Source organism: Candidatus Anaeroferrophillus wilburensis (genome assembly GCA_016934315.1).
In the GTDB taxonomy this organism is placed as follows: Bacteria; Desulfobacterota; Anaeroferrophillalia; order Anaeroferrophillales; family Anaeroferrophillaceae; genus Anaeroferrophillus; species Anaeroferrophillus wilburensis.
Window position 1 is genome coordinate 57672 of sequence record JAFGSY010000013.1, and the last position, 57671, is coordinate 115342.

The following is a 57671-nucleotide window of genomic DNA, read 5'->3' on the forward strand; positions in this document are numbered from 1 at the left end:
AATGAGCTAGTCGGCGGCCAGGTAAAATCAGGACGGCAATGCTCTTACACAACGTCCCCATTCTGACAGCTTGCCGGCCCGTGAATCACTCACGCCATGGCGTGCTAAGACCGGTCAACTCGTAGCAACTGGCAACATGCATCCAAAACTGGATGGCACCGTAACGCTTCCAGGTTCGAGACAGGCAAAACCTGAGAAATGAGGCAACCTTAAAAGTACGCCGCAGCAACAAAGGTTACAGCTTAACGAAGAAGGTGACGTTGTTACGAAGCCATTAGAACTGCTTGCGACTGTCAAGCAGGATCGTGACCGGGCCATCATTTACCAGCAAAACTTCCATCATCTCCTGAAATCGCCCACCATAGGTTTTGATCCCCCGGTTCTTCAACCCCTCCAGCACCGCCAGGTAGAGACGTTTCCCTGCTTCGGCATCGGCAGCGGAAAAAAAGGAGGGGCGGGTACCCTTGCGCACATCGCCAAAGAGGGTAAACTGGGAAACCAGAAGGATCTCGCCCCCCTCCTCAGCCAACGAACGGTTCATTTTCCCCTCTTGGTCGGCAAAAATACGTAATCCACTGATTTTGTTGACCATATAGGCCACATCAGCGTCCCCATCCTGGCGGCCGACTCCAAGCAAAACAAGAAACCCCCGCCCAATACTGGCAACCTCCTGTTTCTCCACAGATACTGACGCGTTGCTGACACGTTGGACCACAGCTCTCATAATCCCTCCACCAACCCCGGATTGCACCGGGGAGCAATTATTGAAAAGGCTTTTAACCCTTGACTTGCCCCCTTTTTTTCACTATCACAGCAGTCAAGGAGATATTCATCCGAAAGCCAGCCGTTCACCGATTAAATTTTTAGCAAAAATCCTTGCCCCACGCTGGATGACAACACCTGTCTGAAGCCTTCAGCATCTAACTCCAAGCGATTACGGGCACTGGACGGACGAACAAACCGAACGATTACGGACGGTGGACAACCAGGAACCTGGTGGCAGCCATTGGGCAACACAAAAACGCATGGACCAGAGAGCAAAACATTTCAACGGCATCAAAACTGAAACCATGGCCCGGCTGCTGCTTTCCCAGGGGCACTGGCAGAAAGCCCGTCAGGTCTATGAAGAGGTTTACAATCAGGACCCGCTCGGGCACCGCCACATCATCGACATCATCAAAAACATAGACCGGGAACATGGTGAGCAGCGGCCATCCAAAGCGGAACGATCGCTGACGATCATCAAAGCCCAAAAGGACTACCTGAATACCATGCTTCATCATCTGAAGGAAGAGCTATGAGGACCTCACTGCTAATCATCCACGGACCAAATCTCAATCTCCTGGGCAACCGGGAACCGGAGATCTATGGCAGCACCACCCTGGAGCAGATTAATGAACACATTCAGCGTCATGCGGAAAAACGTGGATTCCAGGCACTGTGTGTCCAGACAAACTATGAAGGGAAAATTGTTGAACTGCTGCAGGAAGCCGGAAATCATGCTGCGGTTATCCTCAACCCGGCCGCCTATACCCATACCAGCGTCGCCATTCGGGATGCCATTGCGGCTATCACGACCCCGGTCATAGAAATCCACTTGAGCCAAATAAGCGGCCGGGAGGCCTTTCGCCAAACCTCCTTGACCGCTCCAGTGTGCGCCGGCATGCTCAGCGGCTTTGGCTGGCAGGGCTATCTGCTGGCTATTGACGCCGCCGTCATGCTGACGGCTTAAGGTCAATCCCCCGCGGCTTGGAAACTAGCACCATGAATACTGTCATAAAAACGACCGCCAAGCAACTCCCTTGCGACGGCAAGCGTTTGACGTCGCTTAGAACCCTTCTGGCAACCACCGAAGCCGACGCTTTTTTTCTCCACACCGTCCCCTCGGTACGCTATTACAGCAATTTCACCGGCGACAGCGCCTATCTCCTGGTTGAGGCGAACCAGGTGACCTTCTTCACCGATGGCCGCTACATCACCCAGGCTGCCAGCGAGATTCCCACCGACTTTGCCCTGACCGAGATTAATGCTTTTGCCGACGTGGGAAACTTCCTGGCCGCCAGGAACATAAAGGCTGTCGGCGTTGAGGAGCACACCTTTTCCCTGGCCCGTGAACAAGAATTTAAAAAGGCATTGCCGCCGCTGAAAATCATTTTTTGCCAAAAACAGATCACCACCCCCCGGCGGCAAAAGGATGAACAGGAACTCGCCATTATCCGACAGGCAATTGCCATTGCTGAACAGGGATTCTCCAAAGCTGTCACCTTGATCAAACCAGGAATCAGAGAAATGGATATTGCCCTGGAGCTTGAATATCAAATGAAACAGCTCGGAGCCGAAAGGGCGGCTTTTGACCTTATTGTGGCCAGCGGTTTCCGCTCCGCCCTGCCCCATGGGGTTGCCTCCACCAAACCCATCGCCCCCGGGGACGTGATCACCATCGACTTCGGTGCCTGCTACCAGGGCTATCATAGCGATCAGACCTGCACCCTTTTCCTGGGCGAACCCAGCAAGCAGCAAAAACAGGTTTACCAAACCCTTCTCCAGGCTCAGCAGGCGGGAATCACCGCAGCCCGACCGGAGATGGCTGCCAAAGAACTTGACCGCATTGTCCGGGAAATGGTACAGCAAGCCGGCTATGGCGACTATTTTGCCCACGGCACCGGCCATGGAACGGGCCTGGAAATCCATGAAGCCCCCTCCATTTCCGCCAGATCCGATCAGACCCTGGCTGCAGGCATGGTATTCACCATCGAGCCGGGCTGTTACTTCCCCCACCAGTGGGGCATCCGACTGGAGGAGATGGTCCACCTCACCGGCCAGGGCGGCCAGGTTATGACCACTCTGGACAAACGGCTGGATGCCGCAATTATCGAGTAAATAAAACACCGGAAAACTGTCACTGCCATTATGGCACGATCATAACTACTGCAAGGAGTAAATCACCATGTATTCGACCCCTGACTTTCGCAAAGGCCTGCGGATTGAAATGAATAATGAGCCTTATATCATCGTTGATTTTCAACATGTAAAACCGGGAAAAGGGGGCGCCTTTGTGCGCACCAAATTGAAAAACCTGCTGAGCGGCAATGTGGTTGACAAAACCTTCCGGTCCGGGGAGAAAGTCGGCAAACCGGACATCGAGGAAAAGGAGATGCAATTCCTTTATCAGGACGGAGAAGGCCACCATTTTATGGATACCGCCACCTACGATCAGATTACCCTGAATGAAGAGGTCATCGGGGAGAGCCGGAATTTCCTGCAGGAAAATACCAATGTCGCCATTCTTTTTTACCAGAGCAAACCCATCAATCTGGAACTGCCTATTTTTGTGGAGCTGGAAGTAACCGAGGCGGAACCGGGAATCAAAGGGGACACGGCCAGTGGTGCCAGCAAGCCGGTTACGGTTGAAACGGGGGCAAAAATTCAGGTGCCGCTCTTCATCGAAGAGGGGGACAAGCTCAAAATTGACACCCGAACCGGCCAATATATTGAGCGGGTTAAAACGTGAGCAACGATGCCCATAAAGAGAGGATAAGCAAGCTCAGGCAAAACATTGACCGCCTCGATTTGGATATCCTTGCATTGCTTAACCAGCGGGCCCAGCTGGCGGCGGCCATTGGCGAAGAGAAAAAAGTCGACCAGCAGCAGTTTTATGCTCCAGCCCGGGAGCAGGAGATCTACCAGCGGCTTGAACAGCACAACCAGGGACCGTTGCCGGCCCGGGCCGTTCGCCACATCTTCCGGGAAATCATTTCCGCCTCTCTGGCGCTGGAAAAACCTGTCCAGGTGGGCTACCTGGGACCACGGGGAACCTTCACCCACCTGGCGGCCCAGAAATTTTTCGGCTATTCAGCCGAACTGCAACCGGCCGCCAGCATCAGGGAAGTGTTTGAAAGTGTTGAAAAGCAACGTTATGCTTATGGTGTGGTACCGGTGGAGAACACTACCGAAGGCATTGTCAGTCATACGCTCGACATGTTCAGCCAAAGCCAGGTAAAGATCAGCGGCGAAATACTGCTGCAAGTAAGCCATGATCTACTCAGTCAAAAGAATGATCCCGGGACAATCAGCAAAATCTACTCCCATCCCCACGCCATTGCCCAGTGCCGGAATTATCTCGAAGAACATTTCCCCCAGGTACCGGTGATTGCGGTCAGCAGCACCGCCCAGGCAGCAGCAATGGCCGCCGAAGAGCCTGGAACCGCAGCGATCGCCAATGAATACGCCGCCTCTCTCTACCACCTGCAGGTTGTCGAATCCGCCATTCAGGATCTCAGCCACAACCTGACCAGATTCCTGATTATTGCTACCAGGGAAACACCCCATGTAGCCGGTGAATCATATAAAACTACCGTGCTGTTTTCCGCCAAAGACCAGGCCGGCAGTCTTTTTGTGCTGCTTAAACCGTTCGCTGACCACGGCGTCAACCTGACCAAGATCGAATCACGCCCCCGGCGGGGGGAACCATGGCACTATATTTTCTTCCTGGATATTGACGGCCACCGGGAAGAGCCGCCGGTGGCAGCGGCTTTGAAGGAACTGGAGGCATCCAGCCAGTATTACAAGATCGTCGGCTCCTACGCCACCGGAAAGATCTAGGCCGTCTTGAAAAATGAGCATTTTCATTCAAGAACAAGACGGGAAAAGATTGCAACCACAGGAACATATTAATTCTTTTGACGATTAGCCTGTGACCCTCAGCAGTTACAAGCCTATGCTACCATAAAGCCCTATGACCACCAGAACCGCCAGATCATTACAGGGAACCATTACCGTCCCCGGCGACAAGTCAATCAGTCACCGGGCGATAATCATGGCCGCTTTAGCCGAAGGCAAAAGTCGACTCCAGGGATTTCTGCGGGGCGAAGATACCCTCAATACTGCCAACATCTTTTCCGCCTTAGGGATCTCCATCACCGGCTTGGAGAAGCCGGGTGATATCACTGTCCACGGCCGGGGACTCCATGGCCTCAGGGAAGCGGCAGACATCCTTTACACCGGCAACTCCGGCACCACCACCAGGCTTTTGGCCGGCCTGCTGAGTGCCCAGCCTTTTTTTTCCATCCTCAGCGGCGACCGCTCCATCAATCAACGTCCCATGGGACGCGTTATCACCCCCTTGCGACAGATGGGGGCAGCCATCTGGGGGCGGCAGGATGACTCCCTGCCGCCACTGGCCATCAAGGGTAAGCAGCTTCATGCCATCTGCCATAGCAGTCCGGTAGCCAGCGCCCAGGTAAAATCCTGCCTGATGCTTGCCGGACTTTACGTCGATGACCAGCTGACCATCAACGAACCTGTCCTTTCCCGCGATCATACGGAACGGATGTTTCGCGCCTTCGGCATCAAGGTCAGCACCACTACCGGCAAAACTTCTCCGGCCACCATCTGCATGACACCACCGGCTGCAAATTTCCCCGGCACCGACTTCATCATCCCTGGGGATATTTCGGCAGCGGCTTTTTTCCTGGTTGCCGCCCTGATCAATCGCCATTCATCACTTAAAATCACCAATGTCGGCATCAATCCCACCCGCAGCGGCATCATCCAGGTTCTGCAGTCAATGGGCGGCGCCATCGCTGTCGAAAACCAGCGGGAGGCATGCGGTGAACCGGTTGCTGACCTTATCGTTGAAGGCAGCAACCAACTCAAAGGGGTGGAGATTTCCGGCACCCTGATTCCATCTCTGATCGATGAGATACCTATCCTGGCCCTGGCCGCAGCCCATGCCGAGGGCGTCACCGTGATCAGGGATGCCCAGGAGTTGCGGGTTAAGGAGAGCGACCGCCTGCAGGCCATCACCCTGCTGCTGCAGGTCATGGGGGTGAAAACCGAACCGTTGCCGGACGGCATTGTTATCCACGGCGGCATCCAGGCACCAACAAAAGAGCCGTTGTCATTCACAACCTTTGGAGACCATAGGATTGCCATGACCGCCATGGTGGCCGGCACAACTCTGGAAAATAAAATTACCATTGACCATCCGGAGTGCATCGGCACCTCTTTCCCCGGCTTTGCTCAACTTTTAAGCAATAGCTGCCAATAAGCGCCTGGAACCCATGCAGATGAAAAAGAAACGGCTGATAATCACCATTGATGGACCTTCGGGAGCCGGGAAGAGCACGATCAGCAAGATCCTGGCGGAGAAACTTCATTTCACCTACATCGACACCGGTGCCATGTATCGCTGTGTCGGCCTGGAAGCCGGGAAACAGCAGGTACGGACAGATGACCCCGACGGCTTGAGCCGGATCTGTCAGCAGATTGCCATTCAATTCAAATGGGAACAGGGAATCAACCGAGTATTCTGCAACGGTACGGAAGTCACCAAACAGATTCGTACCCCGGAAATGGACATGATGGCTTCCGCCGTCTCAAAGGTCCCGGCAGTAAGGAAAGCAATGGTCTCCCTGCAACGGAACCTGGCCGGAAACAGGCGGGCAATTCTGGAGGGACGGGATGCCGGCACGGTTATTTTCCCCGATGCCGAGCTGAAAATCTATCTGGAAGCTTCTCCTCTGGCACGGGGCAAACGCCGTCATCTGGAGCAACTGCAGCGGGGACTCGATGTTTCCCTCGACGCCACGGTTGAAGAGATGAAACAGCGGGACCATAATGACAGCAGCAGGGAACATTCGCCTTTGCTGATGGCCGCCGATGCTCATCTGCTGGATACCACCACGATGGATATCAACGCCGTTGTGACCGCCATCACCGCCCTGGTGAAAGAGATCGAACAATGAAGATCCACGTGGCAAAAACCGCTGGTTTCTGCTTCGGGGTTAAGCGGGCAGTCAACCTGGCAATAAAAGCTGCCGAAGAGCATCCCAACCAACCCATCTACACCCTCGGTCCCATTATCCACAACCCCCAGGTGGTTGCGGAACTGGCTCAAAAGGGAATTCACCAAATTGATGATATTAATGCCGTTGACGCCGGCATTGTTATTATCCGTTCCCATGGTATCACCCGCCAGATTCTCGAACAACTGCAAAAAATGGCTGCCATCACCCTCATCGACGCAACCTGCCCGTTCGTCCGCCGGGCCCAAGAGATTGTTGCCCGCATGGCCCGTGAACAGTATCACATAGTGATTGTCGGGGAGCACAACCATCCTGAAGTGGCCGGATTGCTCAGCTACGGTGACCCTGCAAGTACCATGGCCATTTCCAGTGCCGAGGAAATCCCGGAAAAAATTATTGCCAGCCGCAAGCCATCCCACAAGATTGTCCTGCTGGCCCAGACAACCCAGTCTTATGACAATTTCAGTACGGTCGCCAACCGGCTTTTACCTCTTAAAGGGGAAACCCGCTGTTTCAACACCATCTGCGATGCCACCAGCGACCGGCAGCAGGAATCCCTTGATATCGCGGCTGAAAGCGACTGCATGGTCATCATCGGCGGTTATGCCAGCGCCAACACCACCCGCCTCTACCAATTGTGCCGGGCTATTCAGCCTTGCTCCTACCATATTGAAACCGCAGAGCAGCTTGACCCTGCCTGGTTTGCCACCGCCACGACGGTCGGCATTACTGCCGGAGCATCGACTCCCAAGTGGATCATTGACAGTATCGTCGAAAAGATTCGCTCACGGTAAAAACGGCTACCTTCCCTGCCTATTTACGTCATTCTGCTTCCCCCTCCGCCGGGGGGAAAACAGCGGGTTAGCCGTTCCATAGCGGGACAAATAAGATTTGCATTTCTCCATTGCCTATGATATAGGGTCCAGCCTAAACGGCCGCCTTGTTTTAAGCGCTCTTTTGCTGCCTCAATGATCCCTTTGCAACCGCATAGCACAACGGGAAGTAAAGAAGCGCACGAGCCATTGCGACCGACATCTTACAACAGGGGGTAACGGTTTACATGGAAGACAACAACATCACAACAACCAACGAAGAACAGGAAATCAACAGCCAGTCCGACCAGGACATGGAGCTCGAGTCAGCAGCCATTGATGACGTGGATGCAGATGAAGATTTCGAAAAGATGTACGAGGAAAGCATCAAGGAAGTAAAGGTCGGCGGTGTCGTCAAGGGAAGAATTATTCAGATCAATCCCGACGATGTCGTTGTTGATGTCGGTTACAAATCAGAGGGGCATGTTCCACGCAATCAGTTTCTCGATGCTGACGGCAGTTTCAACCTCAAGGTTGATGATGAAGTGGATGTCTTTCTTGAGAAATATGAAGACGAGCATGGTAATATCCAGCTGTCCCGTATCAAGGCGGAACGGCTGAAGGTTTGGGATGAAATCAAGAGCATCTATGATGAAGAACGCTCCATCCAGGGGAAAATAACCGGCAAGGTAAAAGGCGGACTTTCCGTTGATATCGGCGTACCGGCCTTCCTGCCTGGCTCTCAGATTGACCTGAAGCCGGTTCGCAACCTCGACAAACTGATCGGCGAAACATTTGATTTCAAAGTCCTCAAGCATAACCAGAAGCGCAATAACGTTGTGGTTTCCCGCCGGGCACTGCTGGAAAAAGAACGGGAATCCATGAAAACGGTCCTGCTGGACAAGCTGCATGAAGGGGCAATCCTCGACGGTACGGTTAAAAACATCACCGATTACGGTGCATTTATTGATCTTGGCGGCCTCGACGGCCTGCTGCACATCACCGACATCTCTTGGGGCCGGGTTAATCATCCCAGTGAGCGGCTTACGGTTGGTGATGAGGTAAAAGTCAAGGTAATCAAGTACGACGAAGAGAAACAGCGGGTATCCCTGGGCATGAAACAATTGAAAGAGGATCCCTGGGCCACCGCTGCTGAAAAATACCCTGTTGACACCAAACTCACCGGCAAAGTAATCAGCATCAAAGATTACGGTGCGTTTGTGGAAATTGAAGAGGGTATTGAAAGCCTTGTCCATGTGTCGGAAATGTCCTGGACCAAAAAGATAAAGCACCCCTCACAGGTTGTTAACGTCGGCGATGAGATCGAAGCCGTTGTGCTCAGCGTTGATCCGGAAAAACGTCGGATATCCCTGGGCATGAAACAGGTAGAGCCCAACCCGTGGGACAGCCTGATGGACAAATATCCCATCGGCACCAAGATTGAGGGTGAAATCAAGAATATCACGGATTTTGGCATCTTTGTCGGCATTGAAAACGACATAGACGGCTTGGTACATATCTCCGATATCTCCTGGAGCAAACGGCTGAAACACCCCAATGAAGAGTTCAGCAAAGGCCAGACCATCCAGGCAGTTGTCCTGAATCTTGACAAGGAAAATCAGCGTTTCTCCCTGGGCATCAAACAGCTGCAGGAAGATCCTTGGGAAACCATCAGCAAAAAGATTGTTGCCGGTGACAGCGTCACCGGAACAGTGACCAACCTGACCGATTTTGGTGCCTTTGTCGAACTCGAAGATGGTGTTGAAGGGCTGGTGCACGTTTCCGAGATTACCGCTGACAAAGGGAAAAAACCCGAAGAGGTTCTTCAGGTCGGCACCCAGGTAACTGCCAAGGTTCTCAGCATCAATTATGAAGACCGAAAAATTGCCCTGAGCATCAAGGACCACCTCGAAGACAAGGAAAAAATCGAAACCGGCGAATACATGAGTGAAAGCTTCCAGAAAGGCAAGGTCTGCCTGGGAGAAATTCTGCAGCAGGCAACCAACTCGGCAGCCCCTTCAGAGGACAGTCAGGAAGAGACAGATTCCGATTCTGCTGAATAATGACAACCAGCCGGCGTGCAGTGGTACCACTGCACGCCGGCATATCCGCCCCCCCGACATCCCATGGCTGTGGTGAGCTGGTTTTCTTTTCTGGCATCGGCGGCCTGCATTCTGTATGCCGGTCGTCAGTTGACCAGACATGGCGAGGAGCTTGCCGAGCAAACCGGCCTCACCCGCGGTTTCATCGGCGTCATCCTCTTAGGTTTCATCACCTCCCTGCCAGAACTGTTCAGCACCATCGGTGCCGCTGCCCTGGTCCACTCTCCCAACCTTGCCCTTGGCAATATTTTTGGCAGTAATGCCTGCAACCTGGCAATTCTGGCCCTGCTGGAAATTGGCACCTCCCCCCGGGGCGGCCTGCAGCATACCCTGAATCGAGATAATCTGCTCACCGCTTTCCTTTCCCTGATCATGGTGGCCATGGCGGCCATGGCAATCCTGGTTCAAGCCCATTGGCATCTCGGCTCCATAGATTACTTTACCGTGGCAATCGGCTTCACTTACATTGCCGGTTTGCGGATGTTGTACAATTTTCAAAACCTCCCGCCGGCCGACAGTCCGGCAACCACAAACACCGTCCAGCAGCCAGTGCCCGGGAAAAAGGCTGCTGAACTCCTGAAAAAAAAGATCCTACCCACGGCGGTCGTCATCGTCATTGCCGCCTTGGTACTCTCGTATGCCGCGGAAAATATCGCCCGCACCACCGGCTGGGGCAGCACCTTTGTCGGCAATGTGCTTTTGGCGGTCGCCACCTCGCTGCCGGAGATGGTGGTAACCTTCAGTGCCATTAAACTCGGCTCCTTTGCGCTGGCCGCCGGGAATATTTTCGGCAGCAATATTTTCAACATCGCCATCCTGGTGATCGCCGATCTTTGCTATTTTCCCCGCTCTCTCTATGCCGAAGCTGACCCGGGACAGATTTTGATTGCCCTGATGGTGATCCTCATCTCTTCGGTGTATCTTTTTTCCTCTTTCTATGGTGTAAAAAGAAAGGTGCTGGCTGTCAGGCTTGACTCCCTTGCCGTCCTGACCATCTATGCTCTCGGCATCTACCTCCTTTTCATCCTCTGAAACAGCAGGTTATCATGAAAAAAATGCTCCTCATCCTCCTCATTCTGGTGCTGATCACAATGATCAGCATTATCGTCATCGGTTACTTTATCAACACCGACAAGCGCTCTGGCAATGACCAGATCGGCCTTATTCATGTGAGGGGGGTAATTATCGACGCTCAGGAAACCATTGCCCAGCTTGATGAAATGGCTGACGATCCCCATATTAAAGCGATCATCATCCGGATCAACTCGCCGGGGGGAGCTGTAGCACCATCCCAGGAGCTCTACGACGAAATCAAAAGAATCCGCAGCATTAAACCAGTCTACAGCTCTCTCGGCACGGTCGCCGCATCCGGCGGTTACTATGTTGCCTGCGCCACCCAGAAGATCTATGCAAACCCCGGCACCCTGACCGGCAGTATCGGCGTCATCATGCAGTTTGCCAACTGGGAAAAAATTCTCGCCAAACTGGGGGTCGACAACACGGTTGTTAAAAGCGGCCCCTATAAAGATATCGGCTCACCCTTGCGTTCCATGTCAAAGGCGGAAGAAAAACTGCTCCAGGAGATGATTAATGATGTCTACAACCAGTTTGTGGTGGCGGTTACCGAAAGCCGCGACATCCCCCTTGATTCTCTCCTGACTCTGGCTGACGGCCGGGTTTTTTCCGGCCGGCAGGCCTATGATTGCGGTCTGGTGGACACCTTGGGCTCTCTGCAGCAGGCAGTTCGAGATCTTGCCCGGGAGGTTGGCATTGCCGGCAAACCTGAAGTTACCGAAATCAAGGAAAAGCGGGGCATCGTCCAATACCTGCTGGGAGAACGACTGGCCGGCAAACTGGAACAAACACTGGAGTGCGAGGTACCCATAGCCGCCTATCTGATGCCGGCACTGAAACCGTAACCAAACGTCAGGCTGGCAACCTCTGCAGCGGACACCTGTTGTTTTCAGCCGAGCTGCCATGCCTCTTCTCAAGCATCAGCCGCGGTAAATTTTTCAACCACAACCACCATTGTTCCTCCCCCACAACCCCCTTGGGAAGCTGTTTTTCCTTGACAAAGGGGGATATCCATTGTAAGCGATTGCTGTTTCTCGCCCTGGATTTCATCATGCAGGCTAAGCATTTTTCCACTCATCACCTGCACGATTTTCCATCCATATCACCACCTGAACGGCGGCAGCGACAACCCGTTCAAGGGGCGTCATTATTTGGCATACATAATTTTATCCACATAGATCTGCCAATTTCAACAAAGGAGGTACGGAACTCATGTCAATGTTAGACAAAACCTGCAAAGAATTCAACGAAGTTCTGGCATCAAAAGCGGCAGTTCCCGGCGGCGGCGGCGCAGCAGCCCTGGGTGGTGCGATCGGCATGGCCCTGTCCAACATGGTCGGCAACCTGACCGTTGGCAAGAAAAAATATGCCGATGTGGAAGATGAGGTGAAAGAACTCATTGAAAAGGGCAGTCAGGTCATTGCCGCCCTGGAGCGCCTGGTTGACAAAGATGCCGAAGTGTTTGAACCTCTTTCCAAAGCCTATGGTTTGCCGAAAGATACCCCGGAGCAGCAGAAATTCAAAGCTGAAACAATGGAGAACTGCAGCAAGATAGCCTGTTCCGTACCCATGGATATCATGCGGCAGGCCTATGCCGGCATCAAAATTCATGAACGAATGGGTCAGATCGGCACCATGCTGGCGATCTCCGATGTTGCCTGCGGCGTAGTTTTTCTGAAATCCGCGTTGATCAGCGGCAGCCTGAATGTGATCATCAACCTGAACACCATCAAGGATCAGGATTTTGTTCAGCAGACCAGGAAGGAAATGGAGCAATTGCTGGCTGACGGCCAGAAGGTTGCCGATGAAACCCTGGCTCTGGTGATTGATAAATTAACCAAGTAGATTAGTTTGTACATGGAGGCTGAATAATGGCTGAAGTTTTGAAAGGCAAACCCGTCGCCGATGCGATGAAGGAAGAACTCAAGCAGAAAGTCGCCGCCCTGAAGGGCCGCGGCATTACCCCGACCCTGGGGATTGTCCGGGTTGGAGCCCGTCCTGATGATCTTTTTTATGAGGGTGGTGCCAAAAAAACCTGTGACGCAGTGGATATGGCCTACCAGGTTTTTGAATATCCTGAAGATATTTCCCAGGCCGATTTTGAAAAGGCGATTGCCGAGGTGGGCAACAATAAAAGCATCAACGGAATCCTGATGTTTGCCCCGCTGCCCAAGCACTTGGACGAAAAGAAGATCCGTGATCTGATCCCGGTGGCCAAGGATGTCGACTGCCTGACCCTGGGCGCCGCCGCCAAGGTCTTTGCCGATGACCTGACCGGCTTCCCCCCCTGCACCCCGACCGCCTGCATGGATATGCTCCATTTCTACAACATCCCCATCAAGGGCAAGAAGTGCGTCGTTCTGGGCCGCTCCCTGGTGGTGGGCAAACCGGTTGCCATGCTCCTGCTCCGTGAACACGGCACCGTCACCATCTGCCACTCAAGAACCGAGAACCTGGCTGATGTCTGCAAAGAGGCAGAGATTCTTATCGCCGCAGTCGGCCGGGCCAAAATGGTCAAAGCCAATTTTGTCAAACCCGGACAGATTGTCATCGATGTCGGCATCAATGAAGACCCCGACAACCCCGGGAAATACTGCGGCGATGTTGATTTTGCCGAGGTTGAGCCGATTGTTGAAAAAATCACGCCGGTACCGGCCGGGGTCGGCTCGGTAACCACTGCGGTTCTCTGCAAACAGACCATTATGGCCTGTGAGCTGCAGAACGCATAAACTGACGTCAGACCGTATTCCTGCAGCTGAAAAGCCCGGTCTTTGACCGGGCTTTTTTTACTTTTGCCAACCGTATTTTTTGGGAGCTATCCATGAGCATCAGAAAGGCGCTGGAAGAAAGGGAACGGCACTACCTCTCCCCCCATGCAGCCCTCAGCAGTGAGTCAACCGGGCGCCAGCGCCCGGAACCGCCATGCAACTACCGGATGGCTTACCAGCACGACCGGGACCGCATCATTCACAGCAAGTCATTCCGGCGCCTGAAACATAAAACCCAGGTTTTTCTCTCGCCCAGCGGCGACCACTACCGCACCCGCCTTACCCACACCCTGGAAGTCTCCCAGATAGCCCGTACCATCGCCAAAGCCCTGTACCTCAATGAAGATCTCACCGAAGCCATCGCCCTCGGCCACGACCTTGGCCATACACCCTTCGGCCACGCCGGCGAGGCGGTGCTTGACCAGCTCCACCCGGGGGGCTTCCGCCATTTTTTCCAGAGTCTCAGGGTGGTGGAAGTCTTGGAAAAGGAGGGCAAAGGGCTAAACCTTACCAATGAAGTCAGGGACGGCATTGTCAAACATTCCAAGGGCAAGGGAAGCATCCTTTCCGCCGATCCCAACTGCACCGCCAACACCCTGGAGGGACAGATCGTCAGACTGGCGGATATCATCGCCTATGTCAACCACGATATCGATGACGCTATCCGGGCCCAGGTGATCACCCGGGAAGAAATCCCGCGCTTCTGCCGGCAAATCCTGGGAGAAAGCCACAGCGCCAGGATCAACACCATGGTAAACGACATCATTGACACCAGCAGCCGTGAGCACGGCAGCCAGTTGCTCATCTCCTCCGCCGTCCTCGAAGCCATCGTCACCCTGAGGGATTTTCTCTACGACCGGGTGTATGACAGCCCTGCCGTCCATGGCGATTTCATCAAGGCCAAACGGCTACTGGAAGACCTGTATCATTTCTTTATTGACAACCCGACTGTTTTTCAGGAACAATACCACCACGCCTACCTTGAAAGCGCTTCACTGGAACAGAACGTCTGTGACTTTGTCGCCGGCATGACCGACCGCTATGCCTTTTCTCTTTACGAAGAAATTTTCCTGCCGCAGCCCTGGCTGATTAAGTGACGAACCGTTTCTAAACCTTTTCCCGGGGGAACATGTTCAGCACCGTATCCCGGGAATCTGAAGGAGGAAACTCATGCAAGAAGAACTGGCGACCCTGCAAAAGCTGTATAACACCCTGATCGAATTCATCGTCAACTACAGTTTCCAGGTGGTAGGTGCCATGATCATCCTGGTGGTGGGCTTTTTCGTCGCCCGCTGGCTTGGGAACTCGGCAAACAACCTCTGCACCAGGAAAAATCTTGATGTCACCCTGTCACGATTTTTCGGCAACGTGATCAAGACGCTGGTGATGATTTTCGTCATCATCATCACCATGGGCAAATTCGGCATCTCCATCGCTCCCTTCATTGCCGCTCTCGGCGCCCTCGCTTTTGGCAGCACCTTCGCGTTCCAAGGCCCCCTGTCCAACTTCGGTGCCGGCTTGGTGATCATCCTTACCCGCCCCTTCGTGGTCGGCAATACGATTACCATCCAGGGCGTCTTCGGCATTGTGGAGGAGATCACCCTGACCACCACCAAACTGTCCACCGAAGACGGCGAACAGATTACCATCCCCAACAAACAGATTATCGGCGAAGTGTTGCACAACTCCTTTGCCAACCGGGTGGTGGAAGGCTCCATCGGCATCGCCTACCATGACAATCCCGAACTGGCCATCGAGGTGATCAGAAAAACCCTGGACAGCTTCCCCCAAGTGGCCGGCGATCCGACGCCCCAGGTGGGCATCGAGGCCTTTGCTGATTCGGCCATCGCCATCGGCATGCGCTACTGGGTTCCCACCCATCAATATTTCCAGACCCTCTACCAGGTAAACCAGCTTGTCTACCAGAACCTGCTGGCCGCCGGCATCACCATCCCCTTCCCGCAACAGGATGTGTATATCAAATCGATGCCGAAAAACAGCTAACCACGTGCATAAAGCAGCGAGGATATAAACCTATGATCTGGATAAAAGGATAGCCAAGGATGAAAAATTCTTGAGGGAATGAGGTTTCTTAATCGGGATAGGCAAACCAAACCAGTAATCAAAGAATCTGCAACCGCTAATGGTAACAGCTGGGACAGAACTGCCATTATTTTTTTGATAACTTCAATAAGGCAAACACCATGGATATTATTGATGCTCTGGAAGCTGAACTCACCAAGAACCCGCACAACGTCAAGGCCAGAAAGCTGTATGACACGGACCATGCCCAGGCGATCCATATCACCCTGGAGCCGGGTGAGGCCTTAAAAAGACACATCACACCGGTTGATGTTTTCTTCTATGTGCTTGAAGGGACGGGAATCATTGAAATCGGCGAGGAAAAGCGGGAGGTTGGGACGGACACCCTGATCAGCAGCCCGGCAAAGATTCCCCACTGCTGGTATAATGAAAGTGACACGGTTTTTCGTGTCCTGGTGGTCAAGGTGCCACGGTCGACGGAATCAACCAGATTATTATAAACATCCTTTTTGCTCTAATTCTGCAACGAAGGTTATCAGCTAGACACGCTTCTGGCTGGGAATAATGGAAGTCGGCATAAAGTGTTTCTAGTTTTAGCAAGTGCCCAACAACGGAGATGATGCACATGATGGATGAAAAACCAGCGAAAGACCCTGTGGATTTTGGCCCAGGACTGAAAAAAATTCGCCAACGTCGATGGTTGCTTTGGTTGCTGATTCTCATTTACGTTCCAGCGATGATGGTTGCTCTTAAGTACCCCGGAGGCTATGATATGGCCATAAAAGTCTTCATTGCCTGGATCATCCTGCTTTGCATCGCGGTATGGCTTGCCGCGGTCATTCGTTGTCCCGATTGCGGAAACTATTTCCACACCAACGGCCCAACCTTCTTTCCGGCCCGTCGCTGCCTCCACTGTGGTCTGCATATTAACGCCGACAAAAAGGGCGATGACAGGACCAGCAGGAAACCACACCCCTCGTAACTGCATCTCATGCGTCTGTCCCAAACCCTCGGCATCAAAAAACCCGGCCACACGGCCGGGTTTTTTAGTAGCGAGAGAGGTTGTCTGTAACAAGACCCTGCTTTTAGCAACGTAATGTTTTTTCTCTTTTCATGAGAACACCTACAACCAGGGGACAACTCTCAGGCATAACATCTGATTTATGATCCACTGCCCTTAAAATCAAAGCTGATCTTTGTCTGGATATTCGTGAGGTGAGAAAATGCGCCTTTCAGCATTGTCTGTTCAATGTCAGTAAGGGCCTTGAGATTGATGAAGTTATTCGGAATCAGGTTGTTGTCGATCATGGTCGCCTGATGCTTCAACCTGATCTGCATCAAGTAGTTGTAAACCTGAATTGTTTCATTATACATGGCCTTTTTGAGGATGCCCATTTCATGCAGCCTTTTCAGCCTCATGATGGTGTTGGTTTCGTCAACCTGATGCTGCAATGCGTAGATCCTGGAAAAATTCAACAACAGCTTCATGGCATTTTTGATATTGAAAGACTGTGATTTCTTATCCGATGAATCGACGACAATATTCCCGAAAAAACCAATGGGTGGCTTGTAAAGCAGGGCGTTCTGGGCAAAATTGATAAAAAAAAGTCTGTTCTGCTGCAGGAGATTGTCGGTGAATTGCCGCAGCTCATCAGTTAACCGCTCACTTCCATAGATGCTTCTAAAATCGAAGAAAATATTAATTTCCAACAAATCCTGGGCTGTGGCGCCGGTTATCCAATGATGAAAATAACCTTTCCAGACTGCCAGGGGTTGACACCACTTGGGATTTCTTGCCATGATGTCACCCTTGCAGAGGGCATAGCCCACACGATCGAGATCCCCGCAGACCCTTTCACCGAGTTTCATGAAATATGCATGTGTTTCTTTCTGTTGATCTTCGCCAACGTCTTTGAATATAATACTATTGTCCTGGTCAGTTACCAGGGTCTGCTCCGCCCTGCCTTCGCTGCCGAGGGCTACAAACGCAAATTCTGTTGGCGGTGGTCCCAGCTCATTGATCGCAAAGGTGATGATCTTTTCATTGATTAAATCAGAAACCTTGCTGATCAGCTTGGTGATATTTTCAGATTTTGCCCCACTGTCGATGAGTGTTTTAATCAGCTTTGGAAGCCTTTTGTGCGCTTCGATAATTGCTTCGATGGACTCCGCTTCGCTGATTTCTCTGATCAATAACGAAGATGAAAAGCGATGGAAGTGGAGAATATCCTGATTGTCTATGATACCGTTGATTCTGCCCTCATCATCCCTGGTGAGCAAGTGCTGAACGCTTTCATTCTGGGCTACGAGCACCGCTTCAAAAATCAGGGCATCATCCGGCACTGAAATGATCGGCGAACTCATTATCTCATATACGGGTTTGTCAGGCGGCATGTTTTCCGCCACAACCCTGCGGGTAATATCGTAATCGGTTACTATGCCTATGGCATCTTCTTGTTCGGTCTGAATAACAATGGCATGTTGTTTATTTTTTTTCATCATCTCGGCCGCCGTTCTGATCGAGCTGCTCATTCTGCAGGTCAGAGGGCTGCGGGTAAATTCCTTGATCGGCTGATTGATGAAGAGCAGCGACGTCTGCAGCTCAACAATAAGGTTTTCACGTTCATGTTCAAGCTTTTTCCGTTCCGTGATATCCTCCATGATGCCTTCGTAATAGTTGCCGCCCCCTTCGTCATTCAATCTCTGCCCTAGGGAAAGGGAAACTACCATGCCGGTTCCATCATGCCTTTTCAAGAGAACGACCTTTTTTTTCACAAAACCTTCTTTTTTAAGCAGTGCAGAGATATCCTTCCATGACTGGGCATCGATAAAAAGATCGGAGATGGCAGTGCTGAACAGCTGTTCCCGAGTGGTGAAGCCGAAAATTTCAGCTGTTGCCGGATTCGCCTCAACAAAGTTCCCTTTTCTGGAAGAGTCTATCCTGAAAACCCCTATATGGAGATTATCAGTAAGCGACTGATAACGCTGTCTGCTAAGCCCTAGCTCTTCTTCAATTTTTTTATTGCTGCTGATATCTTTCAGGGTCAGAATGCACCCATCTTTACCTTCAAAAGTAATGGTTGCCACTGAAATCAAAATTTCCAGCAGCGTACCGTTGGAAGTACGCACCATTGCTTCAAAAGAGGGGCTTGTTTTCCTATTTGCAACGGCATCCCTGTATTGTCGGTATCCTTTCTGACCTTGGGCAAAAACAGCTTGAAGATCTGCGTCGGAAAGTGTTTGTTCGTAGCCAAGCATTGTTGCAACAGGTTTGTTGGCATGTACCAGGCGACCCTCGATAAACATCAGCACCCCTTCGGTAGCCGCTTCAACGAGGGTCCGGTATTTTTTTTCTGATTCCTGGAGATCTTTTTCCGCCTGTTCACGTTTCCGCTCTATTTTCATGCTTTCCAGGGTAATAAAGAGCAGAATCAAAGCAATAAGGAGGGTTATTCCAGAAGATATCTTCATGAGCATGCTGCTCATACCAGCAATCTCATCTTTCACATCTTCATAATAAATTCCGGTGCCAATGATCCAACCCCAAGGCGGAAAGCTTTTTACATAGGATATTTTGGGAACGATCCTGGTTTGGTCGTCTTTCCACTGCCACATATAATTAACAAACCCATCGCCATACTTGTTGGCAATGTCAACCATCTCGACAAACAGCTTTTTTTCATGCATATCGGTATATTCGGAGAGATTGGTACCATTCAAATCATCGCGGTATGGATGCATGATCATGACCGGAGCAGTATCAGTTATCCAAAAATAATCCTTTCTCTCCTTCCCGTAACGCAGACAGCGTATTCCCTCAACAGCTCTTTTCTGAGCCTCTTGCTTAGTCAACAGTCCCAGTTTCTCTTTTGTATGTTGTTCATCGAGAATGCTCCAGGCAGAATTGGTCAACTCACGGATCATCTCCCTTTTATCTTCAAGCAGCTCTCTTTGTACTGAGGGGATAATGATGATGAACATAGAGACGACAAAAAGGATAATCGCGACCAATGTCGGTACGATTATCCTCAGGGAGAAGCTCTTCCAATGGTGATCGTGCTTCATGTTTCCCTCGTCCCTTTTTTTCAACCCCTGTTCAGCGTATAAAGAATGGCAGCCGGCTCTTGCGGGAAACATACGGGATTTCTATGGCCGGTGACCGTTGAAATGCGTCGGACACTTGTGAAGGACCCTTAATACATCATGCCTCCGACATAAACCCCGGCACCAACAAACAAATCAGTTCCAGGCACACGATAGATATAGGTTATTTTTTTCCATGGCGTTGCATTGCCGGGTTTTGGCCACATATATTCAACCCATCCATGTCCTACATTCCTTGCCATATTGACAAAATGAACAAAAAGAGCTTTGTCCTTGGGGTCGGTGATGAGCAGGACATGATCTCGGCGGGTCAATTCAGGTTTGATCGGGTGAGCCAACATCTTGCCATTAATATCCATAAGGAAGACATATGAATCTTTCCAGACAAAAGGACCTTGCGGGTCACCGATAATTTTTGTTGCTTCTTCCAGACCTTTCGAATTGATTAATGCGGCAGCTTCATGACACTTGACGACACACTCCTCTTTCGTGGCGACATTGTCCGCCCAGACAGTTGCCGAAAGGAAAAGAACCATCCATAGGGCCGCAAACACACATACTTTTTTTATCATTTTCTGTTTCTCCTTTGAGGAAGGTGGCATGTTATTTAATCCAGGGCCTGCCGACAGGAAGGACATCTCTTTCAAAAACCTGGGCAAAAATAGCGTGGGCCATCATGTACCATGCCGAAAGTGCGCAGAGCATCAGTTCAAAACCGGCAATTTTGACAAGTTCAGGATAGCCAAAATGGGCTATGTCCAAAAGAATGAACCCAATGAGCAGCAGTGAAAAGGTCACTGCCATGGCTCCGTGGATTTTCATTGCCGGGATCCACAAGATAAAGGTGTACAGAGTCCAGCCAACCAAAAACCAGCCGACGTCTGTAGTTGATGAATGATAGATGTTGAAGTGGTTCAGGATAAAAATTAATCCCAAAGCAATCCAGAACGACCCGTAAGAGACAAAAGCGCTGTAGCCAAAATTATTGCCGCACTTGAACTCCTGAAAACCGGCAATCATCTGGGCCAGCCCGCCAAACACCAGTCCCAAGGCAACGATGGGACCTACCCCGCACCAACCAACATTGTGAAACTGCAACAACATGGTGGTAAGCCCAAAACCGGCCAGTCCTACGACCCCTGGATTTCCCGTTGTTGTTTCCGTATTTGCCATCAATGCCTCCCTGCTTAAAAATAATATAAACTATTGTGGTAACTGTTCCAACTAAGGTTGACATATAGCAATTGTTGTGCCGATCACCATCGGCTGAAATTTCCCCTTTAATAACAATCAGTTATAATTAATAGCTGCGACAAGGCACCTTATTATTCGCAGAAATGCGAAAGATCGGGCAACCGCAGATGGATGGGGATGAGAAGAAAGACTATGGATGAAATTGATGGCTGTGTTTATACAGGGGAAAAGCTTATTTTTGCAGGGATGCAAAAAACAGGGAAGGTAGTTGCATCTCTGCAAAAACCATGGTGGAGACTTTTGTTAGCAGTAATCCTCCCTCTCTATCCTGTATTTTTTCAGTTTGCGATAGATGGTCGCCAGATTCACGCCTGCCTGCCTGGCCGCCTCTTCAATATTGCCGTCCGTGGCTCGAAGAAGCTTGATGAGATATTCAGTTTCAAAACGGGTCAGGGAGCTGGAGTAATCAGGTCCTTGTTGCACATCGGCTTTCGCTGCTCCCTGGCTGTCGTTTCCGCTGAGAAATTGGCTCAACACCGGCACACTGATTTGCTTGCCGATCTCCACTGCCATGCATGCCTCTATGACATTGCTCAACTGGCGAATATTGCCCGGCCAGGGAAAATCGATCAGCATCTTCATGGCCTCCGGAGAAAATCCTTGAACAGCTGTGCCGAATTTTTGATTCTGCTCCCTTATGAAGTGGGTGGCAAGCAAGGGAATATCTTCATGTCGCTCTCTCAGGGGGGGAAGATGAATATTGACAACGTTCAAGCGGTAATACAGATCCTCGCGAAAAGTTCCCGACTCCACCTGATTCAGGAGATCGGTGTTGGTGGCTGAGATCAAGCGGACATCGACCCTGGTGGGAAAAACATCACCAATCCTCATGAATTCACGTTCCTGCAAAGCGCGGAGCAGGGTTTTTTGAACATTCATGGAGAGGTTGCCGACTTCATCAAGAAAGAGGGTGCCACCATCAGCGGCTTCAATAATTCCCTTGCGGTCAGTGTTTGCTCCCGTAAAGGCGCCTTTTTTATACCCGAACAGTTCACTTTCCAGCACTGATTCCGGCAGAGCACCACAATTGATGGCCATAAATCGCTGCCCGCTGCGCTGGGAATGATGGTGGATAGCTTTGGCAATCAGCTCTTTACCGGTTCCGGATTCGCCGCTGATCAGAACGGAAAGATCTCGGACAGCAATTTTACGCACCGTTTCTAAAATTTTTTTCAGCGATTGTGAGGAACCGATAATATTGTCAAACGAGCAGGTACCGGCAAGTTTTTTCTTCAGTTCATGATTTTCTTCCAGCAGCTGGGTCTGCTTCAGGGCATTTTTCACCCTATAGAGCAGCTCCTCCGGTTCGAAAGGTTTTGTAAGCATGTCATAGGCCCCCTTGCGCAGGGCTTTAATGGAAGTCTCAACAGTGGCATATGCGGTAATCATGATTACCGGCAGGTTGGCATCCTTTTCCTTGATTCTTTGCAGAACTTCAAGACCATCCATCCCGGGCATTTTGATATCGCTAATCACCAGATCCCATTGGTTGGTCTGGAATTCCATCACTGCTTCCCTAGGAGACGTGTATGCCTTAACCATATAGCCACTGCCACTGAGGACCGCTTCCATCATGCGGCACAAACCTTCTTCATTATCAATCAGCAGAATCCGTTTCTTGCTCATAGAAGGAATTCCTTGGGTTCAAAAGGCATCCGAATGGTAAACGTGGTTCCCTTGCCCGGAGAACTGTCAACATCGATGGTACCATGATGTTGTTCAATAATTCGCTTGGAAATCGCCAAACCAAGACCGGTGCCCTTCTTCTTGGAGGTAAAGAAGGGCTCAAATATTTTTTCCCTGTCAACCGCTGGGATGCCACAACCATCATCATGAAAAGCGATCACCAGATGCTGGTTGTCACGGCAGCACTCCACCCGCAGATGGCCGCCCGGCCGCATGGCGGCACCGGCATTGAGCATGAGATTGATGGCTACTTGTCGGAGCTGATCACCATCCACCATAATTGCAGGCAGCTGGGGATCGATGTCACTACTTATACTAATATGGTGCAGGTCACCATGGTTGGCTGCAAAATCAATAATATTTTCGAGCAGCTTCTTGATATCGGTCTCTTGCAAGGCTGGTTGCGGTGGGCGGGCGTAGCTGAGCAGATTCTGCACAATTTCGCGGCAGCGCTTGCTTTCATGCTTTATCTCATGGATATACTTAAAGTTTTCATCATTGTGATCAATCTTCTTTTCCAGATAGCCGGCATAACCGAGAATGATTCCCAACGGATTATTAATTTCGTGGGCAACGCCTGAAGAAAAGACTCCCAGAGAAGCCATGCGGTCCTGCTGGGCCAAGGTGGCCTCCAGCTCCTGGTTTTCTTTGATAATGCTTGTCATTTTGTTGAATGTCTGAGCCAATTCTCCCAACTCATCGCTGCTGCTGACCTCCATTTTTTCTTCCAATCGGCCGGTTTTGATTTTCTGAATTACCGAGATCATATGCCTGATGGGTTCGGTCACAACCTTGGATGTGTAGCTGACCAGCAGCATTGAAATGATGCTTGCCAGCATGGTGACCGCCATGGTTATCTGGATGCTGCGTCGGTTGATCATGTTTGCCGGTTGATAGAATTCATCTTCATAGGAACCGACTGCCACAATCCAGTCCCATGGTTCAAAATAGTCGTAGCAAACAATTTTCATCCGGGCAGCGGCATCCTCGGTGTTGCGCCAAAGATAGCGAATCCAGCCGCGTTTGTTGTTGCACATCTCTTTAATGAAAGCCTTTCCGCCGGCGTCACAAACATCAATCAGATTTTCCCCCTCTTTTTCAGGATGAATGGTGAAGGTTCCCTGGCTGTTCATGCAGAAAATATAACCGGTCCTGCCAACCTTCTTCTGCTTGATCTTTTCCTTCAAATCAGCCAGTGCGCGTTGTTCGAAGGCAATATCATCATAGCTTTCGGCAACGTAACCGGTTGCAGCGATAATCCAGTCCCATTCCGGAAAATAGAGATACGCTGCGATTTTTTCCCGGAACTCAATATCGCCGAGCGCCGGGTTGCGCCAGGGATAGCGGATATAGTGGACACTGTCCGGCTGGCCCTGGACCGCCTTTTGACACATTTCACTTATGAAGTAGCGGCCGTTGCCGTCCTGCTGCTCACTGATGTTCTCACCTTCCAAAACAATATGAACCTGCAGCTGACCATCGCTGCTCATGGCATAGACATACCCGCTCTCACCGATGCTGATCTGCTTTAAAGCTTTGGCAGCACGTTCATGGGCTGTCCGCAATGAAATACTGCCTTTTTTGTAAAGCTGATATTCAGCAGCCACCATGGAGGAAGCCAACCGTGCCAGGGAGGTCAATTCAGCAATAAACCGTTCCCGGCGCTCCTGCTGGTATACCTGAAATTGGCGATGATGGGCTTCAAACAGGTGGCGCGTAAAACTGACCATGTGTTCAAGATCATCTTTGCTGACGCAGGTAATCCCCTGGCGGGCCTGACGGGCTGAAAAATACCCGATGATGCTGCCGGTCAGGACCATCGGAATGATCACCAACGGCAGAACGATGAAAAACATTTTTGTGCGTAGCTTGGCGTTTTTGAAGCGGCTGGGCAAAAGCATGGGGATAGCCTGCCTTCAGGGAGACACTTTGGTGAGCAACCAGATCAATTAACCATTTGGGCGGTTATGTCGCGGCAGGCCTGCCCCACCGCTTAGTGGGGCTGAACGATTAAGGGCCTGGTCGTTCAGGAATTTCGAGATGATCTGAGCAAGACTGAATTATTTTATACAACTGGCTGATTCTGGTGGTAGTGGGGCTGACAAATCCGCCGATTATGATCATGCAGCTATGTTCAACTGCTGATCTTCCACATGTTATTATGCAAGGCAATGTGGAACTATTCGGGCGATTCCTGCAGTAATTTCGTACATAATTACACTAGCTTTGTCAATCACATAATAGCTACCGTTTGCCCGCCCAAAAAGGTGATGAATGACATCCCTCATCTATTGTTGATTATGCGGATAAAATTTTTTCTTAATTTTTTTTAGTCGATGGCGATAATTCAACAATAGCTATATTGTTTTATCACTGTATACTCATAGAGTAGAGGAGGTGATAGCATGAGTCTGAAAAGAAGAATATTGACAATTTTAATCTTGGCTATTGTGACCTTAATTTCAATAACGGTGTTAAATTTCTATACCAACCAGGAAAACACCACCTCCAGCGTTACCAACCTGCTGCTGGGTTTCGGAACGGGAGGCATTCTTACCCTGTCAGGCGTATATCTTCTCCACATCAGTTTTCGGCCTATCCATGGTTCCATGCTGGCCCTGAGAAAGGTCATGGACCGCGTGGAAAACACATCGACAAGGGCCTACATCACGTCAAAAGAGCTTGCTGAAGGAGCCGGCACGCAGGCCGCCAGCCTCGAAGAGACTGCCGCCAGCCTCGAAGAAATCAAGGCCATGACCATTACCAACGCTCAAAATGCCCGAGAGGGACGCTCCCTGATGGAAGAAACCCAGCATCTGATTGAGGATTCCGGTCAATCCATGACCCAAATGACGACAGCCATGGATGACATTTATAAGGCCAGCGGCGAAATCAGCAGAATTATAAAAAATATTGATGAAATTGCCTTTCAAACCAATCTGTTGGCCCTGAATGCCGCTGTGGAAGCGGCGCGTGCGGGAATCCACGGTGCCGGTTTTGCGGTAGTAGCCGATGAAGTGCGTAATTTGGCTTTGCGGGCCACAGAATCGGCAAAAAGCACCCAGGAAATGATCCAGAATTCACTTACCAAAGTAAAAGTCGGGGTGGAACTGGTTAATCAAACAGAAAACAAGTTCAAGGAAGTCATCAGCTCCACCTCGAAGATAAGTGAACTGGTGAGAGAAATCGCTGATGCCTGTACGGAACAGCATGCCGGCCTTGAACAGGTTTCTGCCGCCATGACTCAGATAGATGCGGTGACCCAGAAAAGTGCCCAGCAGGCTGTGGAAAGTTCTGACATCTCTAGTGAAATGCAGCAGGAAGCCGAAGGGCTTCGCGAGACAGTTGCCGGACTGTCGGTGGTTCTGGAGGGAGGTCATCTGCGTCATGAAGCCGAAAAGCTGGTCAAAAAAGCCATGACCATGGTCAAAAAAAGAGGGCTGAAAGCCACTATACAGGCTGCTCAGGATAAAAACGGTCCCTTGATGAAAGGCGATGAATTATACATCTATATCGGTTCCACCAAACTAGTCACCCTTTTAGCCCATCCCATTATGCCCGAAAAGCTGGTGGGCCCTGATCTCAGCAGCATGGCCGATATCAAAGGGAAAACATTCTTCAACGACCTTATCGAGGTAGCTGAAACAAAAGGGGCAGGCTGGGTCAGCTACTGGTGGCCTAAACCAGGAGAGCAGAAGCCATCATTGAAAAGCACTTTTGTGATGAAAGTGCCAGGGGAGCAAGCCTATCTTGGTTGCGGCATCTATGCATAAGGCGTCTAGCCCCCCATCATGCCATCAGAATGTTTCCCCTACCAGTTAAGAAACAAAGCTGCCGGGGAAAAAACTGACCTTATCTTAATCCAACCGTTTCTTGAAACGGCTGACGGCACTGCCAATAACGATCAGGCCGATCACGGTCAAACCGGTGATTGATGGCCAGAGGGCAGCGATGCCCACCCCTTTCAGAAAAATCCCCCGAATGATCACCAGCATGTGGCGCAGTGGATTCAAATAGGTGATCCACTGGACTATTGTTGGCATGTTGCGGATCGGAAAAACAAAACCGCTTAGCATGAACATCGGCAGAATGAAGAAGAAGGTGGTCATCATGGCCTGCTGCTGACTGAGGGAGATGGTGGAGATGAACAGCCCCAGACCCAGGGTGCTGAGCAGAAACAGGCAGGTGGTGACAAACAGCAGCGGTACGCTGCCGGAGATGGGAATGCCGAACCAGATGGTGGCAAAGATGGTCACCGCCACCATCTGAGCCTGGGCGATGAGAATGAAGGGGATGGTCTTGCCCAGAAGCAACTCAGCTGACTGCAGAGGGGTGACAATAAGCTGCTCCATGGTTCCCGACTCTTTTTCACGAATGATGGCCATGGAGGTGAGCAGCAGGGTAAGAATCATCACCAGGACGGCCACGATACCGGGAACATAATAATTCTGACTGTCCAGATTAGGATTGTACCAGGGGCGCAGACGGTCGTCCACCTGACCATATTCCAGGTGGCGGGCATAGAGCTCCTTGATCATGCTGGTGTTGAATTGTTCCAGGACGGCAACGGTGTGGGCCAGACGCACCGCCGTCATGTTGCTGGCGCTGCCGTCGGCCAGAATCTGCACCGGAGCCGTATCACCCCGTCGTATCCGCGAGGCAAAATCGGGAGGAATATGCACCGTCAGATCAACCCGGCGATGAACCAACAGGTCATCAAGCGCTGCTGGGCTCGCAACCCAATGGGTGATGCGAAAGGTTGGATTGCCGGTAAGGTTCGCCACCATCAGGCGGCTTTCAGGGGTCCGTGACTGGTCCAGCAGCCCCATACGGATATCCCGCACATCGGTGGAAACCACGTAGCCAAACAGAATAATCTGGAGCAACGGCACAATGATCAGCAGCGGCCGGTTCTTTCGGTCGCGGAAGAGCTGAATGAACTCCTTGCGCACCAGTTCGCGAATCCGCAGCCATTTCATGTTACAACCCTTCCCGCCGCATGGCCCGCAGGTTGAGCAAAATCAGGACGCCGCCCATGACAGCCAGGACGAGATAGCTGGGCCACAAAACGGCCAGACCAAGATTGCGCAGATAGAGGCCGTTGAGAATATCGATAAAGTAGGTGGCGGGCACCAGGCGGGTCAGCATCTGGAGAATGGGGGGCATATTGGTCACGGGAAAGACGAAATCGGAAAGCAGCAGAGAGGGCAGATAGGTAATGATGATCGCCATCTGGTTGGCCACCAGCTGGGATTTGGTCTTCATTGAAATGAGCAGACCCAGGGCCAGAGCCACCAGAATATACAGGCCGCTGGCCAAGAGCAGCAGCCAGAAACTGGCCTTGATGACCACGTTGAACAGCAGCTGCCCTATCAGTACGGCGATCAGCACATCAATCAGGCAAATGATAAAATAGGGAATCGCCTTGCCGGTGAAGAGTTCCAATCCGCTGATGGGCAGGGACCGCAGGGTTTCCATCGTCCCGTTTTCATACTCCCGGGCAATGACCAGAGAGGTGAGGATGGCGCCGACGATCATGATGATAATGGCGATGATTCCCGGGACAATAAAGTTGCGGCTTTCCAGGTCTTCATTGAACCAGACGCGCAAACGCCCTTCAACCGGAACATGAAGGGGCTCGATGCCCTGCCTGTTGAGATAGCCTGCCAGCTGGCGCCGGTTGTACTGTGAAACGAAGGCTAGCATGTAGCTGCGCGTCAGACCGGCATAGTTTGGATCGCTGCCGTCAATGAGGATCTGCAAAGAACTCATGCGGTCGGCATGCAAATCAGCGCTCCAGCCGGGTGGAATGACGATCCCCAGGGCAGCCTGGTTGCAATCCAACAGGTTGCTGAGACTCCGCGTTTCGGTGACCAGACGATCCACCTGAAAATAGGGGGAGGCATCCAGCTGGCGGACCAGATCGCGGCTTTGCGGAGTATGGTCATGATCCACCACCACGGTGGGGATATGATCCACATCCAGGCTGAGGGCATAGCCGAACAGCAGAATCAAGAGCAGGGGGACAGCAAACGCAAGGTAAAGGCTGCGGAAATCGCGCAAAAGGTGCAGGTACTCTTTGCGGGCAATGGCCCGGACGGTCCGCAGCTTCATGGGGATTTCCGGGCCATGAGTTTGACAAAGGCATCATTGAGATCGGCATCGGGCCGTTGGGGAAACTGCTCCCGAACGATGTCGTCCGGTCGCCCGGCAGCCACAATGCAGCCGTCATTGATCATCACCAGACGATGACAGTGGCGGGCTTCATCCATGTAGTGGGTGGTGACGAATACCGTGATACCCTGCTCTGCCAGCTGTTCGATGAAGTGCCAGAACTGCCGCCTCGTCAACGGATCAACTCCTGAGGTTGGCTCATCCAAAAAAAGGATGGCCGGCTTATGCAGCAATGCGCAGCCTAAAGCCAGGCGCTGGCGCCAACCGGGCGGCAGCTCGGCGGTAAGCCGGTTTTTGACCTCCTGCAGGCGGGTTGTCTCAAAGACCCATTGCAGGCGCTCGGCCCACAGGTTTTCAGGGACGTTGTAAATCCCCAGATAGAAGCGCACATTTTCCAGGGGGGTCATGTCGGTGTAAAGCGAGAACTTCTGCGACATGTAGCCGATGGATTGTTTGATGCGCTCCGTCTGGGTGAAAATGTCGTTGCCGCCAACATGGCCGCTGCCGCTGGTTGGCGTGATGATCCCGCAGAGCATGCGGATGGTGGTCGATTTGCCGGCGCCGTTGGGCCCCAGAAAGCCGAAAATTTCACCCCGAGCCACCTGAAAAGAGATGTTGTCAACGGCGGTAAAATGGCCAAACCGTTTGACCAGGTTGTCAACTTTCACTGCTTCAGCCGGCAAAACTGCCCTCCGCAAGCCGGGGATCGGCCGCCTCTATCCGTTGAATCATGGCCTCCTCGAGGCTGCCGCCCTGGACCATCAAGGCGGCAGGCGGCAGGATATCCAGCACTTTGCCGGCATGCATGAGAATCAGTCGATCGCAGCGCTGACCTTCGTCCATATAAGCGGTGGCCACCAGGATGGTCATGCCGTCGGCCTTCATCTGGGTGAGAATCTCCCAGAACTCTCCCCGGGAAACCGGATCGACACCGTTAGTTGGTTCGTCGAGAATGAGCAGCTCAGGCTGATGGACCAGCACGCAGGCCAATCCTAGCTTCTGCTTCATACCGCCCGACAGCGCCCCGGCAGGGCGATTCAGGAAGGGCAGCAGGTGGGAAAATCCCAGGTACCGCTCCTTGCGGCGCCGGCGTTCAGCTCCGCGAATGGCAAAGATGTCCATGAAAAAATCAAAGTTTTCCTCCACCGTAAGATCCTGATAGAGGCCAAAGCGCTGGGGCATGTAGCCGATACGTTGTTTGACCTGGGATCTGGCCAGCACGGAGTCGTGTCCATCGATGAGAATGCGGCCAGCCGTGGGTTTGAGCATGGTGGCAATCATCCGCAGCAGGGTTGTTTTGCCGGCGCCGCCCGAACCCAGGATGCCGATGGTCTCACCCCGGGCAACGCTGAACCGCGCCTGGTCCACCGCAATCAAGCCGCCGAACTCCTTGACCGCATCCTCAACCTGAACAAAATGGCCAGCGGCTGCTCCAGAGCTGTCATTGCAGCCAGGCATCGGCAGGCATCCCCGGTTTGAGTTCGAAGTTTTGGTTGTCGATGGATACCTTGACCAGGTACACCAGCTTGACCCGCTCTTTGTGGGTCTGGATAATTTTGGGTGTAAATTCACTGTCCGGCGAAATGTAGGTAACTCTGCCAGTGTAGGTCTTGTCGGGAAACGTGTCGATCTTGACCGCAACGGACTGTCCCGGCTTCACCCGGCCGATTTCAGGTTCACCGACAAAAATCTTCAGATCCACCCGCGACAGATCAGCGATGGAAAGCACTTCACGACCGACCGTAACCACTTCGCCAGGCTCAACGTTGCGACTGGTGAGAATGCCGGCAAACGAGGCCGGCAATTCACTGTAGGACAATTGAATGCGGGCCGCCTCGAGGGCCGCGGCAGCCACGGACACCTGGGCTCGTCCAGCAACCACCTGCCGTTCGGCAACCTCAATCTGTTTCAGGTTGCTGCGGGCCAGTTCCAGCGCGGCCCGACTTTCGGCCAGTCGGGCCCGGGAGGCAGACACCGACTCCTTGCGAAAGCCCTCCTCGGCCATTGTCAGGTTCTGTTCGGCTTGTCCATATTGTTTCAGCGCAGTTTGCAGCCGCAGATCCTGGGCATCTTTGTCACTGAGTGAGATCACCTTTTCAGCGAAAAGCTGGTCAGCTCGCGCTGTATCTTTGCGAACTTTTTCCAAGGTTGACTGGGCTTCGTCAACCACAAGGCGGGCTTTCATAACTTCTTGGGGCCGGTAGCCGTCGGCCAGCTCACGGTACTGAAAGTTCACGCCCTGCGCCGCCGCCTCGGCCCGGGACACCTCCCATGGCAGGGTCTCCTGTTTGAGCGCCAAAATGGCCTCCAGGGCGGTCAAGTTGGCTTGGACTTGGGCCAGATTGGCTTCGCCCTGGGCGACCTCGACCAAAAACGGCTTCTGCTCAAGGCGGGCAAGGATCTGGCCGCTTTTAACGGCTTGCCCCTCATCTACCAGAACTTCGGCCACCCTACCGGGAACCTGAAACGCCAGGTTGGCCTGGATAACCTCGATGGTGCCGGAATAGTACTGTTCATGGGACCGACGCCGGTGCTGGCCCCAGATAACCAGCCCGGCCACAACAACCAGTAAGATGAGGGGAATAAACAACAGTGCCCGAGACCTGCCTTGCAGTTTCATAACCGCTCCTTGGCAAAAGACAACAATTTGTCCCAATCTGACGGATCTTATTCAATCGGAGGTCGGCTGCCAAGTTGTTTTAGCTGTGGCTGCACAGGTCAAAGGTCAGCTCCCCAGATATGCTTTTTTCACCTCTTCATTGGCCAGCAGGTTGGCGGCTGTATCGGCCAAGGTGATGCGGCCGGTCTCCATCACATAGCCGCGATGGGCCAGTTTGAGGGCCTGGTTGGCATTCTGCTCCACCAGGAAGATCGTCGTGTTGTTTTCACGGTTTATTTTACGGATAATCTCGAAAATCTGCTTGATGATGATCGGTGCCAGGCCAAGGGAGGGTTCATCAAAGAGCAGCAGCCGCGGCCGACCCATCAGAGCCCGTGAGATGGCCAGCATCTGCTGCTCGCCCCCGGAAAGGGTGCCACCCATCTGGCTCCGCCGTTGGGCCAGAATGGGGAAAATATCCATAACCATATCAAGATCCTGGCGGATGATGGCCTTGTTGGACCGCAGATAAGCCCCCATCTCCAAATTCTCCTGCACCGTCATCCCCGGGAAAATTCGCCGGCCCTCGGGGACCTGGATAATACCCATGGCAACGATAGCATCGCCGCTGAGCCCCTGAATCGGTTGTCCCTGGAAAAGAATCGATCCGGAACGGCAGGGAACGATGCCGCAGATGGACATCAGAGTGGTCGTTTTGCCGGCTCCGTTGGCACCGATGAGGGTGACGATCTCCCCCTCATCGACCGTCAGGCTGATCCCTTTGAGTGCCTGGATATTGCCGTAAAAGGTGTTGACATTTTCGATCTTAAGCATCGTCACCACCCTCACCGAGATAGGCCTCGATGACTTTCGGATTACGGCGGATCTCCAGCGGCGCACCAACCGCTATCTTTTTGCCGTATTCCATCACATAGATGCGGTCGGAAATATTCATCACCAGTTTCATGTCATGCTCAATGAGCAAAATGGCAATCTTCTCCTCATCGCGGATGCGGACAATCAATGCGTCCAGCTCCCTGGTTTCCAAAGGGTTCATCCCCGCCGCCGGTTCATCCAGCAGCAACAGGAACGGATCGGTCGCCATCGCCCGGGCCACTTCCAGCCGCCGCTGGGCGCCATAGGAAAGATTTTTGGCATAGTCATCCGCCGCGTCAGCAAGGCCGACTTTTTCCAGCAGGGCATAACTTTGATCGACCGTTTCCCGCTCCTGCAGGCGGGATTTCTGCCCGCGGAGGATGGCACCAACAATGGTAGTCGTGGTCCGGCAATGACGGCCGATCATAACATTTTCAAGAACAGTCATATTTTGGAAGAGTCTGATATTCTGGAAGGTACGGGCCATGCCCAGGGCCGTTACCCGGTTGGGCTTCATACCGTTGAGCAGCAGAGGTTTGCCGGCCGGTGGATATGCCATAATCTCACCATGGGTCGGCCGGTAGATGCCGGTCACACAGTTGAAAAAGGTGGTTTTGCCGGCGCCGTTGGGGCCGATCAAGGCGACGATTTCACCGGTGCACACCTCCAGGGTCACACTGTCCACCGCCCGCAGACCACCGAAATCCATGGTCAGCTCCCTGACCTCCAACAGTTTTTTTGTCCGCTCAGCCATGGTGCGGCTCCCTGACGGCAGGCTTGCGAACATAGGTTCTCCTGACATTGGCAATCAGACCCTGGGGACGGAAAATCATCATCAGCACCATCACCGCCCCGAAGATCAGCATCCGGTAATCGGCAAAAGCCCGCAGATATTCAGGCATCAAGATCAGTACCAGAGCGGCGATGATCACCCCGATAATGGACCCCATCCCCCCCAACACGACGATGGAAAGAATAATGGCCGATTCCATAAAAGTGAAGCTGTTGGGATTAATATACGTATTGCGGGCCGCAAAAATAACCCCCACCAACCCCGCCCAGAAAGCGCCGAAGGCATAGGCCGACAGCTTGGTGCGGGCCATATCGACACCCATGGCAACACAGGCGATCTCATCTTCACGCAGGGCCATCCAGGCCCTGCCGATGCGGGAATCTTTGAGCCGATTGGTAACAAAAACGGTAAACAGGACCATGGCCAGCATCAGGTAGTAGGTGTAGGTGGTTGCCGTGGCGATACTCATATCAAGGCCAAAGAGACCGGGACGGGGGATCCCGGCAATTCCTTTGGCACCATTGAAAACCGCTTCCCAATTCTCAATGACTATTTTGGCAATAGAACCGAAACCCAGGGTGACAATGGCCAGGTAGTCACCCCGCAGGCGCAAAATGGGAAAACCCAGCAGGATGCCGAACAGCGCCCCCATCAATCCGCCGATGGGCAGACAGCTCCAGAAGCCCAGACCGAGATGCTGGTTGAGCAGGGCATAGGTATAGGCGCCGACAGCGAAAAAAGCCACATAGCCAAGATCAAGCAGCCCTGCCAGACCGACGGTGATATTCAGGCCGAGGCCAAGAACCACGAAAATCAACGCCAGCACCATGATATTGGCCTGGTAGGTATCGACGACCAGCGGAAAGATGATCGCCACCGACGCCAGGACCAGCAGAACCGGCCGGTAGAGGTGCGGATCATTGAGCAGCCGGTGGCCAAAACCTGCTGCCGGAGCCCCCTGCTCATCCTGTTCCGCCACCTTCAACCGCATCTCTTTGCGTACCAGTGCCCAGCGCCAGACCAATGAGAGGAAAAAAGCGCCGACCGCCACCCACAGCATGTTCAGCCAGCGCCACTCAACAACGTTTTTCAGCGTATTGACCTTGACCACCATCAAGGGAAAGGTCAGGAAGACAAACCAGAGGGCAACCAGCAGTGATCGTTTCAGATGACTAATCACGGCGCAAGAAACATCCTTTCATCCTGGCCAATTATGATTCAAAGCGGTTTTGGCCGCCAAGCGGACAACCCGAACGGTGATGCGAGACAAACACCTTGGCCAGCCAGAATGGCTGACACACATGAGCATAATCCATAACCGAATACCACAATCATGACCTTATACCTTCTGTTTCACCGCCTTACCCAGCAGACCGACTGGCCGCAGGATAAGGATCAGCACCAGCACCCCGAAAGCAAAAACATCCTCGTAGGCACTGGAAAAATAACCGGCGGCGAAAGCTTCGGTCAACCCAAGGACCAGACCGCCAAGAGCTGCTCCAGGGATATTGCCAATCCCCCCCAGCACCGCCGCCGTAAACGCTTTCAGGCCGGCCATAAAGCCGATATAGAAGTTTATCTGACCACTGCAGGAAGCAACCAGCACCCCGCCGATGGCCGCCAGCACCGAACCAACAACAAAAGTCACCGAGATCACCCGGTCCACATTGACCCCCACCAGCCGGGCCATCACCAGGTCCTGCTGGGTGGCCCGCATCGCCTTGCCTATGCGAGTATATTTGATCAGCAACGTCAAACCCACCATGGTCACCGCACTGGTGAGCAGAATAAGCAGTTCAGCTGAACCCATGATATGGGCAATCGGCTCCATGAATTCAAATTCGGGAATCAGTTCAGGAAAAGGCAGAAAATCAGGCGTCTGGGCCAGGAGGACATAGTTTTGCAGGAAAAGAGACATGCCGATGGCGCTGATCAGCGGTGACAGGCGCGGCGCATGGCGCAGGGGCCGGTAGGCGATTTTCTCCAGGGTGTAGCCATAAGCAGCCGCATAGACAACGGCAATCATGGCCGCCAGCACCAGAATCGAAACCCCGGTAAACCCATAGATGGTCAGAACGCCGGATACAATAAGGGCAACAAAAGCACCAATCATGTAGATTTCGCCATGGGCGAAATTGATCAACTGAATGATGCCGTAGACCATGGTATAGCCAAGGGCGATCAAGGCATAGATGCTGCCGCGCACCAGCCCGCTGCAAAAAAGTTCAAGGAAATAGTCCACTGATCATCAACCGCGGTGGGAACGGCCAACCGCCCCAGTTATGGCAAAATTACGGGGGACAGGCCAGATGCCTGTCCCCCGCTCGTAGTCTCCAGGGAAGCTTTTATTTGTTCAACTCTATAAAGACGCCGTCCCGGACCTGGTAGACTGAAAAGCCCACCCCTTCGGCATCCCCCTTCTGATCAAACCTTATCGTCCCGACTGCCGTGTCCACAAAGGTATTCTTGAGAGCTTTTTCCAGATCCGCGTAGCCGGTGCCGCCGCTTGTCTCAATGGCATGCAGCACCGCCTGCATGGCGGCATACCCCTGGTCAAAAAAGGTACCGGGCTCCTTGCCATATCGTTTGACATAGTCGGCATGGGCCTTTCGATTCTCTTCATACCTGCTGACATCCATGGGACCGGTGGCATAGACCCCTTCGGCACTGGCGCCGGCAATCTCCAGGAAACCATCCCCCTTGATACCGTCGGGACCAATAAAAGGAATCTTGACCCGCTTCTTCTTCATCTGGGAAACCAGCTTGGAAGCTTCCGGGTGATAGCCGCCGAAAATGACCGCATCCGCCTTGTTGCGGCGGACCTTCTGAACCACGGCCGAATAATCCATCGCCCCAGGGGTCACCCCCTCAAACATCACCACCTCGGCATGGCCGCCGGCCTCGATGAACTTTTTTGAAAAATCGGCAAACCCTTTGCCATAATCACCCTTGTCATGGAGAATGGCAACCTTTCTGGCGCCCAAGGTGCCGGTGACAAAGGTTGCCGCCAGCCGGCCCTGATCATCGTCAGGGGCAATGGTACGATAGAAGTTCGGGTACTCACCACTCTGGGTCAGGGGCGGATTGGTGGCCGATGGCGAGATGACGATAATCCCGGCTTCCTTGTAGATGCCCAGGGCCGCCTTGGTAGCCCCGGAGCAGATATGGCCGATAACCACGGCAACGTTCTGGGAAACCAGCTTGGTAGCTACGTTGGTGGCAATCTCCGGCTTGCATTGATCATCAAGGGGAAGGACTTCCACCTGCCTTCCCAAAACACCTCCAGCGGCATTAATTTGATCGGCAACCATCAACGCCGCTTCCTTGGTGGGAATGCCATAAGGTGCCAGATCGCCGGTATGAGGGCCGGCAACGCCGATTCTGATCGTCTCGGCGATGGTGGCCACTGCCGGCATCGCCAGAAAAGCAGCAATGACCAAGCCTGCTATCAGTTTGCGCATGATTTTTCCTCCCTGAGTATGCCTGCTAAAGCATACACATCAGAACCAAACAAGCTTGATGGCTTCGCAACAACTCCATCTTCTTCGTTAACCTGCAACCTTCGTCACTGGGTTGTACTGGATGGTCAACACATTCATCAGGTTTTGCTTGCCTCAAATCTGGAGCCGTTACTGCGCCATCCGGTTTGCAAAGCTTTTTGCCAGTTGTTATGGGTTCATCAAGCTTGAAAAATTTCTAACATACTTCATCATGGGCTGTCAATCCGTCCGGTCATCACCGGCCGGCACAATCATTCTTCCTTGACTGATAGCAATTGGTGTGTTTTATTCGTTTGGAAGAGATATTGACCCAACCACTCTATGCTCTTTTATGTGACGCTATGGCCCATCATATCAACACATCAGGATATGCCGCCTTGGTGAAACGGTTGAACCGCTTCCCCCAGGGAGCACCGCCATCGGATCTGCTGCATAAAATCCTCCAAATCCTCTTCCGGGAAAAAGAAGCTGATCTGGTCGCCCTGCTGCCGATCAAACCTTTCACCGCCGAAAAAGCCAGCCATATCTGGAAAAAAGATCTAACCGCCACCCGGAATATTCTCGACCAGTTAGCCGACCGCGCCCTGCTGGTGGACTTGGAGGAGAACGGGCAAACACATTATGTTCTGCCGCCGCCGATGGCCGGGTTTTTTGAGTTTTCCCTCATGCGGGTGCGGGATGACCTTGACCAGCAGATGCTCAGTGAGCTGTTCTACCAGTACCTGAACGTCGAGGAAGAGTTCATCAAGGCGTTGTTCACCGAAGGGGAAACCCAGTTGGGACGCACCTTTGTCCATGAACCGGCACTTTCTTCGACAAATGTCCTGCAGGTGCTGGATTACGAACGGGCCACCGAGGTGATCAACAGCGCCTCGCACATGGCGGTGGGCACCTGCTACTGCCGCCATAAAATGGCCCACCTCGACCGAGCCTGCGACGCACCACTGGAAATCTGCATGACCTTCAACACCACGGCAGCCTCGCTAAGCAAGCATGGTCATGCCCGCCCGGTGGACAAAAAAGAGGGTTTTGACCTGCTGCAGCAGGCTTATGAGCACAATCTGGTCCAGTTTGGGGAAAATGTCCGGGAACGGGTCAATTTTATCTGCAATTGCTGCGGCTGCTGTTGTGAGGCAATGATCGCCGCCCGCCGTTTTGCCATCCTCCATCCGATCCATACCACCAACTTTCTGCCCGCCGTCGATCACAACCTCTGCAACGGTTGCGGCACCTGTGTCGCCATCTGCCCGGTGGAAGCCATGGGCCTGGTTTCCGCCAACGATCCCGGAAAACCAAATAGAAAAATCGCCAAACTGGATGAAGATATCTGCCTGGGCTGCGGCCTGTGCGTGCGAAGCTGCAAGGATCAGGTTATTGAGCTCAGCCCCCGGCCGCAAAGGGTCATCACTCCCTTGAATGGCAGTCACCGGGCGGTGGTCATGGCCATCGAACGGGGGAAACTGCAGCATCTCATTTTCGACAACCGAATGTTATGGAGCCATCGAGCTCTGGCTGCACTTTTGGGCGTCATTCTCAAACTGCCGCCCATCAAACAGGCAATGGCCAGCCGGCAGATGAAATCCCGCTACCTGGAAGCCCTGCTGGCCCGGTTGCCGGTCTAAAAAACAGCTAACCGCCGCTCCAGGCATCAACAGGTTGGACAAACGGAAATTTCCGGTTATACTGGGCCATTATGACTGAAAAGAAAAGTTCCTGGAAACCGACCAGCATCCAGAAAGCTGTCATTCTGGCGGTTGCGGCCGTGCTGTTCTACACCCTTGGCGGATTCTTTCTCTTGCCGCCGCTGGTCAAACATCTGGCCGTCAAAAACATTACCAGGGCATTACACCGCCAGACGGCTATCAACCAGGTCAAAATCAACCCCTACCTGCTGACCTGTACCATCGACGAATTTAAGATTCAAAAGCAAGCCAGCACTGATGCGTGGATCACCTGCGACCAGCTGTTTGTCAACCTGCAGGCAGTTTCGCTGTTCAAACTGGCACTGGTGGTCAAGGAGCTGCAGGTGGTTAATCCCACTGTCTCGATCACCAGGAACGAGGACCGGAGCTATAATTTCTCCGATCTGCTCATCTCCCCCCCAAAGGATGCCGCTGAAAAAACCGGCAAACCGCTGCGCTTTTCCCTGAACAATATTTCCATTTCCGGCGGCCAGATCCAATTCATTGATACGCCGCGTCAGACCCGGCACCGGGTGACCGATCTCACCCTTGGCCTGCCGCTGATTTCCAACCTGCCCTACCACCTGGAAACCCATGTTCAGCCGTCTTTAGCCGCCCGGGTCAACGGTACGCCGGTATCCCTGCAGGGAACCACAAAACCGTTTGCCGATACCCTGGAAACCTCATTCAACATCGATATTGACCATTTGGATCTGCCTTTCTACCTGGCCTACATCCCCGGAGAAAGGAATTTTACCGTTAAGCAGGGAAGTCTGAGCAGCAAGCTGACCCTGGCCTATGCCCAGCCCCCAACTGATGCCGCCTATCTGAAGCTTGCCGGTGAGCTTGAATTTGAGAATTTGGCAATCACCGATAACGACGACCACCAGTTTCTTTCCCTGCCACGACTGATATTCACTTTTGCCCCGGCCAACCTGCTGGCCAGGGAAGTGCATATCGCATCAATGACCATCGAGGAACCACGGACCGTCATCCACCGACTAGCCGACGGCTCCTTCAAACTTCCCTCGCTGGTACTGCCGGCTACGGGAACAGATGAAAACCCTGCCGACCAGCCGCAGGAAAAACCTTTCTTGCTGACCGTCGACCAACTGGGAATGAACGGCGGCGTGGTCGACTTTCTCGACCAGATGCCAACGCCCAACTTTACCGCCCGCCTGGCCCCCATCGAGCTGGCGGTTGCCAATTTCACCACCAATCCTGATCACCAGGGAACCTTCACCGGTTCACTGCACAGCGATGGTGGTGAATCACTGGCCTTTGACGGCAGTTTTTCCGTCACTCCCCTGATCCTGACCACCCATGTCGCCATCCAGTCCATACCCTTACCCCGCTACCGGCCCTATTACCAGGAGATGTTCACCGGCATCCTGGAACAGGGGATGATATCGACGGCCGCCGATCTGAAACTGGTTGCCCAGGAGCCGGGGAAAACCATGCGGCTGGACAAGATCAGCGCTACCCTGGAAGGACTGACCCTCAGGGAAACAAAAAAAACCGGACGGATCATTGACCTTCCCCTGTTCCGGATCGAGGGAACCTCCATCGACCTCCTCAGCCAGGAGGTGGTCATCGGCAGCCTGGTTTCCGAAGGCGGCACCGTCAATCTGCAACGGCGGCCAGATGGCAGGCTAAACCTCCAGGAGTTACTTCCGTCGCCGGCAACCGCGGAAAAAAAAACTGATCCTGAGGCGACGGAAAAACAAGCCAAACCCTGGAAGGTGGATCTCGCCGACGGCAAACTCAGTGGTTTCACAATAGTAATCGACGACCGGGTCCCGGCCGCTGCGGTCACCACAACTATCGACAATATCACCCTCGATCTGGGACAGCTGACCACCAGAAAAAATCAGACCGGCTCTTTGGCCCTGGCCCTTCGACTCAACAAAAGCGGGACGTTCAAGGCCCGGGGCACGTTCGGCATCAATCCCCTGCAGGCTGACCTGACCTGCCAAGCCGACCGCATCACCCTTAAACCCCTGCAGGGTTATGTCAATGATGTTGTAGACCTGGTGATCACCGATGGCCGGGCCGGCAGCAAAGGCATACTGAAGCTGACCTCCGGACCGCAACAAGATATTGCCGTCACCTTCAAGGGGCAGGCGGCAATCAGCAATTTTGCCAGCGTTGACTCCCTGAAGGCCGGCAACTTTGTTTCCTGGAGGGTGTTGGAGATAACCGGCATCAACGCTGCCAGCCAACCCCGCACGCTGCAGATCGGCAATATATCACTCAAGGATTCCCATACCGACCTGGTGGTCAACCCCGACGGCCGGTTGAACCTGCAGGCAATGATGGTTGTCCCGCAAGAATCCAAAGCGGAAAAACCCTCGGAAACGGAAACTACGACAGCGGAAAATCCGGCCATGGCACTTACGGTGGGCGGCATCCAGGTCGCCAACGGCCGGTTCTCCTTCCAGGACCGTTCCCTGACCCCCTCCTATTCCATGGTTATGGATGAACTGAACGGCTCGGTGAGCCAAATCTCCTCGACCATTGAAAAGCCGGCTGAAATCCTCTTCAACGGCAGGTTGAACGGTGATTCCCCACTGGAGATCACCGGCACTGTGCACCCCCTGCTGGCTGACTTGTTTGCCGATCTCAATGTCTCGTTCACCGGCATCGACATGAGCCCCTTCACCCCCTACTCCGGCAAATTCATCGGCTATACCATCGGCAAGGGCAAGTTCACCCTGCAGACCCACTCCCTGGTTGAAAACAGGAAACTGACGGTTGATAATGACATTTTCCTTGACCAGCTCACCTTCGGCGATCCGGTGGACAGTCCCGATGCCATGAACCTGCCGGTTAAGCTGGCAGTTGCTCTGTTGCAGAACCGCCAGGGGGAAATCAGATTGAAACTGCCCATCCGCGGTGATTTTGACGACCCGAAGTTCAGTGTCGGCGGCATCGTTTTTAAAGTTATTTTCAACCTGATAGCCAAGGCGGTAACCTCACCTTTTGCCTTGCTTGGCGCCGCTTTTGGCGGCGGTGAAGAGGTAAATCTGATCAGCTTCGCCGCCGGCAGCGTACTCATCGACCAGGAAAACCAGCAGAAGCTAACAACCGTGGGCAAGGCCCTCTATGACCGGCCGGGCCTGAAGCTGGAAATCCTCGGCCAGGCAGATCCGGCAAGTGACCCCCAGGGCCTTGCGGAACTTCAGTTTCAGCGGCTGCTCAAGACCAAGAAGCTCAAAGCAATGACCAAAAAAGGGATAGCGGTACCGGCCGTCGATGATCTGATAATTGAAACAGCTGAATACGAGGAGTATCTTAAAAAGGCCTACAAGGAGGCCCCCTTTGAAAAGCCGAAAAACGTCATCGGCCTGCTGAAAAAACAGCCGGCTGCCGAGATGGAGCGCATGCTGCGTGAACACCTGGTAATTGCCCGGGATGATCTACGGCAGCTGGCCTACCAGCGGGCGGAAGCGGTCAAAAACTTCCTGGCCGGCACCGGCCCGGTGGAACAGGAACGGATGTTTCTCGCCGAGCCGAAAATTCCCGCATCAACCGCCGAGGGAGATTCTGCCGGAGCCCGTGAGGTAACGTTAACCATTAAATAATGAGGCTGAGAAATGAACAAAAAGGTTGTCCTGGTTGCCTTTAACGGCGAATTAATGTGTTTTGTCCACGTCCTGCTGCATGCCATTGATCTCCATGAGCAGGGCTATGACATCAAGGTCATCATCGAAGGCAGTGCCACCACCCAGGTCAGAGAACTTCAGGACTCGCCGGAACCCTTTGCCGCGCTCTTCCAGAAAGTCAAAACCCTCGGGTTGATTGCCTGCGTCTGCCAGGCCTGCGCCTACAAGATGGAAGCCCTGGACAGTGCCCGGCAGCAGGAACTGCCCATCTGCGCCGACATGTCAGGCCACCCCAGCCTGGCCCCTTACCTTGCTGAAGGCTACCAGGTCATCACGTTTTAACATCGTGTAGCTGCGGCGCCCCCATTCAGTGCCCCAACGGGCAGCAAGTCGCCCATTTTTTCTATGCGCCGGCTAGATTTCGACAACCGGCGCTTTTCTGTCTCTCTGAACCCCTATCATCATAAAAAAAACAGCTATCTTTTCTCCCCCGCCCTCCCTGACTGACATTTCTGCTGGTTGCAATATCCGTTTTTTTGCGGTAAAGAAGATCATTTGTGCAGAAGGGGGAATAGATGGAGTCGGTATCGGTCCTTGTGGCAACGACCAGCCAGTCGCTGGCCACGTTCATCAAGCAGGAACTTGCGGAAACTACGGTCACCGTTCATGTACTCACTGATCCCGAACAGTTCTTCAAAAAACTGAAAATCACCAACCCCGGGCTTATTCTACTGGATGCCACCTACCCCACCAGGGAGCAGACGGCTGATCTGGTCGGCAAATTGGGACAAAAATCATCCTGGAAAGAGATTCCCCTCGTCATTATCAAGACCTTTTTTGAACCTCTTGATGAAGCATTGCAGGAAATTGCTGCAGACCATATTCTCACACAACCATTCACCCGTGCTGACCTGTTGACGGTTCTGCAGCAGGCATCAGAGCAGCCAATCATCAATCACCGACCGGATGATGAGGAAGAAGTGATGACAGAGAGCACCAGCACCATAAACAATGCGAAAATCGCCGGGGACTACGCCGAGATTATTGAACTCACGGAAGTGGTTGAGGAAGGCGTACCACTTGACCAGCTTGAACCGCTTGCGGAGATCGCAACATCACCGGCATCGGCTTCGCAGACCGATGACCAAACAGGGGAGGTACCAGAAACAGCGGCGGTGATAGCTGACGAAGTTGATTTTGATTTCGATTTTTCCGGTGACGATCTGCTTGACGAACTGGAGCTGCTACCTGATGCTCACCCTGGCGAGAAAACAGAACCTGTCGTCGAAACAGCCGACCAGCCGGAGATTGCCGCCGGCGATACGATGGATACATTGGAAGAACTTAACCCTGACCTGGGAGCAACCACCACAACAGCTGAACCTTTGCCTGATGCAGCTGCAGAACCTTTGGCAGCCGCCGATGAAGAGGCTTTCATCGATTTCACTGAAGACCTGCCGGCGGCAGAACCCGCTGCATCGGCGGTTTCTGCTCCTGAGCCATCACCCACCGATGAAACACCGGAAGACTACCTGCTGCCCGGGGAAGAGGAGAGCTTTGCCCCCGGGACCGCCGACCAATCAGGATTTACTGAGGAAGGTGATTTTTTTGAGGCCGCACAATCAATCTCCGAACCGCCGCCCGCAACTCCGGAGCCGGCCGCCGAGCCCTCGGTGGTTACCGAATCGCCGGAGCAGGATTTCTCCAGCCAGATCGAGGGACTGACCCAGGAGTGGAGCCGGAAAATGCTGGTCAGCACCTATGCCAGCATGGACAAGCTGATCCAGGCACTGGGGGATATGGCACCCACCATTGTGGAACAGGTGGCCAAGGAGATTATTCCGCCATTGGCAGAAAAGATCATCAAGGCTGAAATTCAACGACTGGAAAAAAAGATTGAGGATGAAACAACATGACCACTGAACACGAATCGACGGAGTTGGATAAAACCTATGATCCACACCTCGTTGAAGATAGATGGTATCAATTCTGGAAAAACGAGGGGTTTTTTGCTGCCCGTACCGATACGGATAAGCCGCCTTATTCACTGGTAATCCCCCCGCCCAATGTCACTGGTTCCCTCCACATGGGCCATGCCCTGAACAACACCCTCCAGGATATTCTCGCCCGCTACCGGCGTCTGAAAGGCGACAACGTCCTCTGGATGCCGGGCACCGACCATGCCGGAATTGCCACCCAGAACGTCGTTGAGCGCCAGCTTCATGAGGAGGGTATCGACCGCCATGATCTGGGACGGAAACAGTTTATTGAACGGGTCTGGCGGTGGCGGGAAGAGTCGGGACGCACCATTCTGAACCAGCTCCGCCGCCTGGGTGCCTCCTGCGACTGGGACCGTGAGCGATTCACCATGGACGAGGGACTGTCGCAGGCGGTCAGGGAAGTCTTTGTCACCCTCTATGAAGACGGCCTGATTTACCAGGGAGATTACATCATCAATTGGTGTCCCCGCTGCCACACCGCCCTTTCCGATCTGGAAGTGGAATACGAAGAGCACCAGGGGGCTTTATGGGAATTCAAATACCCCCTGGCTGACGGCAGCGGCGAGATCATTGTCGCCACCACCCGGCCGGAAACCATGCTGGGCGATACGGCTGTAGCGGTCAATCCCGAGGATGAACGCTACCGGGAGATGCTCGGCAAGCAAGTCATCCTGCCGCTGATGAACCGCCCCATTCCGATCATAGCCGATTCCTACGTCGACCGGGAATTCGGCTCCGGGGCGGTAAAAATCACCCCGGCCCATGACCCCAACGACTTCGAGGTCGGCCAGCGGCACAACCTGGAATCCATCAAGGTCATGGATGAGCAGGGACGGATGAATGAAAACGCCGGCACCTATCAGGGACTGAGCCGAGAAGAATGTCGCACCAGGGTGGTGAAAGACCTTGAAGAACTGGGACTGGTAAACCGGATTCTGCCCTACGGGCACAACGTCGGCCACTGCTACCGCTGTCGCACGGTCATTGAGCCTTACCTCTCCAACCAGTGGTTCGTCAAAATCAAACCCCTGGCCGACGAAGCAATCGCCGCCGTTCGTCAGGGCAAAACCCGTATTATCCCGGCCAGCTGGGAAAAGACCTACTTCAACTGGATGGAAAACATCCGCGACTGGTGCATCTCCCGTCAGATCTGGTGGGGGCACCGCATCCCCGCCTGGTACTGCCAGGAGTGTGATGAAATCATTGTCTCCCGCACCGATCCTGACCGGTGTCCTGCATGCCAAAGCACGAACCTGGAGCAGGAAACCGATGTTCTGGACACCTGGTTTTCCTCAGCATTGTGGCCCTTCTCCACCATGGGCTGGCCGGAGAAGACCAAAGAGCTGGCACTGTTTTATCCCACCTCGGTGCTGGTTACCGGCTTTGACATCCTCTTTTTCTGGGTTGCCCGGATGATGATGATGGGCCTCAAGTTCATGGGCGATGTACCCTTCCGGGATGTCTATATCCATGCTCTGGTGCGTGACGAACAGGGACATAAAATGAGCAAGTCCCGGGGCAACGTCATTGACCCCCTGATTATGATCGACAAATACGGCACCGACGCTCTGCGTTTTACCCTCACCGCCTTTGCCGCCCAGGGACGGGATGTCAATCTCTCCGAAGCCCGGATCAGCGGCTACCGGAATTTCTGCAACAAAATCTGGAACGCGGCCCGCTTCGCGCTGATGAATCTTCATGATTTTTCACCGGAAACCCCGGTCGATCAGGTTGACTATTCCCTCGCTGACCGCTGGATTCGCCATCGCCTCCACGAGACGATTGCCGCCGTCGACAGCGCCCTGGCCGACTACCGTTTCAACGATGCCGCCCATGCCATCTACCAGTTCACCTGGCATGAATTCTGCGACTGGTACCTGGAGTTGATCAAGCCGGACCTGTTCCAGGATGCCGACCAGCAGCGCCGGGCCGCCAGCCAGGCAGTCCTGCTCGCCACACTTTCAGCGTTGGTCCGCCTGCTGCACCCGATCATGCCTTTCATCAGCGAGGAGATCTGGCAGAAGCTGCCGGGAACCGAAGGGTCCATTATGGCAGCCTCTTTCCCGGTTTTCGAGGAAACCAGCTTACAGCCGAAAGCGGCCGCTGACATGGAACTGGTAATGGCGGTGATTGGCGGCATACGCAACATCCGTGGCGAGATGGGTATCGCCCCGTCGCAGAAAATGACCGCCATGGTGCGCAGCACGGCTCCTGAAACAATCGTGACCATCGAAACGGCAGAACCCTCCATCCGCAACCTGGCCCGTCTGCAGTCGTTTAGCATCCTGAAAGATAATGAGCCCGTTCCTGCCAAGGCCGCTTCAGCCCTGGCAGCCGGCGTCGAAATCTATGTGCCGCTGGCCGGCCTGATCGATTTTGAGCTGGAAACCACCCGGCTGACCAAAGAGTTGAACAAAGCTATCAAAGAGCTGGCCCAGGTGGAGAAGAAACTTGCCAATGAAAAATTTCTCGCCAACGCACCGGAAGATGTGGTGCTGAAGGAGAAGGGAAAACAGGAAGAGCTGGCAGCCAAAGCGGCGAAATTCCGCGAAAGCCTGGAAAAAATCCAGCAGCTGGCGGCCGGCTGAACAGCGTGATGACTGGCTGCTCATCCACCAAGCCAGAAAACGACCTCGTCCTGGGCGGACCCGATGGACCGGTCCGGCTGGATCATTTTCTGCACCGCTGCTTCCCGGAAATTTCCATCCAGCAATGGAAAAAGGTTCTGGCCAACGGTCTGGTACGGGTGAACGGCAGTCAGGCTCGCAAAGGGACGATCCTGACAATCGCCGACTCGGTCACACTGCCCGAGCGGCTGCCGGCAGCGCTGCTCCCCGGACCGCCGCTGCCGGACCCCAGCGCTCAGCCAACCATTATTTTTGCAGATGATGAGCTGCTGATTCTGGACAAGCCAGCCGGCATCCATACCCATCCCCTTTCCCGGTCTGAACGGGGAACACTGGCCAACTGGTTGATGAGCTATGATCCTTCCCTGGCGGGAATCGGCTTTTCACCCCTGCAGCCGGGACTGGTGAATCGCCTTGACCGGGATACATCGGGGTTGATTCTGGTGGCCAGAAGCGGTGCTAGCTGGGAAAAATATCGGCGGCTGTTTGCCGGCAAGCTGGTGACTAAAATTTATCTGGGCATCGTTCACGGGATCCTGGCATCACCAACCACCGTTGATCTCCCCCTCATCCATCATCCCGGCCGCCAAGAGATGATGACCGCAGACATCCCGGCAACATTCAACGGTCGGCAGTTTCCGGCCGCCACCACCATCGAGCCACTTGTTCGCACTGAGAAAACCACCACCGTCCGCCTGACCATGACCACCGGTGTCACCCACCAACTGCGAGTTCATGCAGCGGCCATCGGCCATCCGCTGGTGGGCGATCTTCTCTATGGCAGTCCTGAAACCGCAGAGCCGGATCGCAAAACCGGTCGTCTGCTGCTCCATGCCCACCAGCTGCTGCTCCCGGACGACCGCACTTTTACCGCCCCCATCGAGTGGCCGGCGGCTTGACCAATAACAAGTGTCATGCTGAAAGTACTGCTTTTGCAAAAGGACTTGTTTCATGCCTGAATCTCAACCATTGACGGCAAAGCATTCCCTGAGGGGCCGTCTGCATGAAATCATTTTCGAGGACGACACGCCGGCCGGCAAAGCCTTTGACGTTATCCTTATCTGGTGCATCGCCATCAGCATCGGCGCCGTGGTTATCGACAGTGTCGCCACTGTTCACCAAACCTACGGTCGTCTGCTGCATACCATCGAGTGGTTTTTTACCATCCTTTTCACGGTCGAATACCTGCTCCGGCTGCTCTGCGTACAGCGCCCGGGACGGTATGCCGCCAGCTTTTTCGGCATCGTCGACCTGCTGGCCATTCTGCCGACCTACCTCAGCTTTATCGTTCCCGGCGGCCATTCCCTGCTGACCATCCGCCTGTTGCGGGTCCTGAGGATTTTCCGTGTTCTGAAATTGTCCCACTATCTGAGCGAAGCTCGCCTGCTGGCCACGGCACTCAGGGCCAGCCGCAGAAAGATCAGTGTCTTTCTCCTGGCGGTGGTTGCCATTGTTGTCATCATCGGTGCGGTCATGTACATCGTTGAAGGCGAAGCCCACGGCTTTCGTGACATCCCCACCAGCATCTACTGGGCCATTGTCACCCTGACCACCGTCGGCTATGGCGACATCTCCCCCCAGACCCCTTTGGGCAAAGCCCTGGCGTCGCTGGTCATGATCCTCGGCTATGGCATCATCGCCGTGCCCACCGGCATCGTCACCGCAGAAATTTCCAAAGTCGATAATAGACCACCTTCAAGCCAGGCCTGTCCGGCATGCGGCGCCGACGGCCATGACAGTGATGCCGTCCACTGCAAATTCTGCGGAACCGCCCTCTGAACAATCACCGGAAAAGCAGGGTTGGTTACGGCCGAAACCAGGTGAGCCGCCGCAGACCTTCGGCCTGCCGGTAGGCTGCTCCCTGGGAAAGGTAGGTTCTGGCAAGATCCTTGTCGGTCACCACACTGCCGGCTATGCAGTCAATACCATAGTCGAACAGCAGCGGATGCAACGGCGTACTGGGGCCCAACAGAACTTTGAAACTCTTCTGACAATGGGAGATAACCTCCGGGAAGGTACCGTTAATCAACGTCGTCGCGGTAATCAGGACAAAATCCGACCGGGGAAGCAGGTCGGCATAGCGGTCCACCCCCAGGTCCTCCCCCTGCGGATTGAGTTCAAACACCCAGAAATTTTCAAACATGCCGCTGCGACGCAGCCAGTCAACCTTGGGGAAATGGCCAAGGACTGCTATATTCTTGCCCTTCCCATGATCAACAATATAATCGAAGGCATCCTGCTCACCGGCCTTTTCCAGCACTGCCCGATGGTTGACCACCGAATTGATGGCCGCCATCCCCACCGCCCTCTCCAGCAGGTGATCGGAGAAAATCAGTTGGGCCAGCTCCCGGGTGCTTTTTTCGTGCAGTCGTCCAAGATCCCTGATCGGCTGCATGCAGCCGCCGGTGTTGACCGTTGAAGCCAAACCAACCGCAGGACCATCGATAAAAACCGTATGACGGAACAGTGACACCTCGCTGACCGGGCAGTCATCCAGATCGGCAACTATTTTTTCAATCATCTTTTTCTCCTTCCTGCCGGTAGACAGACCAGGCAGTCAATGAATGGTTCATGGCCAGGGCGAACCCCCGGGCCCCCCGCTGACGAAAAAAATGGACCAGCGACAGGGGATTGATTTGCCGGATAAGCATGAACCCCAGCCAGGTAACCAGCAACGCCCGCAGCAGCATAACCAGCAGTTGCCCGTCATGCAGGTTCGAAAATATGCAGATAAGCGTAACGGTAATGCCAAAGGGTACGAGAAAACCAATCCTCCCCATATCTCTGCAGGCCCCCACCGCGCTTGCTTTCCAGCTTCTCTTACGGCCGCGGGGCAACTCGACCGGCGGGCCGCCGTGGGCAACCAGCTTCCTGATCCTCGCCAGCCGCCGCTCGATAAAGCTGAAATCAAAGTGGTATGCCGCCAGGGTGATGCCCACGGCCAGCAGTATTTTTATCAGAAGGAAGGTCAAAAGAATGCTGCCCAGCGGGTAGGGACCCCAACCGGCAGCAGCGATAATACGGTTAAAGGCAGTTTCCAGCATCTCGAAATAAGCCCGGCCATATTTCAGCAGCGAAAAACCCAGGGAGAGAAACACGGTACTGACCGACGTGAGCATCGCCCCGCCGAGCATGGCAGGAAAATGCCAGCCAAAGATTGACGTCGGGAGAGCAAACAAAGCTCCCTGGGTAAAGATGTAAAACATCGGCTTCAACCGCGGCCCGGCGGGTGAAAATGACTTCAACAGGGCGGCAATAAAAGCAATCTGGTACAATCCCCGCCCGTTGAGCCGCCGGCCAAAGCCGATCATCATCATGACCTGCACCAAGGCGAGAAAATGCCCTTTGAAGGGCACCCGAACGGCATGCAGGACGGAACCAACGCCAACCTCCGTAAGCCCCGCAAGCACGGAAAACGCGGCAATGTTCCGGGCATCACGGTTTTCCAGATCATGGCAAATCTCAGCAATAATTTTTTCATGATCCTGCCGCTGATCGAGATCATAAACCTCGGACGAAGAAAGACCATAGCAGCGCACAACATCTTCAAGACAACGCTTCTTCACCACCAGAATCACCAGCGGCCCATGCTCCCCAGCCGCCTTCCTGATAACGGAATCAAACCCGTCACCGGCAAGCTCCAACGGGCCAATATCATCGAGCAAACAAACCTCGACATCACCAACCGCTCTCAATCTGGACAATACCACAGCCAGATTTTGACGGTTAAAATCGAAGCCGTTTTCCCGCCGTGCAGCCCAGGAATAGCTCTCGCCGGATGGGATGATTCTGAAGTCGTACCCACCTGCCGGCATGGCGCTCCGGTGCGCACGGGGACTGGCGATATTCGCCACCCCGGCCAGCCGGTACCTTTTCCGCAGCACCGTTTCAAGCTGCAGCAGAAGTGTCGTTTTGCCGGTGGCAAGATCACCGGTAATCAGGATGGAACGGGTCGCACGTTCGTCGTTCACAATCTACCTGCTGTTGGCAAAAAGCGGCAACACCGCTGTCCTACAGATTATGATAAAAAACATCATTCCGATGCCGCCTGATAATATGAGGAACACCCAGTTCCTTCCTTGTTTTGATAATCCTCGTCTTGTAGGGCAATGAAAAGGCCAGCGGATGACTTGGCTTCCCATTTCGCGAGGGAACAATCATCCCCTTCCCCTGGGCGGTCGCCTGGGGGATGCAGTCAACCAGGGCAGACAGGGTTTCAGGGGAAGACGGACGGTTGAGGAAATCAACCATGAACCATTGATCGCCGGCGGCCAGACAGGTCAAGGCCGCTTTCAGGGAGGTAATAATCGGCTGCTCCTTTTTCTCCGTCTCCACTGCCCAGACATCAAGGTCGCCAAGAAAATCCAGATACCCCTCAGTCTCCCGGCTATAGACAAAGATGATCCGTGAAAACCGGCCAGCCACTCTCCGGAGAGCAGCATAGCACGCTTCCCGCACCTCAAGCTGGCAGGCCTTTGCCCCCAAGACCATCAGCACCGGGGCGGCATGGTCCATCTGCGGAGCCCTTGGAATCAAGGTTGCCACCGGTTCATAGTCCCTGGTAACCACCATTTCACCCCCACCCATGGCCACCAAACGGAGCAGATCCTGTTTGACGCGGGTAATATTCAACACTTTTTTAATCATCGTGAAAAGATCCCCTGTCTGCTTTTAAAAAGTGATCTTCAGCCGCATTGGATGATGTAATGTTGCTCAAGCCGGGCTGCCAGTAAAATGCTTTTTGGCCATCGGTTCTGCTTGACTTACATTTTAATGGCCATTAAAATGCACATTAAAAAAGATTTGTCAAATTTTTTCTATCTGCTCCGTCATCAGCATAACAACCTGCCCGGCAAAAATGCCTGGATAAGACAAATTATCAGATATTATAAGCCCATTTATGTAATAAATAGTTATTATAAGTTATTTTCTTCTTGCATATCACTGAATCTGCATGCTATATGCGGCAGTTGTTAACGACCTCTAATAAAAATGAACTCGCAACAACCGGCAAAAAGCTTTTAAAAACCGGATGGCACAATAACGGCTCAGATTCGAGGCAGGCAAAACCTGAGGAATGGGTTTTGTACATCCAGTGCAACCCAGTGAGGAAGGTTGTCGCTTAACGGAGAAGATGACGTTGCTACAAAGCCATCAATAAAAAATCATGATCGTCACTCATGCTCGCAATTACTCTTGCCCTTTATAGCGCCGCCTTGCTCCTGACCTGGTTGAAGAAATCCGGTTATAGCCAGACCATCATGCTTATCGCCCTACTTCTTCATGGCTGGCAGATGGTCGCATACACCCTTGAGACCCATCATCTGCCGGTGTTCACCCCGGCGGCATCACTCACCTTCACCGCATTCATTCTCAGCCTGACAACTCTTTTCATCAGCACGCAAACAGCAGCTCCCCTGCCAGTGCGACGCTGGGCACTCGTGACAACCACCCTTCTGCTCGGTACTGCCCTTTTGTGGCCTCAGGCACCGCCCTGTTTTGATTACAACCACATCTATCCCTATGCGGTTGCCTTCCATGCTTTCCGCCGCCTGGCACTGGCGGCGGCACTGTTCGCAACGGCCCTGTTTTTAAGCACCTTCACTCTGAATAGCCAGAGCAACCAAGCCGGCATCGTTCGCCACCAGGGAAGAACGGCTCTCCTGATCACGGCAGTCTTCTACCTGCTCTCAGAAGATACCGGCATTATCTGGTGCCTGAATGGCTGGGCCGATGTCTGGCGCTGGACGCCCGGGTTTATTATTTCGTCCATGGTTATCATGTTTCTGATGCTGATTCTGCATCTCCCTGGTGGCAGCCTGAAAGACAGATCCTGGTATACCGTTCTCGGGCTGCTCTGCGGTCCTCTGATGCTCATTGCCCAGCTTTACAAACCGTAGGTTTTCAGATGAGAGTTCCTCCGATCATCGCTTCTTTGCGTTTCACCACCGGCATGCTGACGACCCTTACCCTCTGGTTTGCCGCCTTCCCCCCCCTGGTCAAGCTGGGCGGCGGCCGCAAAGTAATTAAGGCCATGAATCATGGCATGCTGATCGACTGGCTGTGTCAGGAAAGCGCCGGCAGTCTGCCGCTGAAATTATGGTTCGCCGGCCTTTGCCTCCTCATGGGGCTGCTGGCCCTGAACCTCATCACCTGCACCTGGCGAAGGTTTCTGCCCACGTTGCACGACAACAGCAAAAAGTGGCTGATGTTCCTCATTCACCTGGTTTTCGGCCTCCTGGTTGTCTGTCACGGGGCCGGCTTTTTCTGGGGCTGGCGCCCATCGCCGATCATGGCACATACTGGTGAAACCTTCGCGTTGCCCAACGGCTGGCAGCTCTCCATTGACGATATCACCTTCAATGATGACCCTGCCATCCTCGCCAAACCTCGCCGGCAATGGACCTATAACGATTTTGACTACCGACATAACAGCACCCGGATACGTCTCATCCAAAACAACACATTGATAGCTGCCGGCAGGGTTGCCACCTACGAGCCGCTGCAAGATGGTTCACTCCAAGTGACCCTGCTCGGCTTCATTGCACCGGCTCAAGACTCACAAACCCCCGGCGTCCACCTGAGAATCACCCGGGCACCTCTGGCCCGCCCGACCATCTGGCTCTTTCACCTGATGATCCTGCTGACATTTTCATACTGCATCATAACATGGCGATCACCGTCGACTGACCGTCAGACACATAAAATAACCGAGGATAAGGAGGAATAAGATGCGCATTGGACGTTTAGTGCTGCTCGCCGGACTGCTGGCTGTTTTGGCCATGGCAATTCCATGGGCCGCCCACGCGGAGGAACCTGCCGCCAACAACAAGGTTTTCAGTCTTGGCGAAATAGTGGTTACCGGCCAGAATGAGACGATCAACAAAATCAGCACCAGCCAAACCATTGACATGGAAAAGTTGCAGCTTACCAACAGCATCACCGTCGGCGATGCCCTTGCTACCCTGCCGGGAGTTTTTCCGACAATCGGCACCAAAAATGAACAATACTTCACGATCCGCGGCTTCAACCAGCGTTACGTACCTATTTTTTACGATGGCATTCCCATCTCAGTGCCCAATGACGGTTATGTTGATGCCGGGATACTGAGCACCGACAATCTTTCACAGGTCACGGTCAGCAAGGGGATCAGCTCCGTCCTGTACGGCACCAATACCATGGGTGGCGTCATCAACCTGGTAAGCCGTAAACCGGAAAAAACCTTTGAAGGCGACATCACGCTCGGAGCAATGGAAGTCGATGGCTACCGGGCCGCCATCAACCTCGGAACTCGCCAGGACAACTGGTACCTGATGGCCGGCGCGAGCCGCCTTGATCAGCGCACCTTCAATCTTTCCAGCGACTTTGATGACGAGATTAATCAGGAAAGCGGCAACCGCAACAATGCCGAACGGAAAACCAGCACCGGTTCGATGAAAATAGGCTGGCTGCCGGCAGACGGACATGAATATGCCATCGGCGTCAACGCCGTCGAAGCTGAGCGGGATGTACCGCCCCATACCTTTGCCACCAGCGGTCGGGAACTGAAATACTGGCGCTTCACCAACTGGGACAAACTGACCACCTACCTAATCGGCAACTCACGGCTCATGGACGGTCTGGAGCTGAAAACCAGACTGTTTCGCGACGACTACGAAAACACCCTTGATTCCTACGATAACGACAGCTATGCCACCCAGTTCACCGGAAGGGCCTTTCACAGCCTCTATGATGATTATTCCTGGGGCGGCTCACTGACCCTGCGCAGCGAACAGCTGTCGCGGCAGACACTCAGCCTGGCATTTCACTACAAGGAAGACGTCCATAAGGAACAGGGCGATCGTGGAGACCCCTGGGAACGCTATGAGGCTACCACCTATTCATTGGGCCTGGAAAATGATATCCGGGTTACCGACCATTTTTCGGTGGTCATGGGTGCCAGCTACGATCTGCAGGATCCGGAATATGTCAATGGAGCACCGGTACGCGACAGCGACGACACCCTCAATCCCCAGGCCGGCATAAACTGGATGATCAACGACCAGCTCATTGTCCACGCCTCTGTCGGCCGGAAAACACGCTTTCCCACTCTGAACGAACTGTATTCCAGTTATCTCGGCAGCAGCATTCCTAATCCTGATTTGAAGAAAGAAACGGCGGTCAACTATGAGGTCGGCATCGACTATGACCTTGCCGGCCATACCCAGATGGCTCTGTGCCTGTTCTATTCAGATGTTGAAGATCTCATTGTCCGCCGCTATCTGCCGGCAGGCGACATGTATGACAATGTAGGTAAAGCCCGCTTTCAAGGGCTTGAGGCCTCCATGCATTCAACCCTGCTGCCGCGCCAGGACATCAACGCCAACTATACCTTTCTCGATGCCGAAGACCAGTCCGCGGAACGAACCAGCGACCATTTAGAAGAGGTTCCACGCCATAAGTTCTACCTCAGCGACCTGATTAAGGTAACCGACCGGGTGCGCCTGTTCATGGAATTAGAAGTACACGGCAAACGCTGGGAGCAGGATCTCAGCGGCCAGTGGAACAGGATTGACGGCTTTTCCCTCGTGAATGCCAAGGTCATGGTTAACCTGCCGCATAATCTTGATATCGAGGCCGGCTTCCAGAACCTGCTGGACAAGGACTATGAATTGAGCACCGGCTTCCCCCGCCCGGGACGGACGGCCTTTGCTGAAGTGAAATACAGTTTCTAAACGAGAGGGAAAACAACCATGACCCGAAACAACCTGATTTTTCTGTTGCTTGGCCTCATCCTTACCATTAGCGGCACCAGTCAATCCCTGGAAGCCTCCGAGATGGCCAACCAGGCAATGACGCTGCAGGGCGCCGTTCGCCAGGAACTGACCATTCAAACCGAGGCGCTGGCTGATTTCGAATCACAGACTGTCCAGTTCAACGATCTCAGCCGGGATGGGACTAATCGTGGCATCATTCATTACCGCGGGGTGCCGCTGCGCATCCTGCTGGAACTGGCCGGCATTGCCAAAGCTGACCAGGGCTTCAATAAACTCGTAGACCTAGCTGTCGTCGTGGAAAACAACAATGGCCAAAAAATTGCTCTTTCCTGGGGGGAAATTTTCTTTCGCCTGCCGGGCAATGTTCTGATCGCCTATACCGGCACCCCTCTGCAGCCGGGTCACCTCAACTGCGGCCGCTGCCATGAAAAAGAGGTATACGAACCTCGGCTGGCGGTTCAGCAAAGAACAATCGCTTATCCAAAGCTCTTGATCACCGGTGACCGCTGGGCTGACCGGGCCCTGGAAGGGGTCACAAAGATCACCGTCGTTGAGCTCCCCCCCCAACCTGGAAATCGCAAGCTTGATCCACTCTATGCCCCCGAAACCCTGATTACCGGTGCCGTTGCCAAGCCGATGACGGTCACCTCACTACCCGCCGATCTCCCCCGCCAGGAAATAAAGGCATTTCCAGTTGGCGAAGGCCGCCTCTACCATGGCCCCGGGGAATGCACTTTTTCGGGAGTTGCCTTCCAGGATCTCATCGCCAGGAGCAGCCCAACCGCCGACCTGAATACAGTAATCATGGCCTGGGCGCCAGATGGCTACCGCTCGTTGTTCTCCTTGGGTGAACTGCAGCTTGGCAGAGATGGCGACCGAATGCTGTTCGCCGATCAGCGGGAAGGCAAGCAGCTCCACAAGAACGGCCGCTTCGTTCTGGTTTCGCCTGCCGACCTGATGGCCGACCGCTGGCTCAAAGCCGTTGGCCGCATCGAGATCATCTCTTTGGACCAGCCATCCCGCTGATATAACCAGCAAAAAGCAGCTTCTCCCACCAAAAACCCCCAGGCTTTGCAGGTCTGGGGGTTTTTGGTGGCCGGAAAATTAAAAACAACCCGATCTGGTAAAAGTTCATTTTTTAGGGTATGACATGGTGAGGCTCCATTTCATGGAGTTCGACAGCACTCATCCGACTGGCAAACCATTCCTGAGCCCATGCAAAGCCACAGACAGCAGGTAACAGACAACACCGACAGCCACCAGGAAAAGCAGGTCATCTATCTCGGCCTGGTGATCAACATGGTGCTCATCATCGTCAAAATAGCCGGTGGCATGCTGGTATCATCCCTGGCCCTGGTCGCCGATGGCATCCATTCCCTCTCCGACCTGATGACCGATATCATTGTTCTCTGGGGTCTTTCCCTGGCCGCCCGGCCGGCGGATGAAAGTCACCCCTTCGGTCACGGGAAGCTGGAAACCCTGGCCTCACTGATTGTTGCCGGCGTCCTCCTGGCCGTCGGTCTGGGGATCATGAAAAAAGCCTACTTCTGCCTCTTCCACGGCGCCCCCCTACCCATCAATCCACGCTGGGTGCTGGGGATTGCCCTGGCCTCGGTCATTCTGAAAGAGTTCGCCTATCAGAGAACCATCTCCCTTGCCAACCGCCTCCATAGTCCCGCCCTGGAAGCCAACGCCTGGCATCACCGATCGGATGCGCTGTCGTCACTGGTGGTCTGTTTCGGGGCTGGCGCCGGCTGGCTGGGCTGGCAGCAGGGAGACCTGGCGGCCGGACTGGTGGTGGGCGGCATGATCGCTTATGTCGCCCTGAAGATGGGCTGGCAGGGGTTGGGACAGCTGGTGGAACGGGCCGCTTCACCGGCCATCCAGCAGGAGATTGAAGCAGCCATCAACAATTTCCCCGGCATCCTTTCCTGGCATCATCTGCGCACCAGGAGGGTGGGCCGGGAGGTGTTTCTTGATGTCCACGTTCTGGTGCCGGGCGAGATGACGGTCGCCGCCAGCCATGACCTGGCCGATCAACTGGAAGAGTTTCTCAAGGAAACCCTCTCCTATCCCCTGAACATCATTATTCACATCGAACCGGGCAATGAAGGGCAGACCGCTTCAACACCTGCCGAACACTACTAACTCTTTTTCAGACCAGGTTTTTTACTGCTCTGAGAACCGCTTCATAATCCGGCTCATCGGTAACCTCTTTGACCAGCTGCCGGTAGCGGACAATACCCTGCCGGTCAATGACAAAAACCGCCCGGGCCAGCAACCGCAATTCCTTGAGCAGCACCCCATAGGCGATCCCGAAGGAAGCATTGAAGTGATCGGAAAGGGTAATCACCTTGTCGATGCCGGCCGCACCGCACCACCGCTTCTGGGCAAACGGCAGATCCATGCT

At 53.5% G+C, this 57671-nt stretch carries 50 protein-coding genes (1 of these 50 only partly in view); 30 read left to right on the forward strand and 20 right to left on the reverse strand.

What is annotated here, in order from left to right:
- Positions 1–274: 274 nt before the first annotated feature.
- On the reverse strand, positions 275–724 hold the full coding sequence (locus JXO50_03215; protein MBN2332095.1) for a D-tyrosyl-tRNA(Tyr) deacylase: 450 nt from the start codon (positions 722–724) through the stop codon (positions 275–277).
- A gap of 301 nt (positions 725–1025) precedes the next feature.
- On the opposite strand from JXO50_03215, the gene JXO50_03220 reads away from it, so the two are divergent.
- From JXO50_03220 to JXO50_03300, 17 genes are all read left to right on the forward strand, one after another.
- The gene (locus JXO50_03220; GenBank protein MBN2332096.1) at positions 1026–1301 is read left to right on the forward strand and encodes a hypothetical protein; all 276 of its coding nucleotides are present in this window, start codon (positions 1026–1028) and stop codon (positions 1299–1301) included.
- Positions 1298–1732 carry a type II 3-dehydroquinate dehydratase gene (aroQ, locus tag JXO50_03225; GenBank protein ID MBN2332097.1) on the forward strand — a complete coding sequence of 145 codons (435 nt, stop codon included), beginning with the start codon at positions 1298–1300 and terminating at the stop codon, positions 1730–1732. The genes JXO50_03220 and aroQ overlap by 4 nt, the downstream gene beginning before the upstream one ends.
- A 32-nt stretch (positions 1733–1764) precedes the next feature.
- The gene (locus JXO50_03230; GenBank protein ID MBN2332098.1) at positions 1765–2880 is read left to right on the forward strand and encodes an aminopeptidase P family protein; all 1116 of its coding nucleotides are present in this window, start codon (positions 1765–1767) and stop codon (positions 2878–2880) included.
- 67 nt (positions 2881–2947) lie between these two features.
- Complete coding sequence (gene efp / locus JXO50_03235) at positions 2948–3511, forward strand: elongation factor P (GenBank protein ID MBN2332099.1); 564 nt, start codon at positions 2948–2950, stop codon at positions 3509–3511.
- On the forward strand, positions 3508–4602 hold the full coding sequence (pheA, locus tag JXO50_03240; protein MBN2332100.1) for a prephenate dehydratase: 1095 nt from the start codon (positions 3508–3510) through the stop codon (positions 4600–4602). The genes efp and pheA overlap by 4 nt, the downstream gene beginning before the upstream one ends.
- Positions 4603–4735: 133 nt before the next feature.
- Complete coding sequence (gene aroA, locus JXO50_03245; protein MBN2332101.1) at positions 4736–6049, forward strand: 3-phosphoshikimate 1-carboxyvinyltransferase; 1314 nt, start codon at positions 4736–4738, stop codon at positions 6047–6049.
- A 19-nt stretch (positions 6050–6068) separates the two neighbouring features.
- The gene (locus JXO50_03250; protein ID MBN2332102.1) at positions 6069–6746 is read left to right on the forward strand and encodes a (d)CMP kinase; all 678 of its coding nucleotides are present in this window, start codon (positions 6069–6071) and stop codon (positions 6744–6746) included.
- A complete protein-coding gene (gene ispH, locus JXO50_03255) occupies positions 6743–7600 on the forward strand; it encodes a 4-hydroxy-3-methylbut-2-enyl diphosphate reductase (protein MBN2332103.1) in 858 nt (285 codons plus the stop codon). Before JXO50_03250 ends, ispH begins: the two co-directional genes overlap by 4 nt.
- Before the next feature lie 266 nt (positions 7601–7866).
- Positions 7867–9681 carry a 30S ribosomal protein S1 gene (gene rpsA, locus JXO50_03260; protein ID MBN2332104.1) on the forward strand — a complete coding sequence of 605 codons (1815 nt, stop codon included), beginning with the start codon at positions 7867–7869 and terminating at the stop codon, positions 9679–9681.
- Between the two features lie 63 nt (positions 9682–9744).
- The gene (locus JXO50_03265; protein MBN2332105.1) at positions 9745–10752 is read left to right on the forward strand and encodes a sodium:calcium antiporter; all 1008 of its coding nucleotides are present in this window, start codon (positions 9745–9747) and stop codon (positions 10750–10752) included.
- 14 nt (positions 10753–10766) lie between these two features.
- Positions 10767–11639: a signal peptide peptidase SppA gene (gene sppA, locus JXO50_03270; protein ID MBN2332106.1), complete on the forward strand. Its 873-nt coding sequence runs from the start codon at positions 10767–10769 to the stop codon at positions 11637–11639.
- 367 nt (positions 11640–12006) lie between these two features.
- Positions 12007–12639, forward strand: coding sequence for a cyclodeaminase/cyclohydrolase family protein (locus JXO50_03275; protein ID MBN2332107.1), 633 nt, complete (start codon positions 12007–12009; stop codon positions 12637–12639).
- 26 nt (positions 12640–12665) lie between these two features.
- Positions 12666–13523, forward strand: a complete 858-nt coding sequence (locus JXO50_03280; GenBank protein ID MBN2332108.1) for a bifunctional 5,10-methylenetetrahydrofolate dehydrogenase/5,10-methenyltetrahydrofolate cyclohydrolase — start codon at positions 12666–12668, stop codon at positions 13521–13523.
- A gap of 92 nt (positions 13524–13615) precedes the next feature.
- Positions 13616–14659 (forward strand): deoxyguanosinetriphosphate triphosphohydrolase, encoded by a 1044-nt coding sequence (locus JXO50_03285; protein ID MBN2332109.1) that lies wholly within the window; start codon positions 13616–13618, stop codon positions 14657–14659.
- A gap of 73 nt (positions 14660–14732) precedes the next feature.
- Complete coding sequence (locus JXO50_03290) at positions 14733–15566, forward strand: mechanosensitive ion channel family protein (GenBank protein MBN2332110.1); 834 nt, start codon at positions 14733–14735, stop codon at positions 15564–15566.
- A 200-nt stretch (positions 15567–15766) separates the two neighbouring features.
- Positions 15767–16105 carry a cupin domain-containing protein gene (locus tag JXO50_03295; protein ID MBN2332111.1) on the forward strand — a complete coding sequence of 113 codons (339 nt, stop codon included), beginning with the start codon at positions 15767–15769 and terminating at the stop codon, positions 16103–16105.
- A 125-nt stretch (positions 16106–16230) separates the two neighbouring features.
- Complete coding sequence (locus JXO50_03300) at positions 16231–16587, forward strand: hypothetical protein (protein ID MBN2332112.1); 357 nt, start codon at positions 16231–16233, stop codon at positions 16585–16587.
- A 179-nt stretch (positions 16588–16766) separates the two neighbouring features.
- Here JXO50_03300 and JXO50_03305 read toward each other — a convergent pair whose 3' ends face one another.
- The 5 genes from JXO50_03305 to JXO50_03325 all read right to left on the reverse strand — a co-directional run bounded on the left by JXO50_03305 (position 16767) and on the right by JXO50_03325 (position 24550).
- A complete protein-coding gene (locus tag JXO50_03305) occupies positions 16767–19670 on the reverse strand; it encodes a cache domain-containing protein (protein MBN2332113.1) in 2904 nt (967 codons plus the stop codon).
- 128 nt (positions 19671–19798) lie between these two features.
- A complete protein-coding gene (locus JXO50_03310) occupies positions 19799–20278 on the reverse strand; it encodes a cache domain-containing protein (GenBank protein ID MBN2332114.1) in 480 nt (159 codons plus the stop codon).
- Between the two features lie 34 nt (positions 20279–20312).
- On the reverse strand, positions 20313–20882 hold the full coding sequence (locus JXO50_03315; GenBank protein MBN2332115.1) for an acetate uptake transporter: 570 nt from the start codon (positions 20880–20882) through the stop codon (positions 20313–20315).
- A gap of 324 nt (positions 20883–21206) precedes the next feature.
- Positions 21207–22589 (reverse strand): sigma-54-dependent Fis family transcriptional regulator, encoded by a 1383-nt coding sequence (locus JXO50_03320; protein MBN2332116.1) that lies wholly within the window; start codon positions 22587–22589, stop codon positions 21207–21209.
- Positions 22586–24550 (reverse strand): cache domain-containing protein, encoded by a 1965-nt coding sequence (locus JXO50_03325; protein MBN2332117.1) that lies wholly within the window; start codon positions 24548–24550, stop codon positions 22586–22588. The genes JXO50_03320 and JXO50_03325 overlap by 4 nt, the downstream gene beginning before the upstream one ends.
- Before the next feature lie 504 nt (positions 24551–25054).
- Between JXO50_03325 and JXO50_03330 the strand changes: the two genes are divergently transcribed.
- Positions 25055–26422 carry a cache domain-containing protein gene (locus JXO50_03330; GenBank protein MBN2332118.1) on the forward strand — a complete coding sequence of 456 codons (1368 nt, stop codon included), beginning with the start codon at positions 25055–25057 and terminating at the stop codon, positions 26420–26422.
- An 84-nt stretch (positions 26423–26506) separates the two neighbouring features.
- Here the strand turns inward: JXO50_03330 and JXO50_03335 are convergent, their stop codons facing one another.
- The 10 genes from JXO50_03335 to JXO50_03380 all read right to left on the reverse strand — a co-directional run bounded on the left by JXO50_03335 (position 26507) and on the right by JXO50_03380 (position 36552).
- Entirely contained in the window at positions 26507–27628 is a 1122-nt protein-coding gene (locus tag JXO50_03335) for an ABC transporter permease (GenBank protein ID MBN2332119.1), read from the reverse strand.
- 1 nt (position 27629) lies between these two features.
- Positions 27630–28763: an ABC transporter permease gene (locus JXO50_03340; protein ID MBN2332120.1), complete on the reverse strand. Its 1134-nt coding sequence runs from the start codon at positions 28761–28763 to the stop codon at positions 27630–27632.
- The gene (locus tag JXO50_03345) at positions 28760–29506 is read right to left on the reverse strand and encodes an ABC transporter ATP-binding protein (protein MBN2332121.1); all 747 of its coding nucleotides are present in this window, start codon (positions 29504–29506) and stop codon (positions 28760–28762) included. The genes JXO50_03340 and JXO50_03345 overlap by 4 nt, the downstream gene beginning before the upstream one ends.
- The gene (locus tag JXO50_03350) at positions 29496–30281 is read right to left on the reverse strand and encodes an ABC transporter ATP-binding protein (GenBank protein ID MBN2332122.1); all 786 of its coding nucleotides are present in this window, start codon (positions 30279–30281) and stop codon (positions 29496–29498) included. Before JXO50_03350 ends, JXO50_03345 begins: the two co-directional genes overlap by 11 nt.
- Complete coding sequence (locus tag JXO50_03355; GenBank protein ID MBN2332123.1) at positions 30265–31443, reverse strand: HlyD family efflux transporter periplasmic adaptor subunit; 1179 nt, start codon at positions 31441–31443, stop codon at positions 30265–30267. Before JXO50_03355 ends, JXO50_03350 begins: the two co-directional genes overlap by 17 nt.
- A 105-nt stretch (positions 31444–31548) precedes the next feature.
- Positions 31549–32256 (reverse strand): ABC transporter ATP-binding protein, encoded by a 708-nt coding sequence (locus tag JXO50_03360; GenBank protein ID MBN2332124.1) that lies wholly within the window; start codon positions 32254–32256, stop codon positions 31549–31551.
- Complete coding sequence (locus tag JXO50_03365) at positions 32249–33052, reverse strand: ABC transporter ATP-binding protein (protein ID MBN2332125.1); 804 nt, start codon at positions 33050–33052, stop codon at positions 32249–32251. Before JXO50_03365 ends, JXO50_03360 begins: the two co-directional genes overlap by 8 nt.
- Positions 33045–34268, reverse strand: coding sequence for a branched-chain amino acid ABC transporter permease (locus tag JXO50_03370; protein MBN2332126.1), 1224 nt, complete (start codon positions 34266–34268; stop codon positions 33045–33047). Before JXO50_03370 ends, JXO50_03365 begins: the two co-directional genes overlap by 8 nt.
- 162 nt (positions 34269–34430) lie before the next feature.
- Positions 34431–35333, reverse strand: coding sequence for a branched-chain amino acid ABC transporter permease LivH (locus tag JXO50_03375; GenBank protein MBN2332127.1), 903 nt, complete (start codon positions 35331–35333; stop codon positions 34431–34433).
- A 103-nt stretch (positions 35334–35436) separates the two neighbouring features.
- The gene (locus JXO50_03380; protein MBN2332128.1) at positions 35437–36552 is read right to left on the reverse strand and encodes a branched-chain amino acid ABC transporter substrate-binding protein; all 1116 of its coding nucleotides are present in this window, start codon (positions 36550–36552) and stop codon (positions 35437–35439) included.
- A 380-nt stretch (positions 36553–36932) separates the two neighbouring features.
- On the opposite strand from JXO50_03380, the gene JXO50_03385 reads away from it, so the two are divergent.
- From JXO50_03385 to JXO50_03415, 7 genes are all read left to right on the forward strand, one after another.
- On the forward strand, positions 36933–38213 hold the full coding sequence (locus tag JXO50_03385) for a 4Fe-4S dicluster domain-containing protein (GenBank protein ID MBN2332129.1): 1281 nt from the start codon (positions 36933–36935) through the stop codon (positions 38211–38213).
- 71 nt (positions 38214–38284) lie between these two features.
- Positions 38285–41857 (forward strand): DUF748 domain-containing protein, encoded by a 3573-nt coding sequence (locus tag JXO50_03390; protein ID MBN2332130.1) that lies wholly within the window; start codon positions 38285–38287, stop codon positions 41855–41857.
- 12 nt (positions 41858–41869) lie between these two features.
- Positions 41870–42220 (forward strand): DsrE family protein, encoded by a 351-nt coding sequence (locus JXO50_03395; GenBank protein ID MBN2332131.1) that lies wholly within the window; start codon positions 41870–41872, stop codon positions 42218–42220.
- A gap of 233 nt (positions 42221–42453) precedes the next feature.
- Positions 42454–43794, forward strand: coding sequence for a response regulator transcription factor (locus tag JXO50_03400; protein ID MBN2332132.1), 1341 nt, complete (start codon positions 42454–42456; stop codon positions 43792–43794).
- Positions 43791–46466 carry a valine--tRNA ligase gene (locus tag JXO50_03405; GenBank protein MBN2332133.1) on the forward strand — a complete coding sequence of 892 codons (2676 nt, stop codon included), beginning with the start codon at positions 43791–43793 and terminating at the stop codon, positions 46464–46466. Before JXO50_03400 ends, JXO50_03405 begins: the two co-directional genes overlap by 4 nt.
- A gap of 8 nt (positions 46467–46474) precedes the next feature.
- A complete protein-coding gene (locus tag JXO50_03410; protein MBN2332134.1) occupies positions 46475–47404 on the forward strand; it encodes an RluA family pseudouridine synthase in 930 nt (309 codons plus the stop codon).
- 52 nt (positions 47405–47456) lie between these two features.
- Positions 47457–48284, forward strand: a complete 828-nt coding sequence (locus tag JXO50_03415) for an ion transporter (GenBank protein ID MBN2332135.1) — start codon at positions 47457–47459, stop codon at positions 48282–48284.
- A gap of 25 nt (positions 48285–48309) precedes the next feature.
- Here the strand turns inward: JXO50_03415 and JXO50_03420 are convergent, their stop codons facing one another.
- Genes JXO50_03420 through JXO50_03430 form a run of 3 tightly spaced genes read right to left on the reverse strand, consistent with a single transcriptional unit; the run spans position 48310 to position 51152 of the window.
- The gene (locus JXO50_03420; protein MBN2332136.1) at positions 48310–49026 is read right to left on the reverse strand and encodes a DUF364 domain-containing protein; all 717 of its coding nucleotides are present in this window, start codon (positions 49024–49026) and stop codon (positions 48310–48312) included.
- A complete protein-coding gene (locus tag JXO50_03425) occupies positions 49019–50476 on the reverse strand; it encodes a hypothetical protein (protein MBN2332137.1) in 1458 nt (485 codons plus the stop codon). The genes JXO50_03420 and JXO50_03425 overlap by 8 nt, the downstream gene beginning before the upstream one ends.
- Before the next feature lie 40 nt (positions 50477–50516).
- Positions 50517–51152, reverse strand: coding sequence for a hypothetical protein (locus JXO50_03430; protein MBN2332138.1), 636 nt, complete (start codon positions 51150–51152; stop codon positions 50517–50519).
- A 533-nt stretch (positions 51153–51685) separates the two neighbouring features.
- Here JXO50_03430 and JXO50_03435 point away from each other — a divergent pair.
- The 5 genes from JXO50_03435 to JXO50_03455 all read left to right on the forward strand — a co-directional run bounded on the left by JXO50_03435 (position 51686) and on the right by JXO50_03455 (position 57409).
- Complete coding sequence (locus tag JXO50_03435; GenBank protein MBN2332139.1) at positions 51686–52405, forward strand: hypothetical protein; 720 nt, start codon at positions 51686–51688, stop codon at positions 52403–52405.
- An 8-nt stretch (positions 52406–52413) separates the two neighbouring features.
- Complete coding sequence (locus JXO50_03440; protein MBN2332140.1) at positions 52414–53235, forward strand: hypothetical protein; 822 nt, start codon at positions 52414–52416, stop codon at positions 53233–53235.
- A 1-nt stretch (position 53236) separates the two neighbouring features.
- Positions 53237–55219 (forward strand): TonB-dependent receptor, encoded by a 1983-nt coding sequence (locus JXO50_03445; protein ID MBN2332141.1) that lies wholly within the window; start codon positions 53237–53239, stop codon positions 55217–55219.
- An 18-nt stretch (positions 55220–55237) separates the two neighbouring features.
- Complete coding sequence (locus tag JXO50_03450) at positions 55238–56287, forward strand: hypothetical protein (protein MBN2332142.1); 1050 nt, start codon at positions 55238–55240, stop codon at positions 56285–56287.
- Positions 56288–56476: 189 nt separating this feature from the next.
- On the forward strand, positions 56477–57409 hold the full coding sequence (locus JXO50_03455; GenBank protein MBN2332143.1) for a cation transporter: 933 nt from the start codon (positions 56477–56479) through the stop codon (positions 57407–57409).
- A gap of 7 nt (positions 57410–57416) precedes the next feature.
- Here the strand turns inward: JXO50_03455 and tpx are convergent, their stop codons facing one another.
- On the reverse strand, positions 57417–57671 hold the final stretch of the coding sequence (gene tpx, locus JXO50_03460) for a thiol peroxidase (protein MBN2332144.1). Its footprint extends 261 nt past the window's final position; the window shows 255 of its 516 coding nt (coding positions 262–516); its start codon lies off the right edge, out of view; it ends in the stop codon at positions 57417–57419.

What these genes read in the sequence shown, in the direction of transcription:
- JXO50_03325 (MBN2332117.1), bottom strand. Translation starts at nt 24,550, where the DNA reads ATGCTTTTGCCCAGCCGCTTCAAAAACGCCAAGCTACGCACAAAAATG.
- JXO50_03455 (MBN2332143.1), top strand. Translation starts at nt 56,477, where the DNA reads ATGCAAAGCCACAGACAGCAGGTAACAGACAACACCGACAGCCACCAG.
- JXO50_03340 (MBN2332120.1), bottom strand. Translation starts at nt 28,763, where the DNA reads ATGAAGCTGCGGACCGTCCGGGCCATTGCCCGCAAAGAGTACCTGCAC.
- JXO50_03415 (MBN2332135.1), top strand. Translation starts at nt 47,457, where the DNA reads ATGCCTGAATCTCAACCATTGACGGCAAAGCATTCCCTGAGGGGCCGT.
- JXO50_03405 (MBN2332133.1), top strand. Translation starts at nt 43,791, where the DNA reads ATGACCACTGAACACGAATCGACGGAGTTGGATAAAACCTATGATCCA.
- JXO50_03410 (MBN2332134.1), top strand. Translation starts at nt 46,475, where the DNA reads ATGACTGGCTGCTCATCCACCAAGCCAGAAAACGACCTCGTCCTGGGC.
- JXO50_03440 (MBN2332140.1), top strand. Translation starts at nt 52,414, where the DNA reads ATGAGAGTTCCTCCGATCATCGCTTCTTTGCGTTTCACCACCGGCATG.
- JXO50_03320 (MBN2332116.1), bottom strand. Translation starts at nt 22,589, where the DNA reads ATGAGCAAGAAACGGATTCTGCTGATTGATAATGAAGAAGGTTTGTGC.
- JXO50_03315 (MBN2332115.1), bottom strand. Translation starts at nt 20,882, where the DNA reads ATGGCAAATACGGAAACAACAACGGGAAATCCAGGGGTCGTAGGACTG.
- JXO50_03265 (MBN2332105.1), top strand. Translation starts at nt 9,745, where the DNA reads ATGGCTGTGGTGAGCTGGTTTTCTTTTCTGGCATCGGCGGCCTGCATT.
- JXO50_03335 (MBN2332119.1), bottom strand. Translation starts at nt 27,628, where the DNA reads ATGAAATGGCTGCGGATTCGCGAACTGGTGCGCAAGGAGTTCATTCAG.
- JXO50_03380 (MBN2332128.1), bottom strand. Translation starts at nt 36,552, where the DNA reads ATGCGCAAACTGATAGCAGGCTTGGTCATTGCTGCTTTTCTGGCGATG.
- JXO50_03355 (MBN2332123.1), bottom strand. Translation starts at nt 31,443, where the DNA reads ATGAAACTGCAAGGCAGGTCTCGGGCACTGTTGTTTATTCCCCTCATC.
- JXO50_03360 (MBN2332124.1), bottom strand. Translation starts at nt 32,256, where the DNA reads ATGCTTAAGATCGAAAATGTCAACACCTTTTACGGCAATATCCAGGCA.
- JXO50_03285 (MBN2332109.1), top strand. Translation starts at nt 13,616, where the DNA reads ATGAGCATCAGAAAGGCGCTGGAAGAAAGGGAACGGCACTACCTCTCC.
- aroA (MBN2332101.1), top strand. Translation starts at nt 4,736, where the DNA reads ATGACCACCAGAACCGCCAGATCATTACAGGGAACCATTACCGTCCCC.
- JXO50_03250 (MBN2332102.1), top strand. Translation starts at nt 6,069, where the DNA reads ATGAAAAAGAAACGGCTGATAATCACCATTGATGGACCTTCGGGAGCC.
- JXO50_03445 (MBN2332141.1), top strand. Translation starts at nt 53,237, where the DNA reads ATGCGCATTGGACGTTTAGTGCTGCTCGCCGGACTGCTGGCTGTTTTG.
- ispH (MBN2332103.1), top strand. Translation starts at nt 6,743, where the DNA reads ATGAAGATCCACGTGGCAAAAACCGCTGGTTTCTGCTTCGGGGTTAAG.
- JXO50_03400 (MBN2332132.1), top strand. Translation starts at nt 42,454, where the DNA reads ATGGAGTCGGTATCGGTCCTTGTGGCAACGACCAGCCAGTCGCTGGCC.
- JXO50_03300 (MBN2332112.1), top strand. Translation starts at nt 16,231, where the DNA reads ATGATGGATGAAAAACCAGCGAAAGACCCTGTGGATTTTGGCCCAGGA.
- JXO50_03365 (MBN2332125.1), bottom strand. Translation starts at nt 33,052, where the DNA reads ATGGCTGAGCGGACAAAAAAACTGTTGGAGGTCAGGGAGCTGACCATG.
- rpsA (MBN2332104.1), top strand. Translation starts at nt 7,867, where the DNA reads ATGGAAGACAACAACATCACAACAACCAACGAAGAACAGGAAATCAAC.
- aroQ (MBN2332097.1), top strand. Translation starts at nt 1,298, where the DNA reads ATGAGGACCTCACTGCTAATCATCCACGGACCAAATCTCAATCTCCTG.
- JXO50_03275 (MBN2332107.1), top strand. Translation starts at nt 12,007, where the DNA reads ATGTCAATGTTAGACAAAACCTGCAAAGAATTCAACGAAGTTCTGGCA.
- JXO50_03290 (MBN2332110.1), top strand. Translation starts at nt 14,733, where the DNA reads ATGCAAGAAGAACTGGCGACCCTGCAAAAGCTGTATAACACCCTGATC.
- JXO50_03280 (MBN2332108.1), top strand. Translation starts at nt 12,666, where the DNA reads ATGGCTGAAGTTTTGAAAGGCAAACCCGTCGCCGATGCGATGAAGGAA.
- JXO50_03435 (MBN2332139.1), top strand. Translation starts at nt 51,686, where the DNA reads ATGCTCGCAATTACTCTTGCCCTTTATAGCGCCGCCTTGCTCCTGACC.
- sppA (MBN2332106.1), top strand. Translation starts at nt 10,767, where the DNA reads ATGAAAAAAATGCTCCTCATCCTCCTCATTCTGGTGCTGATCACAATG.
- JXO50_03450 (MBN2332142.1), top strand. Translation starts at nt 55,238, where the DNA reads ATGACCCGAAACAACCTGATTTTTCTGTTGCTTGGCCTCATCCTTACC.
- JXO50_03220 (MBN2332096.1), top strand. Translation starts at nt 1,026, where the DNA reads ATGGACCAGAGAGCAAAACATTTCAACGGCATCAAAACTGAAACCATG.
- efp (MBN2332099.1), top strand. Translation starts at nt 2,948, where the DNA reads ATGTATTCGACCCCTGACTTTCGCAAAGGCCTGCGGATTGAAATGAAT.
- JXO50_03390 (MBN2332130.1), top strand. Translation starts at nt 38,285, where the DNA reads ATGACTGAAAAGAAAAGTTCCTGGAAACCGACCAGCATCCAGAAAGCT.
- JXO50_03215 (MBN2332095.1), bottom strand. Translation starts at nt 724, where the DNA reads ATGAGAGCTGTGGTCCAACGTGTCAGCAACGCGTCAGTATCTGTGGAG.
- JXO50_03430 (MBN2332138.1), bottom strand. Translation starts at nt 51,152, where the DNA reads ATGATTAAAAAAGTGTTGAATATTACCCGCGTCAAACAGGATCTGCTC.
- JXO50_03330 (MBN2332118.1), top strand. Translation starts at nt 25,055, where the DNA reads ATGAGTCTGAAAAGAAGAATATTGACAATTTTAATCTTGGCTATTGTG.
- JXO50_03230 (MBN2332098.1), top strand. Translation starts at nt 1,765, where the DNA reads ATGAATACTGTCATAAAAACGACCGCCAAGCAACTCCCTTGCGACGGC.
- JXO50_03395 (MBN2332131.1), top strand. Translation starts at nt 41,870, where the DNA reads ATGAACAAAAAGGTTGTCCTGGTTGCCTTTAACGGCGAATTAATGTGT.
- JXO50_03420 (MBN2332136.1), bottom strand. Translation starts at nt 49,026, where the DNA reads ATGATTGAAAAAATAGTTGCCGATCTGGATGACTGCCCGGTCAGCGAG.
- JXO50_03295 (MBN2332111.1), top strand. Translation starts at nt 15,767, where the DNA reads ATGGATATTATTGATGCTCTGGAAGCTGAACTCACCAAGAACCCGCAC.
- JXO50_03350 (MBN2332122.1), bottom strand. Translation starts at nt 30,281, where the DNA reads ATGCCTGGCTGCAATGACAGCTCTGGAGCAGCCGCTGGCCATTTTGTT.
- JXO50_03305 (MBN2332113.1), bottom strand. Translation starts at nt 19,670, where the DNA reads ATGAAGCACGATCACCATTGGAAGAGCTTCTCCCTGAGGATAATCGTA.
- JXO50_03385 (MBN2332129.1), top strand. Translation starts at nt 36,933, where the DNA reads ATGGCCCATCATATCAACACATCAGGATATGCCGCCTTGGTGAAACGG.